The following is a 57,376-nucleotide window of genomic DNA, read 5'->3' on the forward strand; positions in this document are numbered from 1 at the left end:
GGAGCGCAGAAGAAAGATCATCCGCAAGCATAGATCGAGTCAGGCTAATCACATTACCAATGCGCATACCTGTCAACAAACTCAACATCAGCGCACTCGCATGTAGAAAGTTAGGCTCAGCACACGCATTCCGACAAAAGCTTTCCATTTCTTTCGAGGACAACACTCGGTCTTTCGCATTGTTCTCCACCCGCTTTTTAACGCCCTTTACTGGACTTTTATCGATAATCTCGTGCTCAACCGCCATCGAAAAAAGTTTCGATAAGAAGGCGTGATAGCGGTTAATAGACGCATTACTTAAGTCAGTAAGTGAATTGAGAAGCCGCTCAATGTCACGGCGAGTCACGTCCTTAACGCGCTCTTTACCAAACGCAGCCATTACGCGCTTAGAGCGGGATAAAAAGGTCTTAGAATCGCGGTGATGATTACGACTGTATGGAAGTACAACGTCATCAAAGAACTGTTGTACAGTCAAACGCGACCCCTTCTGGTATGCCCCAGACTGAACATCAGCGATAAATTGGTAAGCCAACTGATTGAATTCAGCAAACTTCATTTCGGGATAAGTGCCAAACGACTCGTAGTAACGCTTTCCTTTCCAGCCAAGGCGAACAATCCAGCGCATACTTTTCGCGGTCACAAGTACGCGCAATCGGGGGTTTTTCTTCCAAGGATACTCAACACCTTGCTCGCCCTTAGCAGGACGAGGCAACGCATTGAGTACCTTCTGGTTCATTTCTATCGGTGTAGTACTCACAATATCTCACTCCGTATAAGTAAATCGTGAGCAAAGATTAATGTGACACAGACTGAAGAGTGCCGACCACACAACTCCCTCTACAGACCATAAAATATGATGCATCGTAAGAAAAAGGAGTTCATACAAAGAGATTAACTCGTTAGTATGCACAGATTAAGGAACCATTTTGTTTGATTTAATATGCCTAGAAGAAAACCCGTACTCTATGAAAAAACGGTTTACCTTTTCACGCCAAAAGCTAAACCCTTATCAATTCATAACAAGCACTTGCTCATCATTACCCTGCAGCGGCTATTTGGCTTCAGTCCTGATAAAGCTACCGCAGCATTGGAAAGTGCCTTTAAAAAAGCAGGGTTACACCAGTCGTTCCCAAAGCGTTCCGCACATTCCACTTATAAAACTAAGCACATTAAAACGCTCAAGCCATTGAAAGAATTGTCAAACAAGAAAAGAATTGCGCTCACTTTAATCGAGAGCAGCATTGTAGAATTGGACAGCAGTAAAGACGAGGCATACCAAGATATAGAGATGCCAATCACGGTAGATATTCTAGACTTCCCACCCTGGTATAAACAAAACCGAGAATTTATCCAGCTCTTGGGAAACTTCATTTCAACCGAGCGAAAGTACGAAGAAGAAAGCCATCAGTTGCTTCTTGAAGCCGTACGCAGAGCATCACCACCAGCAGAAAAGCACCTAATAGAAACGAATCTCAAGTTCTACAAAAAACATATTGGTCAACCAAGTACCAATAAAGTAGCTAACAAACAGCTCTTAGATGCCAAACTCGTTATCTTTAACACCATTAACGACGAGGTTGATAACAAAGATCGTAAAGCTGATACCAAAGAAAGCAAAGAGATTGAGACAACCACTCATAATTACTTAGATTATTATGACGATACGCGTGGCGAAACTGAGGAGAAAGACGACGAACAGAGCACGTACCTTATCTATCTCTTGGTTAAACCAAGCAAAAGTATCAAATACATCCCGTTCAAAATTACCAACCTAAATCCGCTCTACAAATATCTTGGTAGTAGAGACAGCACTTACTCAGTGTATGCAATTAAAAACCGTAATCAATTAACGCTCGAACTCGTTATTAGTGACAAAAGTCGAATAAAATATAAAGCCACCATCGAGCAAGACTTTCAGCAAGACGTACCTAACCCGTTTACTGGTCAGATATTATTCAATAAGTTCAACTTTTGGGAGCCATCGTTACCTGACAAAAAACACACAATTGTTAGACAAAGAAAAATTCACACATGTAACGTAAAGCTCTCAACATCGGAGGGACATATCGGCAAACGCAGCATAAGGTATATCTTGCAACGAATGCACCAATCGCTCTCACTGACAGAGTTTCACGATATCGTTACACCCAAAATGTTCATTGAAAGACCTCAAGCATATAAAACAAAACCTATCTTGCTCACGTGGCCGTGTGAAATTAAGAATGGTATTAATTCCCCAACGGACTAAATGAACACAGAGGAAAAAGTCCAACGAGACAAAGGGAAACCACTTCTCATCAGTTACGACAAAGAAAAAAGTAGAGGCGGTTGCGCCTCTACTTTTTTCACTAGATAACATCTAGCTCATCCAACGCTCCTCCGATTAATGCACCTGCGACAAACCCGATCGCCCCGCCAATAACGACCCCCTGTGGTCCATAACGGGTACCGAGTGTGGCACCGTACTTCGCGAATTGAACACCTGTTGACGCGCTCGGCTTAAACCAGCGCTGTTGAGGGTTAGAATGAAAATGTGTTTTTGCCATACTGTTTTTCCTTTTCTATAGATACAGAAAAGGGCGATACCTTTCGATACCGCCCTTGTTGATAAGCCTAATTTAATGATGGGACTTAATCATCGTCATCATCAGCCATGAAGTCGCCGCCAAGCCAACCATCGTCGCCCGGTTCCATGTCGAAGTCCTGACTGAAGCCAGAATCTTCTGTGCCATCATCATAGTCACCTTGGTCTTCTGTCCAACCGCCCATAACGAATACTCCTTCTTAGCTGTAATCCATTGCGCCACACGTATCGCAGACCCACCCTTGGTGACCCAACCGGGACAACCTAAAGAGCGGCATGAATAACCTGATGCCATAAGTGGCTTAATGAATGTCACTTGCATTGCTTGTTTCCTTTAATTGACGTTGTAGTAAATCTACGTTGTGTAGTATCCCACTGCGCTCGGACAGGATGTGTCCAAGACCGCAGAATGAGTGTGAAAATAGTCATCGTCATTGCCCTGCCTTATCCAATGAAAGCTATGCCAAATCTCAGTGCGCGACGGTTTGAAACATTTAAAAATGTTTTGCCCTCAACCTGTCCAAGGGAAACCGTACGCTAGTAGCATGAGCGATAAGAGTGAAAAGCTAGCATTAAGGCTAGGTGACATATTGACGAGATTGTTTATGGGAGAAGTGCTCTCCCCTGAGCAGTTGGTAGCGGACTATCAGGTAAGCGAGAAAACCCTGAGACGCGATTTTAATGAAAGGCTCGTCAACGCTCCGATTATCCGCACCAATGAGGGTTATCGGTTAGATCCGATCATTCGAAGTCAGGGCAATTTAAACATCAATAAAGTGATGTACGATATTGGTTTGTCCGAGCTATTGCCTAAACACTACAAGCTCAATGGTCACGCACCTGTTCTGTTTAAGAACCCACGCTCTGAACGAACTGACAAATTCGATGCACTGTTTAAGCAACTGACCGAAGTCATCGCTGCTCAAGTGGTCATTGACCTTAACTACAATGAAAAACCGTTTGAATCTGTCCACTGTTATCGGCTGGTCAATGACAGGGGCATCTGGTATCTCGCCGCAACCTACTGTGACCAGTTACATTCGTACAGATTGCGAAATATTTCACAGATTCACCTACGGGAAGATAAATACAAACCCAGTCAAAAGGTCCACGAGGAGATACACAGACAAGGGATGGAGTGGTTAACTCCCGATAATGCTGAAGTGCTTGTACAGGTTGATAGGGAAGTTGCCCCGCGCTTTCTTGAAGGAACGATTCTCCCTCACCAGCAGCTATTGAAGGAACTGAGTGACGGTAGTTTATTGGTTAGCAGTCGAGTATCAAGATTGAGCGATATCTTGCCTTTGTTGAAGTCTTGGATACCTCAAGTCGAGGTTCTCTCTCCTGTCAGCCTTAAGCTTGAACTGATACGCGATCTCCACGCTACTTTGGATCGTTACAAGTAGTCGACACGTTTCAGACTACCAAATCCGATCAGCTTACGGAGTAATTAGATCATGATGATCCAAATGCTTTATTTGCTGTACATGAGTATCGTGTCATGACGTTGCCACGTTAATAAATGACGTCCTAACACTCCTTCTAGAAGCACAGCTCCAACGCATCAAAGAATCGCGACATAATGTCGTTTCACTGCGCCGCTACAGACCGCCCTACCTATGAATTTGCCACTATGTACCGATTTTGAACTTATCTATGCTTGATAAGGGAAAGAGGTGATTTAGCGAAACTTGAAACCGATACCACGTAAGGGAAAACTCAAAATGATGCCGTTTTTGGTCGGATTGAGACTAACTAATAAATAACTCCGCTAGGAGGTTGCTATTAAAGGGGTATAACCATGATGTCTGATGCACGAACTCTGCTCCAAATCACTCAGTCCAGTCCGTATTTTTACCTAGTTGATATCGCCAACTTGTTAAGCTTCACCGCCGTTGGCTATCTACTGGGTATGATGACTGGATAAACAGAGCCATGAATTGAACTTGTCACTATAGATTCCGGTGACAAGTTCCTTTTTAACTCAACGGGTTTAGAGCTAATGTGTAGGAATCGTGGATTAACGCTTACAGCGCATGGCAACGATGAAAATGTCCAAGTTTTCGCACCGACCTGTAAACATTGAATTAAGGGGCGCTCTGGCGCTGATATTAAGGGAAGCCTTCACCCCCTAGTAGCAGAGATAGCATCAGACAAATCATTCTCTCGGTATTTTCTATAGGCTTCCCTACTTTTATTACCCCCCCATTGCTTCGACAAAGCAATGGGAGCTTTTAATAACAAAACACCGGTGCAAACCAAGCAAACTCGTTAAAATTAACGCTCCTTTCCTTGGTGTTTCCACCGTTCATTGCAATCCAGCAACTTCATCCCGTCTGAATCCCGAAGGCAACGGATTGGGTAAACGTTGCTAAAACTTGCCCCAATGAAAAAGGCTTCCCATCACACCATGATTAACATGGAACAATGGGAAGCCTTAGTGTCACTAGGAAGTGAGTCGACTATTTTATGGTACATACATGGTGCTTTCTACTTGGTTTGTTGCCGATGGACTAATCCACCGTGACTTTTATCTCATCGAACACGCCCATTTCCACGTAGCTGAGAAAGTTGGATTCCCACATCAAGTAGAACTCCATTACCTCACTACTTGTTATCGGCAGTTCCGGAACATAGGAAAAACTCGCTGTTCCAGATGAGAAGTTAAAGTCCACCTCTTTAACCAGTTCGGGATAAGGACCATCGCAATACGCAAAGTCAGTGATGTAATCAAATATCCACTGGTCGTAGAGGCGGACAAGCCTGATTTCAACAGGGTGCCAGCCGCCGTTTTCCAAACTGTAGGAAGAATCTCGGAAGTTGATCACCACCGATTGGATCATGGGTGTCCATTTGCCTGATTCGCTGATCACTCGGTTTAAAGTATCTTGAAGACTAGTTGATATCGGTAACAAAAGGCGATCAGTATCAAAGACTAATTTCATAATAAAATCTCGTTTAGTTTGTTAGGGAAGCACTCTTGTTAAGTGCTCGATATGAAAGCCAGAATTGGCTTAGTGGGTAAGGAGTGATGTGCTTTTGAGGTTATTTAGCTTTGGGTTCAGCGTCCACTAGAGATAGGATTGCGTCTCGACGTTGCTCGTAGTCTGTCGCAAGAACGTGGAGAAACACTGATTTCTCCGACTGGATGATAAGACCAAGCCCCCTACAACAAGCTGCCATAAAACCCGCGTTGTTCGCTGACTGTCCAGAAAATACACACTTCAGCACAGAGCTCTTGAACGGCTTATCACCCTGCACATCCAGAACAGCGGTAATATCTTTAAGCGGGATGTTTTCTTTACTATGCAGTCCAGAGCCCTGATTTCCAGTCATGCGGATATAGAGCTCGTTTTCTGCATCATGAATGGCGATTTCATAGAACACATGATTCTCTGTTTTCGGTGATAGCTTTTTCGCTTTGCCCTCGCACACGATATTAGTGAAATGGTCTACTGGTTGATCGTCAGTGATCGTGACTTGCTCATTACCTTCTACAACTTCTGGTAGAACGGCTGCTTGTTTATTGCTTGGTTTACGTGCCATAGGACACCTCCTTTAAGATGGAATTGTTCAGGTTTAATTTGGTTTTAAGATTCAGCTTGGTCAGCGAGCTTGGCGACAGGGAACGTTGGACTGTTCATTGGAGCGCAGCAGTAAACACCACCACCTTCCATGGTCACTATGGCGACCGCTAGAAGCCAAGGACACTCATCGTCGTTTAATAACAACAGAACCCATTCAGGGTAATTAGTAACAAAGCGAAGGAAGTGCAGATCTTCCTCAGATTCTTCATTCAGTTTTTCGTTAGTATCCCCTTCCTCAATCAAGTACAAGGTCGTACCGACTTCATCCCAGAATGCATTTGTGCTTTCTTCATCACCGAATGGCTCAATCAGGTGCTCTAGCAGTTTTGCTTTCACACCATCAGGCATTGGCAATGATTGAATGTCTTCAAACTTGTTTACTGTTTTCATTTCTAATCTCCGTTTAATAATGAAAAAAGCCCCTGTTTAGCTCATCGCTAAACAGGGGCTTTTCTAATGTCATTTCTAAATTAATTGGTTAAACCTAACTTCTTCATTCCCAGCGTATCTCTGGCTTCGCGGTCACCATATCCGACAAACGAGAGCCAATCTCTCTCCGACGCCCTACAGTCAATTTTGAGTAGCGCCTTGTTGATGACAGGTCAGCGTGATTCAACTGCTTGGCTATGTCGTGTAACGAGACTCCTTGGCTAGCTAACAAACTTCCAACCGTATGGCGCGCTGAATGTAGGGTTAGATTCGCTTTATCTCCGGGTATGTCGGGCAGTCCCATCTTGGCTTTGATAGCCTTGAAAGCATGCCTAGGTTGCCCTACTGGTTTACCCTTTTTGCGTCCAGGAAAGAGATACGGATTATTCGCCACATGAGGCACCGACCTCAAAATCTCAAGCATGTAATCACTTAGGAATAAAACGTGACTACTACCGTTTTTCGTATGTGGAATAGTTAGTGTTTTTTCCTCCCAATTCACATCGGATTTCAAGCGCAAACGCAGTTCCTTATCCCTCGCGCCAGTCAAAAACAACAAAGCTAGGTATGCGCCAATACTCTTATCCTCATGGTTCAGAGCGTGACCTATGAACTCCTTTAACTGTGATTCGGACAAGTAACCAGTACGCACGTTATCTTCTTTCAACAAGCTCACCTTGTCAGCAATAAGTGGTGCGTCCATCAACTTGTATGCTTGACGATTGATCGTTTTGAGCAGAGCTAGAACACGGTTTATCGAAGCAGGAGCATACGGTTTACCCTTAATCGTAACGGCGTTTTGCATCTCCATTTGGACTTTGATGATATCGGCGGCGGTTAGGTCATGAATGGATATGTGATGGATAGACTTTGCTAAACGAAATCGCGCTACATCATCCTTCCAACTACGTTTCTGTTTAGCCAGAGGTAAATAGACTTCATCAAAGAACCGCTCTAGAGTCATTGTCTTCTCGGTAGTCTGATTGTCACGCTCAAGCTTTGGATCAATACCTTCAATAATTTGCTGGCGATACTCTTTGGCTGTCTTGCGTAATGTGGCGAGGTCAGTTTCAGGGTGCTTACCAAGACCAATAGATGCCTTCTTACCTGTTACCGGACTGGTATAACGTAGCAGGAAGCGTTTCCCTCCAGACTTACCAACTAAGCAGCGAACACCAGTAGGTAAACCAGAGTCTTTCATAGCAGACAAATTGACTTCGTAATCGGTAGATTTAGCGTTAGCCGGATTGGGTTTAAGGTTGTTGAGGAAAGTGGTGGTGAGTCGCTGTGATTTACTCATTCAAACCTCCATTAACTAGATATTCAATTAGTTAATATGTGTTTGAATGATTTTTTATTACGTTCTAATCGTTATTCATATTACAAGTGGTCTTATGATTCACCGTATTAACCGGAACAAAGCTTATAGTTACAGAATTATATTTATGCACATTCCTAAGCTTTTCATAAGCTAATTTTAATTCATACTTAGTCATCAATGGCAACTTTTCCAAGTCAGGTTTATTCTTTCTCCTACAATATAAAACCCACAACCTGACCGCATAATCCCTACCAATAACATCTGCTGGCTCATCTTTTATATACTCTAGGTACTTAAACTTAACATCGTCGCCAATATCCTCATACTTATCAATATAATCTCTTATATCACTAATAAAGTTTCTATCTGATAGAAAAAACTCACAATAAAATCGCGACTGAGTGAATAAGTAACTAAGTGAATGAGAACCTCCATCTTTTTTTACATGAATTATTTCCATTAAATTATTTTCTAACTGAAGAATATCACAAAACTCATTATCTATTCTCCCAGTTCCAATTTTAAGCTTTGCTTGATCAAATTTGATAGTATTCTTATTTACGTTACAATATTTTTCATTAAAAACTTCTTCTCTATTTTGCTTACCATTTGATATACATATATTATGATACTTTTCATCGATATCTACTGTATCAATACACTTTGATATAAAATCACAAACAGAGTCATAGAAGTCGCTCGATACCTCTTTCCACACACCTTCGTTTAAAATAAAGTAACACCCTTCATGTTCAAGCTCTGCAACTATACAATCAAAAACAGACCATCTTTTATAACCCAATATCTTATCTTCGGAATGAGAATATGCATATATATTTTTTTTAGATAAGTAATCCACATCATAGTTCTTTAACTTACACTCATTCCCTAAGTGTTCTATATCAATATGTGAAAATATATCATTGTCTTGTTTCTTCTTATTACTATAGGAAAAACTATATTCATCATTAGGTATAAATTCAGGAATAGCTAAATGCTTATTATTAAAATCTCTATCCATCAACTGTTCGGATAACTTATCATTTAGTTCTAATTCAAGATCTTCATTTACGCTTTTAAAGTTTGGGTAGTTTGGAAATAGTTTTTTATAGCTATCACTTCTATACTTAGTAATAAACTTTCTAGAGTATTTAATTAACATATCCCAAGAAAACTTATCGTCTTTGATAAGCTTAACAGTTAGATTATCCTTTCCTTGTAATGTGATATTTTTATTGTTACTTAAATTAGCGGATATGTATCTAAGAAACTCAGTATCATCCAATCCAAAATAAAATGAATCTGATGGCTTACTTAATTGACGGTCAATACTTTTGGTAGTGGCTGTATGAGTACTAGATTTTGTCTGTCTCAACTCTGTATTACCACACATGTTCATGGCGGTCTTTATACCAAAATCTGGTAAAAACTTTTTACGTTCTAATAATGATGTACCTTTGGAACCAAAAGTAGCGGCAAGTATATCTGTTCCGATCTTGAATAATAATAATCCACTAGGACGCCTACTATAACTTGGGTATTGTATCGTCTTTCCATCTAACTTCTGGTTGATAAAATCAAGCCAAGGCGGGTTACCAGAGGAACTTTCTGAAAGCATGCAATAAAAACGAACATCCACATCTTGTACCTTGAAGTCTCTGATCTGAAAGTTATCCGATACAGGCAAGATTTTTTCACAGTCCAAGACACTGTCCATTGTATTTTTAGGTTTAGCAAGATAGAACGATACCTGACCTAGTTCAACCAACATACGAAATTTCCATTTTCGTTAAAATTACATAGCTCTCCAACAATGAAACTAGACTGATGTTCATTTCTGAGAACAGAACCCCTGTGAAGAGGGAGATTAGTGCTTATATACACATGTAAACATATAATTTAGTTTCATATTTTGATGTACATCGATAAATCACTAATTCCCCAACGCCCTTACTACACACACCGCAAAACCTCCTATCTCAAACCGACTTTTCGACTATCCATCAAAACGATCAGTTGTTCTACAAAGGCAAAACTAAAACCTCATAGCACCGTAAAGTCACCATGGTACGAGCATGGTTCTTCGTGTCCGAAGCCTTTGGTAATACTGGCTTGTGCGACGGCTGCTTTTGGCATTTGTTGGATTTACTGGGATTCCCTTGCGCACAGAATCGTCATGTGATGAACCATATATGGACCATGGGAGAAATTTTAAGGCGGATAAAGGAAGTCTATTGGAGCGAAAAAAGAGAAGACAACAGAAAAGGAGTTTTGAGGTAAACACCTGAAAAATCGAATATTTTCAAGCACCTAAAACGACGAAAGGCCGCTATAAAAGCGACCTTTCTATATATGGTACCGGTGGGCGGACTTGAACCGCCACTCCCGAAGGAAACGGATTTTGAATCCGTCGTGTATACCAATTTCACCACACCGGCATCTCTGGGCTATTGCCCTTTGATGGTTGGCATTATACGTAAGCTTTTGACCTGCGCAAGCAGAAAAACCTTAAATAACTATCGTTTGCTGATAATTTCGCCACAAAGTGTGACAAAGCTAAGCTCAGAGAAGAAAATCAAATTCATCTTCACAAAAAATCGCGCAAAATTCTCTCTCGTTCAGAAAAGATTTACTGTCGATTCACTGTAATATCAGAAACGTAGCCGTTGCCAATGTTAGCTAGCGCACCATGTATCATTAATGCTGCATCTTCTGCGCTCATAAAGCTACTCGTATCCAAGCTCTTACCACTGGTTTCCCAAAACTCCGTCGCCATTCCTCCCGGATACACGGCAATAATCTTCATTGGCTTACCTTTCAGCTCCAGACGAACCGATTCAATCAATCCTTTGACTGCCCATTTCACAGCGCAGTATGTGGATTCTTGAGCTTTGGGCTGCTGAGCCGCAGTAGACATGATCATCACTACATTAACAGGCTGATCCTTGTATCGCTTAACCAACTCCCGAAGCACGTTAATCGCTGAGCTGAGATTATTCTCTATTAAGGTTTGAATCTGCTCTGGATCTTGCTCTTGTAACAACCCAAAGTACCCACTGCCTGCACTGTGAACCACCGTGCTCGGAATAGAATCTAATTGTTCAAACAATTGTTCCACTTCTTGATGGGATGCGAGATCACGAGCTCGATAGCCAACATTGTTCGATAAGCAGTTTGTGACTGTAGAGAGCTTACTCTCACTTCGTCCAGTCAGATAAGTGGCTTTCCCTTCCGCATCATAAAGCTTGGCCAACTCCGCCCCTAAGCCACTACTTGCACCTGTGATTACAATCATTTTCTACCTCGTTCGTAAAAGTGCTTTCTAATGTGTGTACCAATTAAGGTAACGGAATATAGGCTGATTCACATCTTACGAACGCCATTCTTTGAAGCAGCATGACTTTCTGATTTTCAACACCCATTCACTTCTAAATTTGCCCAATAGTTTTCAAACTATCCAATGGTTCGGATACCAGTACCTTGATCACGAAGCTCATCAAGCACAAAGAGAACCCGGAAATTTCACCTATGCTTAAACAAAGCATAACGTTTTGAATTTCCTATCGACTTTCTCACTTAAGATAAGAGGCACATGAGAATGACCGGCTCCAAATGGCAGTGGCTGCTTAAACAAATGACACGCAAACTGTGGGTTCGTACATCACTTTTCGCCTTACTTGCTGTTGTAACCGCCCTGATCTCTATTGTTTTAAATAAATTTATTACCCTGCCTCCCACCATCAATGTCAGTAATGAGCTGCTGAATAACATATTGAATATTCTCGCGACGTCGATGCTGGCGGTGACGACGTTTTCACTCAACATTATGGTTTCAGCGTACAGCGCGGCCAGTGCAGGGGTCACTCCTAGAGCTACCAAGCTATTGATGGAAGACAGCACAACACAAAATGCTCTGGCGACTTTTCTTGGCTCATTCTTGTTTAGTTTGGTAGGCATCATCGCACTTGGCATTGGCGCCTATCACGAGCAGGCACAGATCTATTTGTTCATCGTAACCATGGTGGTGATCATTATGATCATCCTGACTCTACTTCGCTGGATTCAGCATCTATCTGTACTTGGTAGAGTCTCGGAAACCACCTCAAATGTGGAACAAGCGCTATTAAGTGCGATTCGAAAACGAGGCAGTGAGCCTTGGTTGGGTGCTTTTCCTTGGAGTCATCCTGAGCACAAGCCGAGAGGAAGCAAACCGATTGTCAGCAAAGAAATTGGTTACTTACAACATATTGATATGCACCATCTAGATAGTGTTGCTAAAGCCTCTCAATCCACTATCTATATTGAGAGGCTGCCAGGGAGTTTTGTTTATCTTGGTCAACCATTGGCTTGGGTCTGTGGCGAATTAGCAGAAGAAAGTGAGGTAACGGCAGCGTTCACGATCCGAACGGAGCGATCCTATGACCAAGATCCTCGCTTTGGCTTAGTTGTACTTGCAGAAATAGCCTCTAGGGCCCTCTCTCCTGCCGTTAATGATAATGGTACTGCGATTGATGTTCTCGGACGTTCTATTCGGGCGCTTTCACTTTGGGGAGAACTTATTAGTCAACAACCAACCAAAACTCGCTTCCCAAGATTGTTTGTGCCCTCGTTAAACTGCCAAGATTTATTCGATGATATCTTTTTGCCGATAGCGCATGATGGGGCAGCTCAACTGCAAGTTCAGGTTCGCCTGCAAAAGGCATTACTAGCCCTGTCTAGTATGTATCCCAAGCTGTTTAGCGCTCCAGCAACCAAGCTTTCAGAGAAAGCATTAGAACTCGCGTTGAACCAACATTTTACTGAAGATGAAAAGCATCAACTTGCGCAACTTTCGAACCAGGTAACTGACCCAAAAACACGGCGCTGACGATCCATTCAATCAGCATCGTTTTAAGCATACGCCTCAAACATGCGTATGCTCAGCCATCATCCTTCGTGAAAAGCTCTTAGATTTGGTCGTAATTGGAGAGTCTGTGCGTCAGCTCTCTTTTCACAGACTGGCGGAATCTATATCCTGACGCACAATTTTTAAGGTAAGTGATGGAATTATGACTACTTCTACAACTCTTCCACCAGCGGGATTTTTCCGTCGATTGGCCGCTTTGTTTTATGACACTCTAATTGTCTTAGCCATTGAGATGATGGCGGCGGGTGTCGTAATAGCAGTGGTGTTTGCTTTGAATGCAGCAGGCTTGCTGAGCTACGGAGAAAATGCAGCAGGCTTGCTGAGCTACGGAGAATATGTGGATGCCGCAGATATGTTAGGGAAACACCCGGTGTTGAGTCCGATATTCACACTTTATCTGGCGGTAGTCTGGATTTACTTCTTCGTCTTTTTCTGGACGCGAGCAGGTCAAACCCTAGGCATGCGCGCTTGGAAAATGCAAATTCGAAACGCGAAAGACGGCGCTCCAATTACGGCGACTCAAGCATTAATCCGCCTTGCGACATCAGGCTTTGGTCTTGCGAACTTAACCGTGCCAATTGACCCGCAAAAACGTGGTTTCCACGATATCTGGGCAAAAACTGAAGTGGTAGTTTTACCAAAAGCAAAATAAATCGCCTAGAAACAAAAAAGGAAGGCATAGCGCCTTCCTTTTTCTTTGATTATAGCTTTCTTCTCAGCAACGCCACCGCAATCGCCAAAAACGCTAAGCTCGGAGCTAAGGCACCAAATATCGGCGGTATGCCATACACCAGAGTCAATGGCCCGAAGAACTCGCTGGAGATATAGAAAGTGAAACCAGCCACAACGCCAGATAAAACTCTCGCCCCCATTGTTACGCTTCGCAGCGGACCAAAGACGAAAGACAATGCCATCAACATCATTACGGCAATCGACAAAGGCTGCGTCAGCTTACGCCAAAATGCGAGTTCGTAACGTGAAGCATCTTGCTCTGATGCTTTCAAATACGCCACGTAATCATACAAACCGCTCAGAGAGAGCTCTTCTGGTTTTACTGTCACCACGGCTAGCTTGTCAGGAGCCAACGACGTGTGCCATTCCATTTGATCCATCTCTTGTTTGGAAATCACGTTTTCGTCTTGCATGTTGGTGATTTGCACGTCACGCATCAACCAATTGTTATCTTGTTGGTAATCCACTTCTTCAGCGAAGATAACTTTTTCTAAGTTCTTGTCATCATCAAAGCGCCACATGTTCAACGCATACAACTTGTCATCTTCCACTTTACCGATGAAGATGAAGTCGTTGGCATCACGAGCCCAAACCCCAGCACGAACCGAAACGATGCTGCCGCCAGACAATGCAAAAGATCGCAAATCACGCGCCATTTTCTGAGCTTCTGGAGCCCCCCATTGACCTAAAGTCATCACAATAAGCATCAATGGAACGGCCGTTTTTAGCACGGACAAACCGATATCCAGCTTGGAGAAACCCGCCGCTTGCATGACCACAAGCTCAGAGCTTGACGCCAGCATACCCAAACCAATCAGTGCACCCAGCAATGCTGCCATTGGGAAAAACATTTCAACGTCACGAGGCACGCTCAACAAAACGAAATACAAAGCGTGCGTCAGGTCATACACACCACGCCCCACTTTTCGTAGCTGTTCCACGTATTTGATGATACCCGATAGGCCAACAAACGTTGCCAGAACCAAGGCTGTGGTAGAAATGATGGTTCTACCGATGTAAAGGTCTAAGATTTTGAACACAGCTTACGCGAGCCTCTTCTTACGGAATTTTTCTTTCATTCGTCGAGCCGGAACACTGTCCATCATATTGGCCATGATCGCGACAATCAGCAACATAGCATTAATAGGCCATATGCCAATCGCCGCCGGAATCGCACCGTCTTCCAATGCCGATTTTGTCGCACTAATCGCAAGGAAGTATGCCAAGTAAATCAGAATCGCCGGGCCCATTTTGGCAAAGCGCCCTTGACGAGGGTTCACCGCAGACAAAGGAATCACAAGCATCGTCAACAATGGGATACATACAAACAGAGAAATACGCCATTGCAGCTCCGCTTGCGCTTCAGGATCCGGATGGCCAATCAAATCCGCCGTTGGGTAAGCTTCCCAGTCACGACCTTTCTGTTTGACTTCACGCTGCCCGATCACCCCTTCATATTCATCAAATTTGGTGATCATATACTCCACGCGAGTTGGCACACCTTCATAGCGCGTACCTTCTTGCATCGTAATAACCTGACGGCCATCTGACAGTTCTTTTACTTCACCAGAAGAAGAGAACATCACGCTAGGTAGAACCGAATCTCGTGGACGCATTTGCGCGACAAACACGTTACTAAGCGTGCTGTCCTTAATATCGTCAATGAACACTACGGATGAACCGTCTGGCGTACCTTGGAACTGACCCTTTTTAAGTAAGTCGACGCTGTTTTCAGCCGCGACTTGTTCGTAAAGGTGCTCCACTCGGTCTTGAGACCAAGGTGATAACCAAAGTGCATTAAACGCAGCCACACCAGAGGTGATCAACGCCAAGTAAAGTGCAGCTTGCACTAGGAACTTGTTGCCGATCCCCGTCGCATTCATCACGACAATTTCGCTTTCTGCATAGAGACGACCAAAAGTGATCAATATGCCGATGTACAAACTCAATGGCAGCATCAATAAACCCATTGCTGGCATGTTCAAACCAACAATAGAGAAAATCAATCCAGCAGGAATATCCCCGTCAGAAGCATCAGCGAGAACACTGATGAACTTCTGGCTCACAAACACCAAAAAAAGTACGAAAAAAATCGCAAATTGACTCTTGAGTGTTTCGCGGATCAAATATCTAACAATAATCACGCTGAAATTACCTATACAAAACTTGTTTTTTTGGTCGAATCACTATAGTTTCCCGTTGAACCATTTATTTTTTTAAAAATTATAAACTAAATGTTAGTCGCTTAAATCAGCTCTAAATGTAAGCTCGGAGCTAAAATTCAACAAGTAAGCGATCATTATCTAACATTTAGAGCAATTTGTCTTCAGGATGTAGGAGTACGCATGGAGTTCAGTGTTAAAAGTGGCAGTCCAGAGAAACAACGTAGCGCATGTATCGTTGTTGGTGTGTTTGAACCACGTCGCCTTTCTCCAGTAGCCGAGCAACTTGATAAAATCAGTGACGGTTACATCAGTTCACTACTTCGCCGTGGTGATCTAGAGGGTAAACCTGGTCAGATGCTGCTACTGCATCAAGTACCAGGTGTTTTGTCAGAGCGCGTTTTACTTGTCGGTTGCGGTAAGGAACGTGAGCTTGGCGAGCGCCAGTACAAGGAAATCATTCAAAAGACGATCAGCACACTTAACGAAACAGGTTCAATGGAAGCTGTATGTTTCCTAACAGAACTGCACGTTAAAGGTCGCGATACTTACTGGAAAGTTCGCCAGGCAGTAGAAGCGACGAAAGATGGTCTATACACATTCAACCAATTCAAGAGCGTTAAACCTGAAACTCGCCGCCCACTGCGTAAACTTGTTTTCAACGTACCAACGCGTCGTGAATTGAGCCTAGGTGAAAAAGCAATCACCCACGGTCTAGCCATCGCGTCTGGTGTAAAAGCATCGAAAGACCTTGGCAACATGCCACCAAACGTAGCCAACCCAGCTTACCTTGCCTCTCAAGCTCGTCGTCTAGCGGACGATTACGAAAGCGTAACCACCAAGATCATCGGTGAGCAAGAGATGGAAAAACTGGGCATGACATCTTACCTAGCGGTAGGTCGTGGTTCGAAGAACGAATCTATGATGTCTATCATCGAGTACAAGGGTAACCCTGACTCAGATGCAAAACCTATCGTGCTTGTAGGTAAAGGTCTAACCTTCGATTCAGGCGGTATCTCATTGAAACCGGGCGAAGGTATGGATGAGATGAAGTACGACATGTGTGGTGCGGCATCGGTATTCGGTACAATGAAAGCGCTAGCGAAGCTAAACCTACCAATCAATGTAATTGGTGTTTTAGCAGGCTGTGAAAACATGCCAGGCAGCAACGCTTACCGTCCAGGAGACATCCTGACCACAATGTCAGGTCAAACTGTTGAAGTACTAAATACTGACGCAGAGGGCCGTTTGGTTTTGTGTGATGCACTGACTTACGTAGAGCGTTTCGAACCAGACTGTGTTGTTGACGTAGCAACGCTAACAGGCGCTTGTGTTATCGCACTTGGTCACCACATCAGTGGCGTTCTATCGAACCACAACCCACTGGCGCACGAACTTGTAAACGCATCTGAGCAATCAAGTGACCGCGCATGGCGTCTACCAATGGCGGACGAATACCACGAACAGTTGAAGAGCCCATTTGCTGATATGGCAAACATTGGTGGTCGCCCTGGTGGCACTATCACTGCGGGTTGTTTCCTGTCTAAGTTTGCGAAAAAGTACAACTGGGCACACATTGATATCGCAGGAACTGCGTGGAAGTCAGGCGCAGCGAAAGGCTCAACGGGCCGCCCTGTCTCAATGCTTGTCCAATTCCTTTTGAACCGCAGCGGCCAAGAGACAGAAGAGTAATTTCTGAACTAAATCGAAAAGGGCCGCAAGGCCCTTTTTTATTACCCCGATTTTCTTCATTGAAAATGGGCTTTAAGATGGTCTTAGGATGAGACCAAGGCAAGTGAGAGAATGATGCAAACTGCGACCTTCTACATCATTAACGAAGAGAGCCCGCAAGCAACGACGGCTGGCTTTGAAGAGTACATCGTTTTTTTGGCGCAGCATTTCGCACGCCAAGGCGCTAAAGTGTACCTAAACTGCCAAGATAAACCGCATGCCGAACAGCTTGCTGAAGCTTTCTGGCAAATTGATGCAGACCAGTTCATGGCACATAATCTCGTTGGCGAAGGACCGAAATACGCCACCAATATTGAAATCGGCCACGATGGCGTGAAACCATCTTGGAATCGTCAACTGGTAATTAATTTGGCGGAAAATGAGACAACCTTTGCGAACAAGTTTGCTCAAGTGGTAGACTTCGTGCCTTGCGAAGAAAAAGCTAAACAGCTCGCAAGGGAAAGATATAAAATTTACCGACAAGCAGGCTACCAGCTGCAAACGATCGAAATTCAATATCCTTAGCGGTCAATCCTTATAGTTAAGCTCTCTCTTTAGAGAGTTCACTTATAGAGATTGACTAAGATTCAACCATCAACGTATCCATTTAAAGAGCGCTATGGAAAAGACATACAACCCAACTTCAATCGAACAAGCTCTGTATCAGACTTGGGAAGAGAAAGGCTACTTTAAGCCACACGGTGACACTACTAAAGAATCATACAGCATCATGATCCCGCCACCGAACGTCACTGGTAGCCTACATATGGGCCACGCGTTCCAAGATACGATCATGGATACGCTTATCCGTTGTGAACGTATGAAGGGTAAAAACACCCTTTGGCAAGTAGGTACTGACCACGCAGGTATCGCTACTCAGATGGTTGTTGAGCGTAAGATCGCAGCAGAAGAAGGCAAAACTAAGCACGATTACGGTCGTGATGCTTTCATCGACAAAATCTGGGAATGGAAAGGCGAATCAGGCGGCACAATCACTAAGCAGCTTCGTCGTCTTGGCGCATCGGTAGACTGGGATCGTGAACGCTTCACGATGGACGATGGTCTGTCTAACGCCGTTCAAGAAGTTTTCGTTCGTCTATACGAAGATGACCTAATCTACCGCGGTAAGCGCCTAGTTAACTGGGATCCAAAGCTACACACCGCTATCTCAGATCTAGAAGTAGAGAACAAAGACACTAAAGGCCACATGTGGCACTTCCGCTACCCGCTAGCAGATGGCGTTAAAACAGCAGATGGCAAAGACTACATCGTTGTTGCAACCACTCGTCCAGAGACCATGCTAGGCGATACTGGTGTTGCGGTTAACCCTGAAGATCCACGTTACAAAGATCTTATCGGTAAAGAAATCATCCTTCCTATCGTTGACCGTCGCATCCCAATCGTGGGCGATGAGCACGCTGATATGGAAAAAGGTACTGGCTGTGTGAAAATCACACCTGCGCACGACTTCAACGACTACGAAGTTGGTAAGCGCCACCAGCTACCAATGATCAACATTCTAACTTTCGACGCAAACATTCGCGGTGCGGCTGAAGTATTCAACACAAACGGTGAACCAAGTGACGCTTACTCAACAGAACTTCCTGCTAAGTACCACGGCATGGAACGTTTTGCTGCACGTAAAGCTATCGTTGCTGAGTTTGACGAGCTAGGCCTGCTTGAAGAAGTGAAAGATCACGATCTACAAGTTCCTTACGGCGACCGTGGTGGCGTGGTTATCGAACCAATGCTAACTGACCAATGGTACGTACGTACTGCGCCTCTAGCGAAAACAGCGGTTGAAGCAGTAGAAAACGGCGACATCCAATTCGTACCTAAGCAATACGAAAACATGTACTTCTCTTGGATGCGTGACGTTCAGGATTGGTGTATCTCTCGTCAGCTATGGTGGGGTCACCGCATCCCAGCTTGGTACGACAACCAAGGCAATGTTTACGTAGGTCGCACTGAAGAAGAAGTTCGCAAGAACAACAACCTAGAGTCAGTAATTGAACTGCACCAAGACGAAGACGTACTGGATACCTGGTTCTCTTCTGCACTATGGACGTTCGGCACTCAAGGTTGGCCAGAGCAAACTGACGATCTGAAAGTATTCCACCCTTCAGACGTACTAGTAACTGGTTTCGACATCATCTTCTTCTGGGTTGCGCGCATGATCATGATGACCATGCACTTCGTGAAAGACGAAAACGGCAAGCCACAAGTACCATTTAAAACGGTTTACGTTACCGGCCTAATTCGTGACGAAAACGGCGACAAGATGTCTAAGTCGAAAGGTAACGTGCTTGACCCAATCGACATGATCGATGGTATCGACCTAGAGTCTCTAGTAGAGAAGCGCACTGGCAACATGATGCAGCCTCAGCTAGCGAAGAAGATCGAGAAGAATACTCGTAAGACGTTTGAAAACGGTATCGAAGCATATGGTACAGACGCACTGCGTTTCACGCTTGCAGCAATGGCATCAACAGGTCGCGATATCAACTGGGATATGAAGCGCCTTGAAGGTTACCGTAACTTCTGTAACAAACTATGGAACGCAAGCCGTTACGTAATGATGAACACAGAAGAGCAAGATTGTGGCTTCAACGGTGGTGAGATTGAATACTCACTAGCGGACAAGTGGATCGAGTCTCAGTTTGAGCTCGCAGCAAAAGCGTTCAACAACCATATCGACAACTTCCGTCTAGATATGGCGTCTAACACGCTGTACGAATTCATCTGGAACCAATTCTGTGACTGGTACCTAGAGCTAACTAAACCCGTTCTATGGAAAGGTACAGAAGCGCAACAGCGTGGTACTCGCCGTACACTAATCACAGTTCTTGAGAAGACGCTACGTCTGGCTCACCCAGTGATTCCTTACATCACTGAAACTATCTGGCAAAGCATCAAGCCACTAGTTGAAGGTGTAGAAGGCGAGACAATCATGCTGCAAGCACTGCCTCAATTCGACGAAGCAAACTTCAACCAAGAAGCGCTAGACGATATCGAATGGGTGAAAGCGTTCATCACTAGCATCCGTAACCTACGTGCTGAATACGACATCAACCCAGGTAAGCCGCTTGACGTTATGTTGAAAGCAGCAAACGCAGAAGATGCAGCGCGTCTAGAAGCAAACAAACAAGTACTGATGTCTCTAGCGAAACTAGAATCTGTACGCGTACTTGCTGCTGACGAAGAAACGCCAGCGTGTGCGACAGCATTGGTTGCTAAGTCTGAGCTGATGATCCCAATGGCGGGTCTGATCGACAAAGACGCAGAACTTGCTCGTCTTGATGGCGAAATCAAGAAGACTCACGGCGAAATCAAGCGTATCGAAGGCAAACTAGGTAACGAAGGCTTCGTAGCGAAAGCTCCTGAAGCGGTTGTTGCTAAAGAGCGTGAGAAGCTTGAAGGCTACAAAGAGACACTAGCTAAGCTGGAAGAGCAAAAGAAAACCATCGCAGCTCTTTAATCGTTAGCGTTGGACTAGAAGCGAAACGCTTCTGCTCTTAAAATCAGAAAGGTTGGTCATCATGGCCAACCTTTTTTGTATCAGTCCATTCAGTAAAAACCCTCCTATCGATAGTTTTTACCTATCAAATTAATATCCACCACCCATTGGCATTAATGAGAATTATTATCGATAATATATTCATCGAAACAAACACGATTGAGTAATTATCATGAAAAAGACACTAACATTCGCAACGCTGCATTTTACTATCGCATTTAGTGTCGCTTACGTGCTTACTGGCGACATTCTAATTGGTAGTTTAATTGCCATGATTGAGCCATCAGTAAACACCGTCGCTTTTTACTTTCATGAAAAAGCTTGGGCAAGTGTTCCCGCTTTAAAAGCTCGTCAATTCATGACCAAGCTAAAAACCGCGAGTTTCGCAACGGTACACTTTAGCGTAGCGTTTACGGTGGTTTACTTGTTAACGGGTGATGCATTTATCGGTGGCGTTATGGCAATGCTAGAGCCATCATTAAATACCGTAGCCTACTACTTCCACGAAAAAGTTTGGTTACGTAAATCGTCTGATCAGAGCTCAGCGCCGCATTTTTGCTTCCACAAACACGCGTAAGAGCGGGTCGAAACCGAAGCAACAGCGAGCTCAAACCGATTCATCATTGACAACGTTGCGCACCGCAATTAAATTAATTGCGATGCGCAACTTATTATAGGTAACTTAAGATGAATCCTCGTCAGCTCAGACATTACTCCCGACAGACCATCCGCTTGTTAGGTATGCTTGATAAACAATGTGGCGAGGTTACCCTCACCCCAGTACAAGCTCATGCCTTGGGCGAGATCCAATTACAGCCACTGACTATCAATCAACTGGCGCAGCAGCTTAACGTAGATAAATCCAATGCCAGCCGCACCGTAACTGCTCTCCTCAAGCAGAGCCTGGTTGAGAGCATCGAAAATCCAAAAGACAAGCGCAGCCAGTTCATAGCTTTGACCGAGCAAGGCCAACACGCGCTATCGCAACTCGACCAACAACAAAATACTTTCTTCGAATCATTGTTATCCCATCTGGACGAAAACGAACAGCAACAGCTCAAACAAGGGCTTGAAGTGTATCTAAAAGGCTTAACCAAAGTATGCCAAGCAAACCCATTTGTTCTTCGCCCACTCAGCAAGGCCGATAACCCACAAGTCGCCGACGTGATTCGTCAGGTTTCCGCGGAATATGGTCTAACCGCAGACAAAGGATACGGCGTCGCAGACCCAACACTTGATGACATGTATTCTGTGTATAACCAACAAGGTGCCGCTTATTGGGTGATTGAGCACAATGGCGTCATCGTCGGTGGTGGTGGTTTTGCTCCACTAGCAGGCGAACCTAACGTGTGCGAACTACAGAAAATGTACTTTTTACCCCAAACTCGTGGACACGGCTTGGCAAAACGTATCGTCGCGCTGAGTCTGCAATTGGCGAAGCAACTTGGCTATCAAAAGTGTTATTTAGAAACGACAGAATGCTTAAAAGAAGCGATAGGTTTGTATGAGAAGTTAGGCTTTGAGCAGTTACATGCCCCGCTTGGACAAACAGGGCATGATGCATGTGAAGTAGTGATGCTTAAAACACTGTCATAAAGAGCATTACTAAGAGTTAAAGCACAACATGGGTAACGCAAAGCTCTTGGCTAAGCGCAACAGAAAATGCTTGGCGCTGCCCATCTAACTCCACCGCAAGTTGGTAGAGATCTTTCGGATCGGGGTCATTCAAATCAGCGTATTTAGGCGCTTCGATCTGAAATAACGCACTGGCATGATCGGCGCGCACATCAATTGGAATATGGTAAGTCATACCATCAAACTTCACTGATGCCGAGACCAAACCCGGCACAAAAGTCTGATAGTAAAGATCCACTTTAAACTCACAACCACCACCGTGGTGCCAGATTTGTTCGGTCGCGACACGATCTAAACGTACGTTGCGAATAAACTGCAGGTAAGGCACTTGCCACACGCCTAAGCGGTCATCGCTTTTTCTATATTCATGATCGGACAGTGAACACAGCTCAGGTTTATCTTCATCAAACAGAAGATCTTCGTCTTCCTCTAAGAACAAGATTTCAAAGCGGTTGCGCCCCATTTGCATGTAAGGGCGAATGTCTTTCTTGTAGACATTCTGAGAGCCATCGCAGTCAAACAATGCAACGCCATTCAAACGCACCTCAGCGTGGTAGTCCACCCCACCCAGCACCATTTCAACCGCCGGGAACGCCATCATGGATTCATCCACCTCAATGTCGTACATCAAGTGCCATTCTTGTTGGCGAATGGCCGCTTCCGTCAATTCAGCGGGCAGCACCTGACTCAGAGGAGCAGGGAAAGTGATGTCATCCTGTGGGATAGAAAGGTCCGTCAGTGGAGAGACTTGCCATAATCCGGCGAGTGAGAGTTGCATATTTACCTTGAGCTAGATCAATTTTTACGCATTATAGGGAGAAATCCCCCATAAACTCAACGTGAATTGTTTATCGTTACCCAGCGTTGTCATTTTCTAAGCATAAAAAAACCAGCGATAAACGCTGGTTTTTCGAAAACATTAAATTACTCGCCTTCATCATCTTCGTCAGAGTAAAGCGCATCTTCGCCTTCGTAGTACGTACCCCAGCCATCGTAGATGATGTCGTATTTTTCAGCTAGGTGAACCAGCTTTTCAACTTGTGCGTCAATCGCCTCTGCATTTAGAGCCGATTCCATTGTCGCGTCACAACACAGCAGTTTGTTGCCGTCTTCGTCTTCTGTTTCTTCTGCTTCTAGAACTTCGAAGCCCATTTTGAACGCTTCAACAACCGCTTTTTCTAGCGTATCGAAATCTTCAGCAAAAAGGTGGTGCTCAATTTCGTATAGCGAATCTGGATCGCTGCCATCTTCTAGCAATGCTGCAATGATATCGCGAGTCTCTTCCTTTTGAATCTCAATTAATTCTTCTACTGATAGATATTCATCTTCGTGAGACATGTTTTTGGCTCCAGATTAGTTACTTGATGGAAACACTATACCCGATACTGAGTATGCTGATCCGGTGAAATATGGCATGGATTGCGATGAAAAGCCACAAACAAACGCCAAACCGCGATGATTCTTCCTGCCCAAATATTAAAACCCATCACAAAGAAACAAAAGGTTAACAAAAAACGGTATTTTTTAATATTCAGAAGATCCTAATTGAGCTCATTGTAGGATATTTGATGGTTTGTTGAGTGATTATGACGCCTGAGTGAATATAGCCACGCTACCAATTTGGAAGGATAACGAATAAAGAAAACTGAAAAACTGCATATTTTAGAATAGAAATGCACGTTTTATGCACTAAGCATGTAATCTTTCCTGCAAAATACAAAAAGAATAAAAACGCATTCATTTAAAAACCAGCAATATGGAATTAAAAACCAAAAATTAAATACAAAAATGCCAACCAAAATAAAAACCACTAAAAATACAATCAATCATAACATTTAAACGAAGTTAACGAATTTGCATCTTTGCCGTAAGATTGTCATAACTAATGGCTGGAAAATTTGTAAGGATGCAAAATGAGTAAGCTGTACGTTGGATCAGAAGTTGGTCAACTTAGACGAGTACTTTTAAACCGCCCAGAGCGTGCCCTCACCCACCTAACGCCGTCAAACTGTCATGAGCTATTGTTTGATGACGTGCTTGCTGTAGAAGCCGCGGGTGAAGAGCATGATGCTTTTGCTCGAACCTTGAGAGAGCAAGATGTTGAAGTACTTCTGCTCCACGATTTACTGGTGGAAACCCTAGCCGTTCCAGAGGCAAAACAGTGGCTGTTGAACACGCAGATTTCTGACTTCCGCTACGGGCCAACCTTCGCTCGCGATTTACGCCAATACCTTTTGGAAATGGACGACGAACACCTCGCGACTATTTTGCTTGGCGGCTTAGCCTATTCTGAGTTACCTATTCAATCTTCTTCGATGCTACCGAAGATGAAGCGCCCACTGGATTTCGTGATCGAGCCACTACCAAACCATCTATTCACCCGCGACACCTCATGTTGGGTATATGGCGGTGTATCACTCAACCCAATGATGATGCCTGCGCGCCAGCGCGAAACAAACCATTTACGCGCTATCTATCGCTGGCACCCGATCTTTGCAGGCCAAGATTTCATTAAATATTTTGGTGATGATGATCTGCATTACGACAACGCAAACGTTGAAGGCGGAGACGTACTGGTGATCGGTAAAGGTGCGGTATTGATTGGCATGTCTGAGCGAACCACGCCACAAGGGGTAGAAAACTTAGCGGCAAGCCTGTTTAAAGCAGGGCAAGCGAGCGAAGTGATCGCCATTGACCTGCCTAAGCACCGCTCTTGTATGCACTTAGATACGGTCATGACACATATGGATGTGGATACTTTCTCAGTCTACCCAGAAATCATGCGCAAGGATCTGGATACATGGCGTCTGACCCCGAAAGGCACAGATGGTGAAATGCATGTCGAAGCGTCACACAACTACCTACACGCGATTGAATCCGCTCTTGGTCTTGATCAGCTTAAAATCATCACCACAGGCGGTGACAGCTACGAAGCAGAGCGCGAGCAATGGAATGACGCAAACAACGTGCTGACTGTAAAACCAGGCGTTGTGATTGGTTACGAGCGCAACGTCTACACCAACGAGAAGTACGACAAAGCTGGCATCCAAGTGTTGACCGTTCCTGGTAACGAATTGGGCCGTGGTCGTGGTGGTGCTCGCTGTATGAGCTGTCCAATAGAACGAGACGATATATAGCCGATTCACCTTTTACATTAAGTGAATAAAAACTAAGGTTGATGTGAATGCATCAACCTTTTTTAGTTTTACTTTAAAATAATTATTCACAAATAAAGCATTTATATGTTTTAATGCAATGACTCAATTCAATCACACGTACTAAGGGACGAGCTATGGCTTTCAATTTACGTAACCGCAACTTTTTGAAGCTATTGGATTTCTCAACCAAAGAAATCCAGTTCTTGCTCGAACTGTCTGCAGAGCTAAAAAAAGCAAAATATGCAGGAACAGAGCAGAAGACACTTCAAGGTAAAAACATTGCACTCATCTTTGAGAAATCTTCTACTCGAACCCGATGTGCGTTTGAAGTCGCCGCCTTTGATCAAGGCGCACAAGTCACCTATATCGGTCCTTCAGGATCTCAAATCGGCCATAAAGAATCGATGAAAGATACCGCACGCGTCTTAGGTCGCATGTATGACGGCATCGAATACCGTGGCTTTGGTCAATCCATTGTGGAAGAGCTTGGCGCTCATGCGGGCGTGCCGGTTTGGAACGGATTAACTGACGAGTTCCACCCAACGCAAATCCTCGCAGATTTCCTTACCATGCAAGAACATGGTCGTGGCAAACAGCTCCACGAAATGACCTTTGCATACCTTGGCGACGCTCGTAACAACATGGGTAACTCATTGATGGTTGGCGCAGCGAAAATGGGCATGGACATTCGCCTAGTGGCACCAAAAGCGTTCTGGCCAGAAGAACATCTTGTCGCGACTTGCCAAGACATTGCCAAACAAACCGGCGCGAAAATCACCTTGACGGAAAACGTCGAAGAAGGCGTGAAAGGCTGTGATTTCCTCTACACTGATGTTTGGGTTTCAATGGGTGAAGCAGCAGAAGCATGGGATGAACGTGTCGCGCTTATGACGCCTTATCAAATCAATATGGATGTCATCAAGCAGACGGGTAATCCGCACGTGAAGTTTATGCATTGTCTACCTGCATTCCATAATGACGAAACCACTGTCGGTAAAGAAATCGCAGAGAAATACGGCATGAAAGGCCTAGAAGTCACCGAAGATGTGTTTGAGTCAGAGTACTCTATCGTCTTTGATGAAGCAGAAAACCGCATGCACACAATCAAAGCCATTATGGTTGCAACGCTAGGAAGTTAGTGTTTTTTGGAAAGCAAAAAGCATGATGTAATCGCTTGCGCTCGCAAAAGTTAGGCGTATAATGCTCGGCAATTTGTCTGAGGATTAAGAAATGACCAAGCTGATTGCTGACGTAAAAACGCGATTTGCTCTAACTAAGCGACTACGCTTACGTGGTGTTATTTTCGTTAATTCTATCGATTTTTAAACCTCCCCATTTGGGGAGGTTTTTTTATGTCCAAAATTCCTCAGCGGTCAATTTTGGAGATAGTCATCACTGTTATAGGGAAGAAGATCATGGCGAACTCGCTTTACCAGAAGCACATCATCTCTATTCCAGAGCTTTCTCGTGAAGAGCTGGAACTTATCGTCGAAACAGCAGGTAATCTGAAGAAGGAACCTCGACCAGAACTGATTAAAAACAAAGTCGTTGCGAGCTGTTTCTTTGAGCCATCAACGCGTACTCGCTTGTCGTTTGAGACCGCGATTCAACGCATTGGTGGTGATGTCATTGGTTTTGATAACGATGGTAATACGTCTCTGGCGAAGAAAGGGGAAACGCTTTCTGATTCTGTACAAGTTATCTCTTCATACGTCGATGCATTTGTGATGCGCCACCCTCAAGAAGGTGCAGCGCGCCTTGCTTCCGAGTTTTCGAATGGCGTTCCAGTGATTAACGCGGGCGACGGTGCTAACCAACACCCAACTCAAACTCTGCTTGACCTCTACACCATCGCGGAAACGCAAGGTCGCTTAGACAACCTAAACGTGGCATTTGTCGGCGATTTAAAATACGGCCGCACCGTTCACTCACTGACTCAAGCACTGGCGAAGTTCAATAACATCCGCTTCTACTTTGTCGCTCCAGACGCATTGGCGATGCCAGAGTACATCTGCGAAGAACTCGATGAAGCTGGCATTGAATACAGCCTACACACAGAGATGGAAGCGGTAATTCCTGAGCTCGATATTCTTTACATGACTCGCGTTCAAAAAGAGCGTTTTGACGAGTCTGAATATGCGCACATCAAGTCAGCTTACATTCTGACGGCGGCTCTATTGGAAGCCGCGCGTGAAAATCTAAAAGTACTGCACCCGCTACCTCGTGTTGATGAAATCACGACAGACGTAGATAAAACCCCACACGCGTACTACTTCCAGCAGGCACAAAATGGCGTGTACGCTCGCCAAGCGCTGTTGGCTTTGGTTCTAAACGAAACACTGTAATCGAGGAGATAAAAACATGGCTAAAGAAACTCAATTGCAGGTAGAAGCAATCAAAAACGGCACCGTCATCGACCACATTCCAGCACAAATTGGTATCAAAGTGCTGAAATTGTTCGATATGCACAATTCTTCTCAACGTGTAACGATTGGTCTGAACTTGCCATCTTCAGCTCTGGGTCACAAAGACTTGCTGAAGATTGAGAACGTGTTCATCAATGAAGAACAAGCAAGCAAACTGGCGCTGTACGCACCGCACGCGACGGTAAACCAAATCGAAAACTACGAAGTCGTGAAAAAACTGGCTCTAGAGTTGCCAGAGAAAATCAACAACGTGTTTGAGTGTCCAAACTCAAACTGTATCTCTCACAACGAGCCAGTAGAAAGCAGTTTTAAAGTTTTCGAGAAGAAAGAAGAGATTCGTTTGAAGTGCAAATACTGTGAGAAAGTATTCTCACGTGAGATTGTGACTGAGCGATAATCTCGCCAACGTCCCGAACTCTCATACGCATTAAATACCCTGTCTCGGCAGGGTATTTTGCTCTTTACCTGCCGCAGGTTTAAAGGCAAACTGATTACCTTCAAGCATATTAATAAGGCTTGGGTATACTCTTTCTTCCCCTAAAACAGATGGAAAAAATCAAATGACGAAAGTACTTCACACTGAGTCTGCACCAGCAGCAATCGGTCCTTACGTTCAAGGCGTAGATCTAGGCAACATGGTTCTAACTTCTGGTCAAATTCCAGTAAACCCAGCGACAGGTGAAGTGTCTGCTGACATCGCAGAACAAGCTCGTCAATCTCTAGACAACGTTAAAGCGGTTGTTGAAGCATCTGGTCTTAAAGTGTCAGACATCGTAAAAATGACGGTTTTCGTTAAAGATCTAAATGACTTCGGTACAGTAAACGAAGTGTACGGCAAATTCTTTGATGAGCACGAAGTAGCAAACTACCCTGCTCGCTCTTGTGTTGAAGTTGCACGTCTACCAAAAGACGTAGGTATCGAAATTGAAGCAATCGCGGTTCGCAAATAATTGCGATATCAGATTGAATGAATAAAAAATGGGTAGCCTTAGCTACCCATTTTTGTATTCGGTGTTTAACCCGTTTAAGCGGCGTTACGCTGTTTTACTTCTTCATCCAGCGCTTCTAGCTTTTCCTTCATCTGCTCGCGGCATACATTTGCGAGTTCACGAATGCCATCTTTACCGTAACCTTCAGTGCTCACCGGTGGCAACATTTCAACAATCACATGACCATTGTTCCAGCGGTTAAGTTTAATGTGGTCAGTGGAGCTGCATACGATTGGAATAATTGGCACTTCAGCACCGATTGCCGCATGGAACGCACCCGTTTTAAACGGCAGCAAACCACGACCACGTGAGCGTGTACCTTCTGGGAACATCCAAACCGACACATCGCTTTCTTTCATGCTGTTAACCACTTGGTCGATGGTACCTTTCGCTTTTGAACGGTTTGCACGGTCAATCAGAATATTGCCTGTCAACCAGTAAAGCTGACCAAACAATGGCATCCACGCTAGGCTTTTCTTACCGACGGTCACCACTTTCGGTGTCACTGCCGCAGACACAGTAAACATGTCCCAGTTGTTTTGGTGGTTAGCGATGTAAACGTGCTGACCACGAGAGTACGCATCTTCAGGAATACGTAATTCTAGCTTTACCCCAAATACGCGAGACATCTTGGCAAACAAGCGGCCAAATGTGAAAACGTGTTTAGGATTTCGAGGGCTTAATAGGCAGTAACCACAACCACCAATAAACATCACAATTGCGAAAATTGCGACAGCAAATACACGTAACAGTGCAATCATTCTTGTTCTCCAGGAACCGGCTTTTGCCAGATACAGCTATTAATATCGCTTTTTACATAGTCAGAAACTATGACAGAAAGCGCGATATAAAAAAGCCGAAACCTGAGTTTCGGCTCTCTTCATATCCAAGTCACCTGCTGTGCAGTTTAACTTGACTAGCTCACTCGCTCAATATTTGCGCCGAGTGCAGCCAGTTTATTTTCAATTTTGTCATAACCGCGATCGATGTGATAAATACGATCTACGATGGTTTCGCCTTTCGCGATACAACCAGCAATCACCAAACTTGCCGAAGCACGTAGATCCGTTGCCATCACTTGTGCACCACTTAGAGATTCAACGTCACCACAAATAACCGTGTTACCTTCAATCTCCGCTTTCGCCCCCATACGCATCAGCTCAGGCACGTGCATAAAGCGGTTTTCAAAGATAGTTTCAGTGATCACGCCGCCGCCTTTCGCCATCATGTTCAATAGCGTAAATTGCGCTTGCATGTCTGTCGGGAAGCCAGGGTGAGGCGCAGTGCGAATACTTACTGCTTTTAACTCGCGGTCTGTCATATCAACAGAGATCCAGTCTTCGCCTGTCTCCACCAATGCGCCCGCTTCTTCTAGCTTCGCTAGAACCGCTTCAAGCAAGTGACCGTTGGTATTACGACAAACCACTTTACCGCCAGATACCGCTGCAGCTACTAGGAATGTCCCCGTTTCAATACGGTCTGCTACGACACTGTGCTTGCCGCCACCTAAGCGCTCAACACCTTCGATAGTGATGGTGTCTGTACCCGCGCCAGAGATTTTCGCGCCAAGTTTATTTAGGAAATCCGCCGTATCGACGATTTCAGGTTCGCGCGCTGCGTTGTCTAACGTTGTGGTACCTTCAGCCAGAGCTGCTGCACACATGATGGTAATGGTCGCGCCAACGCTCACTTTGTCCATCACGATGTGCGCGCCTTTCAGACGACCATCAACTTCAGCTTTCACGTAACCATCTTCAAGTGTGATGGTTGCGCCTAGTTGTTCCAGGCCAGTAATGTGCAAGTCAACTGGACGTGCGCCGATAGCACAACCACCAGGTAGAGAAACTTGACCTTGACCAAAACGAGCCACAAGTGGGCCTAACGCCCAAATAGAAGCACGCATGGTTTTAACTAAATCATAAGGAGCGCAATATTCATTGATGCTGCTTGGATCGACGTGAACAGAACCGTTACGGCTTACTTTAGCGCCAAGGCGTTTTAGTAGCTCCATGGTTGTGTCGATATCGCGAAGATGTGGTACGTTTGCCACTTCTACAGGCTCTTCAGCCAAGATAGACGCAAATAAAATAGGCAGTGCTGCGTTTTTTGCACCAGAAATGGTCACTTCACCAACTAGTGGTTTATCTGACCCAATAACTCGAAACTTTTCCATCAATAAACCTTAAAGCGACATCAGTTTCTTATCACGAGCCCACTCTTCCGGTGTGAACGCTTTGATCGATAATGCGTGAATGTCGTTACGCTGGATGTATTCCATCAGAGGACCATAAATCAATTGCTGCTTCTTAACGCGGCTCATTCCCTCGAAACAAGCATCAACAGCAACCACTTCATAGTGGCTACCTTCACCTTTTACATGCACTTCTTGAAGGTTTAGTGCTTCTTCTAATAACTGTTGTACTTTTGCGCTGTCCACAATTTACCCCTGATAATTCTTTATGTGTTTGGCCACTAAAGATTCAACGTTGCTAAGTTGAAACAAAGTGCGCAGTTGCGCCGGCACGAAACTGAGCATTATATGACAGTTTTGCTTTTTTGCATGCTCTAATAAGTGGATTAACATCACCATTCCTGCAGAGTCGACTCGTTCGATCTCTTCTAGTGAGCATTCCAGTTCTTTTTGCGACGGTTTCCACTGCTGGGCAAAAGCCCACAATGACGGCACTGAGTCTCTATCCAGCGCCCCCGTTAGTGTTAACGTATCTTGTTGCAACTGCCACTGTGCGTGAGACTGAGCCATTACTTTTTCGCCTCAAAGCGAATTGGCTCCGCTGCAAGTTTTTCAAGGTCTTGCGCTACCGCAAGAATACCGTCTTGGCGAATTTTGGTGTTCCACTCAGATTGCTTGCTTGAAAGCAAACTAATGCCTTCTGCAACCATGTCGAACGCTTCCCATTCGTCAGTTTTGTTGTCTTTACGCAGTTTAAATTCTAGTTTGATGTTTGGACGAGGTGCATCAATGATCTCAACTTTGATGCTGGTAATACGCTTAGAGTCGTCTAATTTCGGCTCTGGACCAAACTCAATTTGTTGATCGCTGTATTGCGTCAAGACTTGTGCGTAAGACGCAATCAAGTAAGCACGGAACGCATCTACAAACTCTAGCACGTCTTCACGTTTTGCCCCTTTCAAGTTAGGGCCAAGCAGTTTCAGTGCTGCGTAACGGTCGTTGACGTAAGGCATCAGCTCTTGCTCAACAATCACCTTTAATAGATTAGGATCTTGTTTGATTTTTGGCTGTTCTGCTTTTAGTCGAGCAAATGTCACTTCAGCCACTTGCTTCATCATTTGATATGGCTGAGTTTTATCCACTTCTGCCGCGCCAACACCAAAAGCGGTAAGTACCACAGAAAATGAAAGTAATAGTCTAGCTAACATAGTTATTCCTTACTTGAACCGTCTGAACCACCAACGCTGTAAAGTACCTGACCAATTAAGTCTTCAAGCACTAACGCAGATTTAGTGTCTTCGATGGTATCTCCGTCTACCAGCATAGCTTCGTCATCAAAAACAAACCCTGGTACTAAACCAATGTACTGCTCACCGATCAACCCTGACGTTAGAATTTGTACGCTGGATGTTTCTGGAAATTGATTGTACTGGCTGTTAATTGACAAGCTGACCACTGGCAATAAGTTATCTGGATTCAGAGTAATGTTACTTACACGACCGATAACCACGCCTCCAACTTTCACCGGAGAGCGTACTTTCAAGCTGCCAATATTATCGAACTCGGCTTTGAGGGTGTAAGTATCACCAGAGCCAATGCTTTTTACGTCAGCAACTTGAAAAATCATCACAAGAATCGCGCAAATTCCCGCTAATACAAAGCTGCCAACCCATAATTCTGTTTTACGTGTTTGTTGCATGATTAATTCCCAAACATCAATGCGGTCAGTACAAAGTCTAGTCCCAGTACTGCTAAAGAAGAATGCACAACAGTGCGCGTAGTTGCTCGGCTGATCCCTTCCGAGGTAGGAATCGCATCGTAGCCATTAAATAGAGCAATCCAAGTTACCGTAATGGCAAACACAAAGCATTTGATCATGCTGTTGCCGATATCTTGTCCCAACTCAACAGAAGATTGCATGGCTGCCCAAAAGCTGCCGTGATCCACACCTTTCCAATCCACACCGACGAGCTGTGCCCCCCAGATGCCAACAGCCATGAAGATCATCGCAAGTAGTGGCATTGAGATAGCCCCAGCCCAAAAACGTGGTGCAATCACTCGTTTCAGTGGGTCAACTGCCATCATTTCTAAGCTTGAAAGCTGCTCAGTAGCTTTCATCAAACCAATTTCTGCCGTCAGCGCAGAGCCTGCACGTCCAGCGAAAAGAAGCGCAGTAACCACCGGCCCAAGTTCACGCAGTAGTGACAACGCGACCATCTGACCAAGACTGCCTTCCGCGCCGTAATCCACCAGCACTACATAGCCTTGCAAGCTAAGAACCATGCCGATGAACAAACCGGAGACTACGATGATAGCCAGTGATTGCACGCCAACGGAATACAACTGTTTGATGAGTAGAGGAAAACTTTTAGAGGGTTGAGGCTTAGAGAAGATAGCGCCAACAAGCATCAAGGTTGCACGGCCAAAAGCTTCACAGATGGCGAGCGTGCGTCTTCCTAATGAAGCGACAAATTGAATAAAGCTAGCGACCATCAAATAGATCCTTTTCGATACTTTGCGCAGGAAAACGAAACGGCACAGGACCATCTGCATCACCTTGTAAGAACTGCTGCACTCGCGGGTCTGGGTTTTGACTCAACTCCTCTGGCGTGCCAAACGCGATGATCTTGCCATCTGCTAGTAGGTAAACCCAATCAGCAATACTCATGACCTCCGGTACATCGTGTGATACCACAATAGACGTAAGGCCTAGAGCTTGGTTTAAGTCTTTAATCAACTCAACCAAAACACCCATGGTAATTGGGTCTTGTCCCACAAATGGTTCATCGAACATGATTAAATCAGGGTCAAGTGCGATGGCACGAGCCAATGCGGCGCGCCTCGCCATACCGCCCGAAAGCTCACTTGGCATTAATTGCGCAGCTCCGCGCAGGCCAACCGCTTCGAGCTTAAGCAGCACCATAGTACGAATCAAATCTTCTGAAAGATTGGTGTGTTCACGCAGTGGAAAGGCCACATTGTCAAACACATTCAAATCCGTGAACAGAGCCCCGGATTGAAACAGCATGCTCATTTTCTTACGAGCGTTGTAGAGTTTTTTGCGAGAGAGAGTCGGAATGTTGTCACCATCAAACCAAATCTCTCCTTGTTCGGGATACAACTGACCGCCAATTAAACGGAGCAGTGTCGTTTTACCGATTCCCGATGGTCCCATAATCGCCGTCACTTTACCTTCAGGAACATGCAGATCAATACCATCAAAGATCGTGCGATTTCCTCGTGAAAAAGTGAGGTTGTTCACGGTGACTAAATCGTTGTTCGACATATCATCTCTTCTACTGTCAGAGCATTAACGCTCGCAGAGTTGTCAAGTCAATCCACTTCCGAATAGCGCTAAGGGTTCCCTTAGCGCCGCTTCGGTACATTTATTAGGCTGCAATCATAAGCACATTGGCTTGGAATTTAAAGCACTGTTCGATTAAATAAAGCCGACCAAATTCAAGCTATTCTCCATAAATTATGGCCTGATCGTCACCAAGTGTTTAAATCCTAGACCAGAATCGTCACTTTATTTGCAATGATTGAATGAGTGACAATTACATACATTTTCGTTACTAACCTTTAATTTATTCGTTGTTTATCTTCCATTTTAAGCTGCAAAAGGTCAAAATTAGCGGTTACTCATTTCACTCATTTAATACTTAGGAATTCTCATGCTCGAAGCCGTAGCGTTGCTTATCGTCGGTCTTGTTTTACTTGTTTGGAGCGCAGATAAACTTGTTTTTGGTTCTGCAGCTATAGCCCGCAACGTCGGTATTTCACCTTTAGTGATCGGTATGACCATTCTTGCAATGGGCTCATCAGCACCAGAAATGATGGTGTCAGCAACAGCCGCTTGGGACGGTAAAACCGATACCGCTGTCGGTAACGTTTTGGGTTCAAACATTGCTAACATTGCCCTAATCCTAGGTATTACTGCGCTGATCAAACCTCTTTCTATTAGCTCTGCAGTTATCCGTCGCGAATTACCATTAATGATCGCGGTAACTGTGTTAGCCGGGATTTTACTGTGGAACAGCCACCTTGGTTTTTATGAAGGTGTCTTACTATTTGTTCTGTTTGGTGCTTTTTTATTTGCTATGTTGCAAATCAGCCGCAAAGAACAAAAATCTGGCGATGCGTTTCTTGAAGATCAAGAATCAGAAATCCCACAAGGCGTTAGCAACCCTAAGGCCATCATGTGGGTGGTTATCGGTTTAATATTGCTTCCTTTGGCAGCAAGCCTGCTGGTCGACAATGCGGTTATTATTGCTAAGCATTTCGGCATGAGCGACCTAGTGATCGGTCTGACAATTATTGCCATCGGTACGAGTCTTCCTGAGCTTGCAGCATCACTTGCTGGTGTATTGAAAGGCGAAGACGACATGGCAGTTGGTAACATCATCGGCTCGAACGTTTTCAATATTTTGGCGGTAATGGGCCTTCCTGGCATCATTAACCCATCCACACTAAGTGAATACGCAATGGGACGTGACTTCTGGGTCATGCTTGGCGTGTCACTGTTGTTAGTAGCAATGTGTTTAGGTAAATCACGTAGCATCAACCGCCTCGAAGGGGCGATTCTGTTTACGTGTTTCTTGGGTTACCAAGTGTACCTATTTGCCAACATGGCCGCTTAATCCCATTAATAAGTAGAGACAAATTGGAGCCCTGATATGTCCAATCCATTTGATTTTCGCGCTGCAGCTAAACAAGTTCTTGATATCGAAGTCGCGGCTCTGCAAGAGCTAGACAAATACTTTGATGAGCAGTTTGAACAAGCTTGCGAATTGATCCTTTCCAATAGCGGCAAAGTTGTCGTGATGGGTATGGGCAAATCAGGCCACATTGGCAACAAGATTGCAGCAACGCTTGCCAGCACAGGTACATCAGCGTTTTTCGTTCACCCGGGTGAAGCAGCGCATGGTGACTTGGGTATGATCAGCGCGGGTGACATTGTTATCGCCATTTCTAACTCTGGCGAGTCCCATGAAATCTTGTCTCTCTTCCCTGTTCTAAAGCGTTTAAACATTAAAATCATTAGCATGACGGGCAAGCCAGAATCCAACATGGCCAAACTGGCTGACTTGCACTTGCAAATCACTGTCCCTCAAGAAGCTTGTCCACTTGGCCTTGCACCAACCAGCAGTACCACAGCAACTTTAGTAATGGGCGATGCGCTAGCAGTTGCCCTACTTCAAGCGCGTGGATTCTCAGCAGAAGACTTCGCTCTCTCACATCCTGGTGGTGCTTTAGGAAGAAAATTGCTACTTAAGCTGTCTGATATTATGCACTTCGGAAATGCATTACCGAAAGTGTCTCCAGATGCGTTGATTCGCGATGCGCTTTTGGAGATTTCAGAGAAAGGTTTGGGAATGACAGCAATCGTGGACGAGCACGATGCTATGCTTGGTATATTCACCGATGGTGACTTACGCCGCACTTTGGATAAGCGCATTGATATTCATACCACGGCTATTGGTGAAGTCATGACGAAAAATCCAACCACGGCACATCCAGAAATGTTAGCAGTGGAAGGATTGAACTTAATGCAGAACAAAAACATCAACGCACTTATCCTATGCAAAGAAGATAAAATCGTTGGCGCATTAAATATGCATGATTTACTAAAAGCTGGTGTGATGTAATATCGGCAACACGAAACATTCAAACGATTGATTACACAGATTAAGGCAATAGTCAGGGAAGTACTGAGCTAAACAAAAGGCCTTTAATATATGAGTTTTACTCGCCTTATTTATTTGCTCTTGGTTTTCGTCGTCGCATGGTGTGGTTATTACCTGCTCACACCAAAAGGTAACGATGCAATTCAAGTAGCCCCAGACACCGAACTGCCATTGTTCAGTGGGACTGGTTTAGAAAACATCACCTATGGTGAAGATGGTGTACGTAGTTACATCATCCGCTCCAACAACTTAGATTACTATGCTAAGAGTGGAGAAACGATTTTTAACAGCCCTACCTTGATGGTTTACCGAGAAGGTAGCGTCGTCGAGTGGAAGGTAACAGCCACAAGAGCTGTTTTAGATGAAGACCAAGTGCTGACTTTGTACGACAAAGTCTTAATGCAAAACCTATTACCGGGCGCCAGTTTCGATACGATGGCGACCGATAAGTTGGTCATCAATCTAACCAATCGTGATTTTAAAGCCGATCAACAAGTAATGTTGGTTGGACCGCAATTTGAAACTACTGGAGGCGCGATGCAAGGAAACTTAAAACAGCACACCGCGACTCTAACAAATGAAGTTCAAGGTCGATATGAAACCGTTACACCTTAGTCTACTGGCACTAGTATTAGCAGCGCCTCAAGCGTTTGCACTTAAGTCGGATACTCAACAGCCGGTTTACATTAACTCTGACACCCAACAGGTGGACATGAAGAGTAACCAGGTCATTTTTAAAGGTGATGTCTCGCTTAAGCAAGGCAGCATCAATATCGATGCAGATAGAATTGTTGTCACTCGCGATCCAAAAACGGAAGCAATCAAACAAATTCAAGCATTTGGTAAGCCTGCGACATTTTCGCAGCTGATGGACGATGGTAAAACGTTAAGTGGTCAAGCAACCGAGCTCGATTACCGCATCTCGACTGACGAACTGACCATGAAAGGTCAAGCGCAGCTCGCTCAAGATGGTAACACCATCAAAGGCTCGTCGATTCGTTACCAAATCGGTCAACAGAAGTTGGTGGCTGACAGCTCTAAAAACGAGCGTGTAACCACGATTTTGCAACCAAATCAGATAGAGAACTAATATGGCGGTACTGAGTGCAAAAAATCTCGCAAAGAGCTACAAAAAGCGCAAAGTCGTCACCGATGTTAGCTTAGAAGTAGAGTCTGGTCAGATTGTGGGCTTACTTGGTCCTAACGGTGCCGGTAAAACCACCTCGTTTTACATGATTGTTGGTCTGGTGCCTCGTGATGAAGGCACCATCACCATTGACGACAAAGACATCAGTATTTTGCCAATGCACAGCCGCTCTCGCATGGGTATTGGCTATCTACCGCAGGAAGCGTCGATTTTCCGCAAACTGTCCGTGGAAGATAACATCATGGCCGTATTGGAAACTCGCCAAGAAATGACCCGCGAAGAGCGTCAGGACAAGCTGGAAGATTTGTTAGAAGAATTCCACATACAGCACATAAGAACCAGTGCGGGTATGGCACTATCGGGTGGTGAACGTCGCCGAGTCGAAATCGCTCGAGCTCTTGCGGCAAACCCACAATTCATTTTGTTGGATGAACCTTTCGCAGGTGTCGACCCTATTTCGGTTAATGACATCAAGAAAATCATCGAGCACCTACGCGATCGTGGCCTTGGTGTATTAATCACAGACCATAACGTACGTGAAACACTGGACGTATGTGAAAAAGCCTATATCGTAAGCCAAGGGCACCTCATTGCATCGGGAACTCCGGAAGAAGTTCTGAACAATGAACAGGTGAAACAAGTTTATCTCGGCGAACAATTCCGTCTATGATTACATTAGGAACGGTAAGATTCTGAGCATTACAAGGTAAGTAACACTGAATGAAACCTTCATTACAACTCAAGCTAGGTCAACAGTTAGCCATGACGCCACAGTTGCAACAAGCGATTCGCTTGCTGCAGTTGTCGACTCTCGATCTTCAACAAGAAATCCAAGAAGCGTTGGACTCAAACCCGCTATTGGAAGTTGAAGAAGGCCACGAAGAACCTCAAGCAAATGGTGAAGACAAATCAGCACTCGAAACTGCTGACAACAGTGCCAACGAGCCAACAGAAATCGAAGTTCCTGATAGTTCTGACGTCATCGAAAAATCCGAAATCAGCTCAGAGCTTGAAATCGACACAACTTGGGATGATGTCTACAGCGCAAATACGGGCAGTACCGGTTTAGCGTTAGACGATGATATGCCGGTCTACCAAGGCGAAACCACAGAATCGCTGCACGATTACTTAATGTGGCAACTCGACTTAACGCCTTTCAGTGAAACCGACCGTACGATTGCCATTGCCATCATTGATGCGATTGACGATTACGGCTATCTGACCCTATCTCCTGAAGAGATTCACGAAAGCTTCGACAACGAAGATATTGAGTTGGATGAAGTCGAAGCCGTGCGCAAACGCATCCAACAGTTTGACCCGCTTGGTGTGGCATCGCGGAACCTGCAAGAATGCTTACTACTGCAACTTGCAACCTTCCCAGAAGACACGCCTTGGCTTGCGGAAGCCAAAATGATTCTTGCCGATCACATCGATCACCTTGGTAATCGCGATTACAAACTGGTCATCAAAGAAACTAAGCTAAAAGAAGCGGATCTACGCGAAGTATTAAAACTGATCCAACAGTTAGATCCTCGTCCGGGCAGCCGCATTACCCCAGACGACACAGAATACGTCATTCCGGACGTATCGGTATTTAAAGATCATGGGAAATGGACCGTTTCCATCAACCCTGACAGCATTCCAAAGTTAAAAGTTAACCAACAATACGCTCAATTAGGCAAAGGCAACAGTGCGGATAGCCAGTACATTCGCAGCAATTTGCAAGAGGCAAAATGGTTAATTAAGAGCTTAGAGAGCAGAAACGAGACGCTACTCAAAGTTGCAAGATGTATTGTTGAACATCAACAAGATTTCTTCGAGTATGGTGAAGAAGCCATGAAGCCAATGGTACTCAATGATGTAGCCTTGGCGGTGGACATGCATGAATCCACAATATCTCGTGTTACGACACAAAAGTTCATGCATACGCCACGTGGCATTTTTGAATTGAAGTACTTCTTCTCCAGCCACGTCAGTACAGACAATGGCGGAGAATGTTCGTCAACAGCAATCCGTGCACTCATTAAGAAACTGGTCGCGGCAGAGAATACTGCTAAACCACTTAGTGACAGTAAGATTGCTGCTCTTCTGGCTGACCAAGGGATTCAGGTCGCAAGACGTACGATAGCTAAATATCGAGAATCCTTGGGTATTGCCCCTTCAAGTCAGCGTAAACGCCTACTTTAAGGCACTAACTGAAAAGGAAAGTCTATGCAAATCAATATTCAAGGCCATCACGTTGATCTTACCGATTCAATGCAAGACTATGTTCAATCTAAGTTTCAGAAGCTCGAAAGGTTCTTCGACCATATCAATCAAGTACAAGTTGTACTAAAAGTTGAAAAAATTAACCAAATCGCGGAAGCTACACTCCACGTAAATCATGGCGAAATCCACGCATCAGCCGATGACGAGAATATGTATGCCGCGATCGATTCGCTGGTAGATAAATTGGTTCGCCAACTTAATAAGCACAAAGAAAAACTAAACAGTCATTAATCATGCAACTGAGCGAAATACTGTCATTGGACTGCACGAAAAGTGCAGTCCACTGTACGAGTAAAAAACGCGCCCTCGAAATGATCAGCCAAATCGTCGCTGAACACACGGGCCAAGATTCTACCGAGCTGTTTGAGTGCATGCTCAACAGAGAGAAAATGGGCAGTACTGGTATCGGAAACGGTATTGCAATCCCACATGCACGAATGCAATCTAGCGACAAAGCCATTGCGGTACTTCTGCAATGCGATGAAGCAATTGAATTTGATGCGATTGACAATCGACCTGTCGACCTTTTATTTGCACTCCTTGTACCAGAAGAACAGTGCAAAGAGCACCTCAAGACTCTATCCTCTATGGCAGAACGTCTGAGCGACAAGCAAGTACTGAAATTGCTACGCAATGCTCAGAGTGATGAAGAACTCTACGACATCATGATTCACCAATAAGCAGGACGATCACCATGCGATTAATTGTTGTTAGCGGGCACTCTGGTGCAGGCAAAAGTATTGCGTTGCGCGTGCTAGAGGACTTAGGGTACTACTGTATCGACAACCTACCAGTAAACCTATTGGATGCGTTTGTGCACTCCATCGCTGACAGCAAGCAAAATGTTGCGGTGAGCATTGATATCCGCAACATCCCCAAAAAGCTCAAAGAATTGACTGGCACGTTAGAGCAGCTAAAAACTGAACTCGATGTAACCGTACTTTTCTTAGACGCCAATAAGGAAACCTTGCTCAAACGCTACAGCGAAACTCGTCGTATCCACCCGCTATCATTAGGCGGTCAGTCTCTATCGCTCGAGCAAGCTATCGAGCGAGAAAAAGAGATCCTGACACCACTAAAAGCGCATGCGGATTTAATCCTCAACAGTAGCGGTCAGTCTTTGCATGAACTGAGTGAAACAGTTCGCATGCGAGTAGAAGGACGTGATCGCAAAGGCTTGGTGATGGTCTTTGAATCATTCGGCTTTAAATACGGCCTTCCGTCTGATGCAGATTACGTATTTGATGTGCGATTCCTACCGAACCCACACTGGGAACCTGCACTGCGCCCACTAACGGGTTTAGATGCTCCTATCGCTGCGTTTTTGGAACAGCACCAGTCGGTATTGAGTCTCAAGTACCAGATAGAAAGTTTTATTGAAACTTGGCTACCTTTGCTCGAAAAAAATAATCGCAGCTATCTCACCGTAGCCATTGGCTGTACTGGCGGCAAGCACCGCTCAGTGTATTTAACCCAACAGATTGGCGAGTACTTTGCGGATAAAGGGCATCAAGTTCAGATTCGTCACACCTCGCTCGAGAAAAATGCTAAGGAGTAGCAGTGGAGTTAAGTCGTAAAGTATTGATTCAAAATCGTCTTGGGTTACACGCGCGCGCCGCAGTTAAGTTGGTAGAACTTGCGCAAAGCTTTGATGCTGTAGTAACCATCGACAATGAAGAAGACAAAACCGCCACCGCAGACAGCGTGATGGGGCTGCTGATGTTGGAATCGGCTCAAGGACAATACGTAACGATTCATGCCACAGGCGATCAAGCAGAGTTGGCACTCGACGCTGTATGTCATCTGATTGAAGACAAGTTTGACGAAGGCGAGTAATTTACTCGCTTTCTTAGTTCCAATCTCTAGCCTCCAAACTGAATAGAGCGCAATCCCCTTTCCTAGCTAAAAAGTACAGCGATATCTCTCCCAAATCTTTGCGACTGCTCTGGTCACTCAACAAATAATTTTGTCCTGTTTCACAAGTTGTTATTAAAAGGTGCCTAGAATTAAGTTATTATTCAAAGCATTGTAAATATCAGGAATTGGGAGGAACGAATGGCAGAGCAAATAGAATTCGACCAAGCTCACCAAGCCCTCCAAGAAGTCACAGAAGCGCTGGAAAACGGCCGCTTCGTCCATGTTCGTCGTCAGCTTCAGGACATGGAACCTGAGGATATTGCTCACCTTTTAGAAGCATCCCCACGTAAAAGCCGTGAAGTTCTTTGGCAACTTACCGACCCCGAAGATTATGGTGAAATTCTTGACGAACTAAACGAAGACGTTAAAGACAGCCTTGTATCAAAAATGGCTCCCGAAGACCTTGCAGAGGCGACGGAAGGCATGGATACCGATGACGTTGCGTACGTCCTACGTAGCTTGCCAGATGATCTTTCTCGTGAAGTTCTCTCCCAAATGGATTCAGCAGATCGTGCTCGCGTCGAGACGGCACTGTCTTATCCTGAAGACACCGCTGGTGGGTTGATGAACACGGACGTTATCACGATTCGTGGTGACGTTGATGTCGACGTAGTCCTGCGTTATCTGCGTATGAAGGGCGAGTTGCCTGAAGCCACCGATGCGCTCTACGTGATTGATGACGAAAGCAAACTGATTGGCGAACTCCCAATCACGACACTTATCACGACCCAACCCGACGTAAAAATTATCGACGTCATGGAAGATGCTGACGATGCGATTACCGTTGACACCAGTGACTCAGACGTTGCTAGCCTGTTTGAACGTCGTAATTGGGTGTCAGCACCCGTAGTGGATGAAAACCAGCACCTTGTCGGTCGTATCACCATCGATGACGTGGTTGACGTTATTCGTGAAGACGCCGAACACTCAATGATGAGTATGGCGGGTATGGATGATGACGAAGATACCTTCGCTCCCGTCTTCAAATCCGCGCGTAAACGAAGTGTTTGGCTCGGAGCCAATGTCCTAGCTGCATTAGCTGCTGCTTCGGTTTCCAACATGTTTGAAGCCACGCTGGACCAAATGGCGGCAATTGCGGTCTTGATGACCATCGTGCCATCCATGGGTGGTGTTGCAGGTAACCAAACCGTTGCACTAGTTATTCGTGGCCTTGCTTTAGGTCATATCGGTGACTCGAACAAACGTGAACTGTTGATGAAAGAAGCCGCGATCGGTTTGCTTAACGGCATCATGTGGGCGTTGATCATCGGTGGTATCGTTGTGGTTTGGAAAGGTAACTGGATGCTCGGAGGTATCATCTCTGCCGCCATGTTGACCAACCTGTTCGTGGCCGGGGTTGCAGGGGTAACCATCCCTGTCCTTCTGAAGAAGATGAATATCGATCCTGCCCTTGCTGGCGGTATGGCACTGACGACTGTCACTGATGTGATTGGCTTGTCTGTTTTCCTCGGTCTCGCAACCTTGCTGATCTAAGCCAGTAACCAACAATGAGCATTAAAAAAGCCTGATGAACACATCAGGCTTTTTGGTATTTCCGCGCTAGTAACTATTATTCACCTGCGACTTTCATTGTGTCGAGCAAGATAGAACCGGTTTGGATTTGTGAGCGTGTTTCAATATCACTACCAACTGCCACAATCTTGGTGAACATGTCTTTTAGATTACCGGCGATGGTAATTTCAGAGACTGGGTATTGGATTTCACCGTTCTCAACCCAGAAGCCTGCCGCACCGCGAGAGTAATCACCCGTTACCACGTTCACACCTTGGCCCATCACTTCTGTTACCAAAAGGCCTGTGCCTAATTCCTTCAGCATTTGCTCAAAGTTTTGGCCTGTCGACTTCACGTACCAGTTGTGAATACCACCAGCGTGACCGGTTGGATCCATCTTCATCTTGCGAGCGGCATAACTGGTCAGTAGATAGGTCGCCAACACACCATCGGTAATGATTTCACGATCTTGCGTATAAACGCCTTCACTATCGAATGGGCTGGAAGCCAAACCGCGCAATACATGCGGACGCTCTGAAATATTGAACCATTCAGGCAAGACTTGTTTACCCAAATGATCCAGTAAGAAAGAAGATTTGCGGTACAGATTGCCACCGCTGATCGCCATCACTAGGTGACCAATCAAGCCAGTTGCCACATCTGCCGCAAACATAATTGGGTATTGGCCCGTTTTCAATCGTTGAGCATCCAGTCGGCTTACAGTATTTTCCGCCGCTTTGCGGCCGACGGTTTCTGGCGTCCACAAATCATCACGATGGCGGGCAACGGTATAGCTGTAGTCACGTTCCATTTCGCCATTTTTGCCTACGCCAATAACGCAGCAGCTTGTGCTGTGGCGGCTAGACGCGTAGCTTGCTAACAAACCATGGCTGTTTCCGTAGACTTTGACGCCGTAGTGGCTATCGTAGCTTGCACCGTCACTTTGCTTGATTGCATCGCTGTAGCTTAGCGCTTCTTTCTCAGCGGCAATCGCCACTTGCGCTGCGTAGTCTGGGTCTGGAGAGTCTGGGTGGAAAAGGTCAAGATCTGGCACCTCTTTCACCATAAATTCTTTCGGCGCTGGGCCTGCGAATGGGTCTTCAGATGTGTAATGAGCGATATCAAGCGCGGCATTCACTGTCTGTTCAATCGCCGCTTCACTCAAATCAGATGTGGAAGCGCTGCCCTTACGTTGGCCTCGGTAAACGGTAATGCCAAGCGCACCATCACTGTTGAACTCGACATTTTCTACATCACCCATTCGAGTGGAAACACTCAAACCTGTGCTTTTAGTAATTGCGACTTCTGCTGCATCCGACTTCGCCGACGCGAGCTCCAATGCTCGTGCCACGGCTTGCTCTAGCTCGGTACGTTGCTCAGCAACCTGCTGTTTAATATCCATTGTCTTTCACATCTTGTATTCAATACGCAATAGAATAACAAGAATTTCGCTTTCTCCCCACGATTCTTGTTAAAATAGTCATAATATTAATCAAAACACAGGCAACTGAAATGGCACGTAAGAATCAAAAAGCGCCATGGGAACCAGAAGAAGAGATCATCTGGGTAAGTAAATCCGAGATGAAGCGAGACATGGAAGAGCTGCAAAAGCTTGGCGAAGAGCTTGTCGGCCTAAAGCCAGCAGTTCTCGAAAAGTTTCCATTGAGCGAAGACCTGCGAGAAGCAATTGCCGATGCACAGCGCTTTAAGAACGAAGCGCGTCGTCGTCAGCTACAACGTATCGGTAAATTGATGCGTTATGAAGACCCAGAACCAATCCAAGCGGCATTGGACAAAGTACGCAACAAACACTCACAAGCAACAGCAGCGCTGCATAAACTTGAAATGCTGCGTGATCGCGTTGTGGAAGAAGGCGACAAAGCCATTGATGACGTAATGGAGTTGTACCCAGAAGCGGATCGTCAGCGTCTACGCCAACTTGCACGCCAAGCAGCGAAAGAGAAAAAAGCCGGTAAACCAGCAAAATCTTACCGTGAAATTTTCCAAATCCTGAAAGCGTTAAACGAAGAAGAAATCTAATCTTCCTTCGTAAACCATAAAGACAAAGCAGACCACTAGGTCTGCTTTTTTAATGCGGATAATCAACGCCCACTAAGCGAGGCGATTGAGGAGCTCTCCGCGCTGAAACGCGTTAATGTTCTCAATCAGAATGTCAGCCAAGCGTTGAATCGACGAATCACTTCCCCACGCAACATGAGGCGTTAACAGCAAATTCGGTAAGTGAATATTAGCGATCAGAGGGTTGCTCTCATCGGCAGGCTCCTGAGTAAATACATCAAAACCCGCAGCTGCGATCTCACCCTGTTTTAGCGCATCCACCAACGCTTGCTCATCAACCAAACCGCCACGACCGGTGTTGAGTAGAATCGCGTTTGGTTTCATTTGCTGTAACTCGGCTTTGCCAATCAAATTCTGCGTATGCTCGTTAAGCGGACAGTGCAAAGTCAACGCGTCAGAGTGTTTCAACACTTCCTCAAATGGCACATAACCTGGTCGACATCCTGCCGCCCCTTTACGCTCCGCAAATAAAACGGTCATACCTAGCGCTTGAGCCAGATTCGCCGTGGCTTGCCCCAATGCACCACTACCGACGACACCTAGCGTACTGCCGCCAACATCCCCGATGGAATGAGTAAAAAAGCAGAACTGCTTATTACGCTGCCATTCGCCAGCCGTAATGTCTTGATGGTACCCAAACAAGTTTCGACGCAAAGCAAACAACATCGCGATCACATGCTCAGGCACAGATCGAGTGGCATAACCACGTACGTTCGCGACTGCAATGCCATGTTCAGCACAATAGTTCACGTCGACATTGTTAAACCCTGTCGCCGCAACGGCAATCATCTTGAGCTGAGGCAGCTGCGAAAGTACCGATTGATCCAACACCACTTTATTGCTGATGACGATATCGGCATCAGCCAAGCGCTCAACCACGAACTCAGGCGGTGTCAGTTCATACTCCATCCAATGATGAGGAAACTCAGGGCGCGGGACTTGAATGTGATTGGGAATGGTGGCACGGTCGAGAAAGACCACTTTAGGCAGTGACATAACGGCTCCTTGTTCACTGCCTAATGAAATCTATTTATGGGCGTGGCAGTGTTTTGTAATCAGGTAATTTACGCTCTGGATCGAAATAGTCAAAGATCATCTCTTCGGCTTCCGGGTAAAAGTCACACGGAACAAAAATACTGCGGAGCCAGTGACTTTTCGGGTGGTAGAAGCTCAGTTCAGAAGCGTGCAGTTCCAAACGCTCAGAGAAGGCTTTGGCTTCTTCGGTCGCGTAGAACTCGTCACCAACAATAGGGTGACCCAACGCTTGCATGTGCACACGCAATTGATGTGATCGGCCAGTAATAGGCAGTAAGCGCACGATGGTCGTCTTTGTTCCGTCTTCGTGTTCTTCTCGCTTCGCGACTTGGAAGAGAGTTTTTGATGGCTTACCATCTTCAAAACACACTTTTTGCAGCGGACGGTTTGGCCAGTCACAGATCAATGGCAGATCGATTTCGCCCTCTTCCTGCTCGACATGACCCCAAACGCGTGCGTAGTAAATTTTATGCGTTAAGCGGAACTGGAACTGCTTTTTCAACGCACTTTCTGCTCGCTTGTTTTTAGCCAGTACCATCAATCCCGACGTCGACATATCTAAGCGATGCACGACTTGGATATCTGGGTACTCCTCCTGTAAACGACTCCACATGCTGTCATGGTGTTCTGCAAGACGTCCCGGAACTGACAACAAACCAGACGGCTTATTCACAGCCAAGATATGGTCGTCCTCAAAAACGATGTCGATCCAAGGATCTGTCGGTGGGTTGTACTCAAGCATTGCCATGGGTGGGATCTCTAGAAAATAAAAACGCCGCGATTATAACGAGGGCTCAGCCAAAACGCATTTTAATTTCGCGACCAATGAAAACACCAAAACCAACAGGGTTAATCAAGTCAATAAATTCGAAAAATAAAATAAAAACTGATTTGTAAATATAGTTTGACAAGTACTGCGGGAGTGATATTTATAGAGTGGTTACCCAAATAACTTTATTCCGTTCGGAAAAGCACCCCATAACATTAAATAAGGTTTCACGCCGTTTGGATTCCCGCGAACCGTTCTCGCGGGGAAGGTTATGCCGCTATACACAACATCAAAGGACAATAAGAAATGGAATCCGCCGTACCAGATCAACCCCAATCCAGAATATCGCTATTTTTCCGCTCACTTGGCCCAGGCATCCTAATGGCTTCTGCGGCGGTGGGTGGCTCTCACCTTGTAGCCTCAACCAAAGCGGGCGCCATCTATGGCTGGCAACTTGCCGCACTCATCCTGCTCGTAAACCTGTTTAAATACCCATTTTTCCGAGCTGGCGTGCAATACACGATGGGCACTGGGCTTACGTTAGTCGAAGGCTACGCGAGACTGGGTCGCCCTTACCTTTGGCTGTTTCTGTTCTTAAGTGTGGTGTCGGCGGTGATCAACACCGCAGCATTGTTGATGTTTAGTGCGAGCTTGCTGGGTTACTTCATTCCGTTTTCACTGTCGATGGCATCGTTGAGCATCATCGTTTTGGTCACGTGTTTGATCATTTTATTCGCCGGCCATTACAAAGCACTCGACACACTTTCGAAAGTGATCATGTCCGTGCTCACCATTGCAACGCTGCTTGCAGTTGCAATTGCGTTTGGTAACCCAGTGGAACCCGTCGCGAACTTTGAATCGCCTTCCCCTTGGTCAATTGCGGCAATTGGTTTCATCGTGGTTACGATGGGGTGGATGCCAGCACCAATTGAGATTTCGTGTTTAACCTCAGCGTGGCTAAAGCGCCAGTCGAGTCAGCAAGAAGTGACACCGCGCTCTGCTCTGTTTGACTTCAACGTTGGCTACATCGGTACAGCCGTTTTGGCGCTAGTGTTTGTTTCGCTCGGTGCGTTAATGCTGCACGGTTCTGGAATTGAACTGAAGAGCTCCGGGGTAGGCTTCTCGCATCAGTTGGTTGGCTTGTACGCTTCGACCATCGGTGAATGGTCACGTTACTTAATCGCAGTGATCGCTTTCTTCTGTATTTTCGGCAGCACAATTACTGTTATTGACGGTTACTCGCGCGTAATTGCCGACTCACAACGCCTGTTGCGTTCTCAAGTGGAAACTGATCCAAAAGCAACGTCGGCGATTATGTTGGCGGTATCATTGCTGGCGCTGGGTATCGTCGTATTCTGGGCATCGGCACTGCTGCCTATGCTCGACTTCGCGATGGTTCTGGCGTTTATGACGACACCATTCTTCGCGCTACTGAACTACATCTTAGTGAGCAAAACGGACTTGCCGGAACCGCTGGCGGTGGGACGCAAATTGAAATGGCTATCGATTGCTGGGCTCATTTACTTGTTTGGCTTCTTAGCTTTGTTTATTTGGTGGAAGTGGTTGATGTAATCCGCAGGCAAACCGCAGATAAAGAAAAAGGTCTTCGATTGAAGACCTTTTTTAATGCGTTTTACGCGATTAGTTGTGGCTCACCACGATCAGACGGAGCGAGTCGAGCTGCACTTGAGCTTGATTGATGTAACCAGTCAGCTCTTTGATTTGCGCTTCAATCGCTTCAATCTCTTCATCACGAATGTTTGGGTTCACCGCTTTCAAAGCTTGTAAACGCTCTAGCTCCGCATTCAAGCTTTGCTGCATATCTTGCTGCGCTTGCTTACGAACGGCTTCCACTTTCTCTTCAACCAGCACATCACCCGCTTCAATCAAACGGTGCACATCTTTTTGCACAGACGTCACCAGCTTGCTGCCAAGATGACGGTTTACTGGGCTAAGTTGACGGTTGAAACCTTCAAACTCCACTTGAGCCGACAGATCGTTACCACGCGAGTCCATCATCAGACGGATTGGCGTTTTCGGTAAGAAACGAGTGATACCGCTGCGTTTTGGTGCTTGCGCATCTACCGCGTAAATCAGTTCAAGCAGAATCGTACCAACTGGCAACGCCTTGTTTTTCAACAAAGATACCGCAGAAGTACCCACACCTTCACTCATCAGAAGATCGATACCACCTTGGATCATTGGGTGTTCCCAACTGATGAAGTGCATGTCTTCACGAGAAAGCGCGGTATCGCGATCAAAAGTGATCGTTGCCCCTTCGTATGGCAAACCAGGGTAGCTTGGCACCATCATGTGCTCTGATGGCGTCACCACCAGTGCATTTTCGCCTTTGTCGTCTTGGTTCAAACCAATCGTATCAAACAGAGAAAGCGCAAACGTGACTAAGTTTGTATCACCATCGGTTGATTCAATTTTCTCCACGATTTGCTGAGCTTTTTCGCCGCCGTTAGAGTGCATTTCTAGCAAGCGGTCACGACCTTGCTCTAGTTGCGATTTCAATTCTTTGTTCAGCTTCGCTGATTCTTCGATGATCTCATCCAGAGTGCTGGTATCTCCTGACGCCAGAATCTCAATCAGGGCGTCTGAGTACTTGTCGTAAACCGCACGACCTGTCGGGCAGGTTTCCGCAAAGGCGTTCAAACCTTCATCGAACCAACGCGCTAGGATCGCTTGCGATGTGCCTTTCAGGTAAGGAACATGAATGTCGATATCTCGGTTTTGACCGATACGGTCCAAACGACCAATACGTTGTTCAAGCAAGTCTGGGTTGAATGGCAAGTCGAACATCACCAATTGGTTGGCAAATTGGAAGTTACGACCTTCAGAACCGATTTCGCTACAGATCAGAACCTGTGCACCGCCTTCTTCTTGCGCAAAGTAAGCCGCAGCTTTGTCGCGCTCAAGAATCGACATGCCTTCGTGGAAGACCGTCGCACGGATGCCTTCGCGTTCACGCAGCGCTTGCTCCAATTGCAATGCCGTGCTCGCACGAGAAGCAATCACGAGAATCTTCTCGCCGCGTTTCTCTTTTACTTTTTCAAGTAGCCAATTCACACGTGAGTCAAACTGCCACCAGCTTGCGTCATCGCCTTCAAATTCTTGGAAAATTTCTTCCGGGTACAGGTTCTTCATCGCACGCGCTTCAGAACTCATCTTACCGCCAATCATCCCTGCCACACGCATTGACGTGGTGTACTGCTGTGGGATATCCATCGGCATAAGATGCACATTACGCGTTGGGAAACCTTTGATTGCCGCACGCGTGTTACGGAACAAAACACGCCCCGTACCGTGACGGTCCATTAGGTTATCGATAAGCTCTTGGCGCGCTGATGCTTTCGCCTCTTCATCGCTGTTGCTTTCGATAATGCGGAAAAGAGGTTCTACGTCTTGTTCAGACAACAGCTCAGTGATCTGGTTTTTCGCTTCATCAGGCAGCTTTTCGCCTGAGAATAGTGAAGTAATCGCATCCGCTACAGGCGCGTATTGCTCTTCTTCCTCGACGAACGCTTCGTAATCATAGAAACGATCGGGATCCAGCAGGCGTAGACGAGCAAAGTGGCTTTCACGACCAAGCTGTTCTGGCGTTGCTGTCAGTAGCAACACGCCCGGAGTACGTTCAGCCAAGCCTTCTACCACTTGGTATTCACGGCTTGGTTTGTCTTGGCTCCACTCAAGGTGATGCGCTTCATCGACAACAAGCAGATCCCATTCGCCTTCTAGCGCTTGTTCAAAACGCTTGCGGCTCTTACGTAGGAAATCGAGAGAACACAGCACGTATTGCTGAGTATCAAATGGGTTTTCAGCGTCCGCGAATGCTTCAATACAACGCTCTTCGTCGAAGATAGAGAAATGCAGATTGAAACGACGCATCATCTCAACTAGCCATTGGTGTTGCAGTGTTTCAGGCACCACAATCAAAATGCGTTCAGCACGACCAGACAGCACTTGCTGGTGAATGATCATGCCCGCTTCAATGGTCTTACCCAAACCTACTTCATCCGCCAACAAAACGCGTGGCGCGTGACGGCGACCGACTTCGTGCGCGATGTAAAGCTGATGAGGGATCAAACCTGCTCGCATACCACACAAACCACGCATTGGGCTCTTGTGCTGTTCAAACTGGTTGGTTAGCGCACGGTAACGAAGAACGAAGTTGTCCATGCGGTCGATTTGACCCGCATACAACTTATCTTGAGGTTTGTTGAAACGAATTTGGTTGCTAAGGAAAATCTCACGCAGAACAACTGCGGTTTCTTGCGTGTCTTCACGAGTACCGAAATAGGTGTACAGACCTTCATCTTCCAGTACTTCTTCAACTTTCAGAGACCAACCTTCTTGGCAATCGATGACATCACCGACGTTAAACGTTACTCGGGTAACAGGAGCATCGTTACGTGCGTAAACTCGGTTTTCCTCTGACGCTGCAAACATCAATGTCACAGTACGAGCATCCATTGCTACTACGGTACCTAAACCTAAATCGCTTTCCGTATCGCTAATCCAGCGCTGCCCCAAAGCAAATGTCATGAATTGACTACCTCGTTATTAGTTCTTGATTCGTATTTCTTGTTGGTCTACTCACACCCGAGGGCATGGATAATAGTTTAGATCTGATTCTGGCTTCTGCTATGCACATTGAGCTCGTCATGCGAGTGTGGACTGAACATTTTTAAGTCAGCTCAACATGATAAATCGGACGTAGCCTATGCGCAGAAAAAGGTCGCTAATCTTACTTGAAGCTGTGATTTAGGTCACGCCGAAACCGCACCAAGCGGAAACTTTTTTTCCCAAATTACAAATGCAATCAAATTGTAAAAAACTCATGCCAATTATTAACTTGTTGGAAGTAAATATTACGTATACTTCTAATGAGGGGCGCTTAAAGACATTGCATATAATTTGAGCGCATTAGTACACGATTAGGATCAACACGGGTTTGCAGTAAGTTGTCTTGCTACTCGGTTGCTAACTAACCGACGATAGCCCGATAACCTCTATTGCAAGCAATCAGAGTTAGGTCATTTCTTATGTTGAATTTGGCTTAGCCACTCGCAAGCAAAGCCGCGCTGCGGCAAGGAGACGCTATGGGCGATACCGATCGGAAACTGTTTGTACTTGATACCAACATCCTTCTTCATGAACCCTTCGCCATCTTCTCTTTCCAAGAACACGATGTCGTCATCCCTATGACCGTGTTGGAAGAACTCGACCGAATTAAAGACAGCAAACGCGATGTCGCAAGAGACGCACGCGTAGCTATTCGCGCTTTGGAAGATCTCTTTAAAGACGCAACGCCAGATGAAATTTCAGAAGGCATTCCCGTATCGAAAGAAAAACCAGACCAAGGCTCTATTTCCATTTTGGCGGATTTTGAATTGCAGGAAACCGTCAAAGCTTTCGCCGACAAAGCCGGTGACAACCGTATTCTCAACGCGGTGCTTTATCTGCAAAACAAACGAGCACCACGAGAAGTCGTGCTTATCACAAAAGACATCAACATGCGTCTGCGCGCGAAAGGAGCTGGAGTTCGCTTTGTTGAAGACTACCGAACCGACCAACTCATCGACGACATTCAATACCTCACTAAAGGCTTCCAGCAACGAGAAGGCGATTTCTGGAGCGGAATTGATGAAGTTGAAAGCTACGCGTTGGGGGGAAAAACCTACCACAAACTCAGTCGTGAGCCCTTTGACCCAACGTTCATCAACCAATACGTCATTGATGAAGACAGCGATTTTGCAGGCCGCGTTGAAACCATCAATGAAGACAAGCTAACCCTACTCGACCTAAGCCGAGAACGCATGATGCACCGCCGAGCTTGGGACATCACACCAAAAAACATTTATCAGGCCATGGCACTCGATGCCCTGCTCGACCCTGACATTGATTTGGTGATCCTCACTGGTGCGGCGGGTAGTGGTAAAACGCTATTGGCCATGGCAGCTGCGCTCGAGCAAACTATTGAAAAAGGCATGTTTGATAAAATCATCGTCACGCGTAACACGCCAGACATTGGTGAGTCGATTGGCTTCTTACCAGGCTCAGAAGAGGAAAAAATGATGCCTTGGCTGGCGGCGGTAACCGATACTTTGGAGGCGCTGCATAAGCACGATCACTGCACCGAAGGCTCGTTGAAATACATCTGCGATAAAGCCAACATTCAGTTTAAGTCGATCAACTTTATGCGTGGCCGTTCGATTCAAAATGCGTTTGTGTTGCTTGATGAGTGTCAAAACCTCACAGCATCACAAATCAAAACCATCATCACCCGCTGCGGTGAAGGAACCAAAATCGTCTGCTCCGGTAACTTGGCGCAGATTGACTCACATTACCTCACCCCAGTGACGTCAGGTTTGACCTACATGGTCGAACGCTTCAAGAACTTTGAAGGCAGTGCGAACATTCACCTCAACGGCGTGGTTCGTAGCCGCTTGGCAGAGTTTGCAGAAGAAAACCTCTAACCCACATCGATTCACGCACAAAGTAAAAGAGCGCTCCAATGAGCGCTCTTTTTATCAAGGTTCGAGTGATTTACTCGGTGCCACCAACAGTCAGTGAATCAAGCTTCAACGTTGGCTGACCAACGCCTACTGGCACGCTTTGCCCTGCTTTACCACAAACGCCAACACCTTTATCGATGCTTAAGTCGTTACCGACCATCGAAACTTGCTGCATCGCTTCAATGCCTGAACCGATTAGAGTTGCCCCTTTGACGGGACGAGTCACTTTACCATCCTCAATCAAATACGCTTCTGATGCAGAGAACACGAACTTACCTGAGGTGATATCCACCTGACCACCACCGAAGTTAGGCGCGTAGATGCCTTTCTTCACGGTCGAGATGATTTCTTCTGGTGTGTGTTCACCTGGCAGCATGTAGGTATTAGTCATGCGTGGCATCGGTAAGTGCGCGTAAGATTCGCGGCGACCGTTACCCGTTGGGTTTACCCCCATTAGGCGCGCGTTCAACTTGTCTTGCATGTAGCCTTTCAATACGCCATTTTCGATCAGCGTGTTGTACTGACCATTCACACCTTCGTCGTCCACATTGAGTGAACCACGTAGATCTTTCAGCGTACCATCATCCACAATCGTACATAGCGATGACGTCACCTGCTGACCCATTTTGCCAGAGAATACCGACGACTCTTTGCGGTTGAAGTCCCCTTCTAAACCGTGACCTACCGCTTCATGCAGCAATACGCCCGGCCAACCAGAACCCAGAACTACAGGCATCATACCTGCAGGTGCAGCTTCTGCTTCTAGGTTAACTAACGCCATACGGATGGCTTCGTCCGCGAAGTGGAAGGCTTGCTTCACACCATCTGTTTCAGACAAGAAGAAATCGTAGCCAAAACGACCACCACCACCAGCACTGCCACGCTCGCGACGGTCACCTTTCTGTGCAAGTACACTGATGGATAGCCGAACAAGAGGACGAGTATCACCAGCGAAAGTGCCATCTGTAGCGGCAACTAGCATTTGCTCGTGCACGCCACTGATGCTGATAGAAACTTCTTTGATCAGAGGCTCTTTAGTGCGAATGTACGCATCCAAAGACATCAGTAACTCGGTTTTTTGTTGTTTTTCCCAGCTTGCTAGCGGGTTAACCGCATCATAGTAAGCTTGATTTTCCGAACGTTTGAATGCTTGAACTTTGCCATTTTGGCCCTGCTGCGCAATGCCTCGCGCTGCAATAGCACTTTGCTTCAAACCTTCCGGATTGATCTGATCTGAGTAGGCGAAACCGGTTTTTTCGCCCGTCACCGCACGCACACCAACACCACAATCAATGTTAAAAGAGCCATCTTTGATGATGCTGTCTTCTAGAACCAGAGACTCGTGCCAGCTGGACTGAAAGTAGATGTCCGCATAATCGATCTGGCGCGTAGCAATGCTGGCAAGCGTGTCAGCAATGTCCTGCTCTGTCAGACCATTTGGGGCAAGGAGTGCCTGTTCTATTTGGTTTGTGCTCATAGTTAGCTCTTTTATTTCCGTCTCAATTCATTTTGAAAGCGACTGTGTTGAGTCAGCGGCATATTCTGCCTTACTTGCTGGGTTTGTGACAAATCTATCTCTGCCACCAGCAAACCCACTTGGTCTTGAAGTTGTTTGTGAATGCGTCCCCAGGGGTCAATCACCATGGAATGCCCCCACGTTTTACGGCCGCAAGGGTGTGTTCCCGTTTGTCCACTGGCTAAAATCCAACATTGCGTTTCAATTGCTCGAGCTCGCAACAACACTTCCCAGTGAGCTTGCCCAGTAACCGCAGTAAACGCGGCGGGAACAACAATGACATCCGCCCCCGCTAAACGCAGTGCTTTGTACAATTCGGGGAAACGAACGTCGTAACAAATGCTCAAGCCGACGCTGCCGATATCCGTTTCTGCCACCACAATTTGGTTGCCCGCGGTAAAAGTATCTGACTCTCGGTAGCTGCCATGGCCATCTTCTACATCGACATCAAACATATGCAGCTTGTCATAATGGGCAATGCATTTTCCGTGAGGAGGTAAAAGGAGCGTCGTCGTTGTCACACCACGCGCGGTTTGAATCGGCATACTACCAACGACAAGCGTCAGTTGATGACTCTTCGCGATATTGGCTAAACGCTCTTGAATAGCACCGCTACCTAACGGCTCTGCATGTTGATGGTACTCTTCTCGACTGGCAAACAACACCGCATTTTCCGGCGTGAGCACCAGCTTCACTCCTTGATTGGCCGCCAAAGTACATTGCTGGTCAATAAAGTCCAAATTCGCCTGAATATCAGGCCCCGAAGTCATTTGAATGATGCCAACACGTTCCATGTGTTCTCTTCCTTCTACCACTTAGTCGGGCGATCTATTTAGCCTGCTCACGCAGTTTTTCTGGCAGCTTGTATTCGCCTTTACTACGTGAAATCTCTTTTACGGTTGGTGAATCTAACGGGCCTTTGACCTCGTAATTCACTTGGGTGAACACCTCTACAACTGGAGAAATTACCGTGGAAATCGCCAGCACGTACAGAGCGGTTTGAGGGGCTACCGCAAACGCCGTCAGCATTGGTAACCCTGACGTAATATCCGGCGTAAACTTCACTTCCGCATCCACCATTCTGCTGGTCATGTTTGCAATACCACGAATTTGCATTTCACCAGCTAGCGCATCCATCACAATATCATTGGTGATGAACACACCATCTTGGATTTTGCCTGTACCCGTGATGGAGTTGAACGCCATGCCTTTGTCGAATACGTCGGTAAAATCGAGCTGCATCTTACGAATGATGGAGTCCAAGCTAAATAGGCCAAGCAAACGCGCCGCGCCGCTGACTTCACTCACGACCCCTTTGCCAAACTCCGTCGAGACATTCCCCTGCAAGGTTGGTGTCTTCATCGACCAAGGCGCACCGTCCCAATTCATATTGGCGTTGATCTCAAATGGCGCTTGCTGGATCCCAGACGTGATACCAAAACGCTCCATCAGATCCGTGTTGTTATCGCCTTTCATTTTTAACGTCAGATTGGAATGGCTACGATCTTTGGTCAGCTCCCACCAACCATTCATATCGATGCGGTTTTTGCCGCT

The 57,376-nt window shown here is 45.7% G+C and carries 58 protein-coding genes and 1 tRNA gene (2 of these 59 cut by a window edge); 30 read left to right on the forward strand and 29 right to left on the reverse strand.

All coding sequences use genetic code 11. The features are described from left to right. Positions 1-757, reverse strand: partial view of a tyrosine-type recombinase/integrase gene (locus DYB02_RS16250; RefSeq protein WP_225868817.1) — the 5' portion only. The gene continues 401 nt to the left of window position 1, outside the view; only the first 757 of its 1,158 coding nucleotides appear in the window; the start codon lies at positions 755-757; the stop codon falls past the left edge of the window. Positions 758-940: 183 nt separating this feature from the next. Between DYB02_RS16250 and DYB02_RS16255 the strand changes: the two genes are divergently transcribed. Continuing rightward, positions 941-2,248, forward strand: a complete 1,308-nt coding sequence (locus tag DYB02_RS16255) for a hypothetical protein (protein WP_029845945.1) — start codon at positions 941-943, stop codon at positions 2,246-2,248. Positions 2,249-2,348: 100 nt separating this feature from the next. On the opposite strand, the gene DYB02_RS16260 is transcribed toward DYB02_RS16255, so the two are convergent. Then, positions 2,349-2,546 carry a glycine zipper domain-containing protein gene (locus DYB02_RS16260; protein ID WP_025589478.1) on the reverse strand — a complete coding sequence of 66 codons (198 nt, stop codon included), beginning with the start codon at positions 2,544-2,546 and terminating at the stop codon, positions 2,349-2,351. A gap of 85 nt (positions 2,547-2,631) precedes the next feature. Continuing rightward, positions 2,632-2,769 (reverse strand): hypothetical protein, encoded by a 138-nt coding sequence (locus tag DYB02_RS25760; protein WP_023585706.1) that lies wholly within the window; start codon positions 2,767-2,769, stop codon positions 2,632-2,634. 360 nt (positions 2,770-3,129) lie between these two features. On the opposite strand from DYB02_RS25760, the gene DYB02_RS16265 reads away from it, so the two are divergent. Then, complete coding sequence (locus tag DYB02_RS16265) at positions 3,130-3,990, forward strand: helix-turn-helix transcriptional regulator (protein ID WP_029806876.1); 861 nt, start codon at positions 3,130-3,132, stop codon at positions 3,988-3,990. A 395-nt stretch (positions 3,991-4,385) separates the two neighbouring features. After that, positions 4,386-4,511, forward strand: a complete 126-nt coding sequence (locus DYB02_RS25955; RefSeq protein WP_255212448.1) for a hypothetical protein — start codon at positions 4,386-4,388, stop codon at positions 4,509-4,511. 586 nt (positions 4,512-5,097) lie between these two features. Here DYB02_RS25955 and DYB02_RS16270 read toward each other — a convergent pair. From DYB02_RS16270 to DYB02_RS16300, 7 genes are all read right to left on the reverse strand, one after another. Continuing rightward, on the reverse strand, positions 5,098-5,529 hold the full coding sequence (locus DYB02_RS16270) for a DUF2787 family protein (RefSeq protein ID WP_029807042.1): 432 nt from the start codon (positions 5,527-5,529) through the stop codon (positions 5,098-5,100). A gap of 100 nt (positions 5,530-5,629) precedes the next feature. Beyond that, positions 5,630-6,130 (reverse strand): hypothetical protein, encoded by a 501-nt coding sequence (locus tag DYB02_RS16275; RefSeq protein WP_029807041.1) that lies wholly within the window; start codon positions 6,128-6,130, stop codon positions 5,630-5,632. Positions 6,131-6,174: 44 nt separating this feature from the next. Beyond that, positions 6,175-6,561: a hypothetical protein gene (locus DYB02_RS16280; protein ID WP_029807040.1), complete on the reverse strand. Its 387-nt coding sequence runs from the start codon at positions 6,559-6,561 to the stop codon at positions 6,175-6,177. A gap of 103 nt (positions 6,562-6,664) precedes the next feature. Next, positions 6,665-7,900: a tyrosine-type recombinase/integrase gene (locus tag DYB02_RS16285; protein WP_029805014.1), complete on the reverse strand. Its 1,236-nt coding sequence runs from the start codon at positions 7,898-7,900 to the stop codon at positions 6,665-6,667. A 64-nt stretch (positions 7,901-7,964) separates the two neighbouring features. Beyond that, on the reverse strand, positions 7,965-9,692 hold the full coding sequence (locus DYB02_RS16290; RefSeq protein WP_029805016.1) for a DUF6119 family protein: 1,728 nt from the start codon (positions 9,690-9,692) through the stop codon (positions 7,965-7,967). A gap of 582 nt (positions 9,693-10,274) precedes the next feature. Then, positions 10,275-10,359: transfer RNA gene (locus DYB02_RS16295), tRNA-Leu, on the reverse strand. Positions 10,360-10,550: 191 nt separating this feature from the next. Next, a complete protein-coding gene (locus DYB02_RS16300; RefSeq protein WP_029805019.1) occupies positions 10,551-11,216 on the reverse strand; it encodes an SDR family oxidoreductase in 666 nt (221 codons plus the stop codon). Between the two features lie 303 nt (positions 11,217-11,519). Between DYB02_RS16300 and DYB02_RS16305 the strand changes: the two genes are divergently transcribed. After that, positions 11,520-12,788, forward strand: a complete 1,269-nt coding sequence (locus DYB02_RS16305) for a DUF2254 domain-containing protein (RefSeq protein WP_029805021.1) — start codon at positions 11,520-11,522, stop codon at positions 12,786-12,788. 181 nt (positions 12,789-12,969) lie between these two features. Further along, positions 12,970-13,479, forward strand: a complete 510-nt coding sequence (locus DYB02_RS16310; protein ID WP_029805022.1) for an RDD family protein — start codon at positions 12,970-12,972, stop codon at positions 13,477-13,479. A gap of 49 nt (positions 13,480-13,528) precedes the next feature. On the opposite strand, the gene lptG is transcribed toward DYB02_RS16310, so the two are convergent. Further along, on the reverse strand, positions 13,529-14,599 hold the full coding sequence (gene lptG / locus DYB02_RS16315) for an LPS export ABC transporter permease LptG (protein WP_029805023.1): 1,071 nt from the start codon (positions 14,597-14,599) through the stop codon (positions 13,529-13,531). Between the two features lie 3 nt (positions 14,600-14,602). Continuing rightward, complete coding sequence (lptF, locus tag DYB02_RS16320) at positions 14,603-15,703, reverse strand: LPS export ABC transporter permease LptF (RefSeq protein ID WP_021822928.1); 1,101 nt, start codon at positions 15,701-15,703, stop codon at positions 14,603-14,605. 201 nt (positions 15,704-15,904) lie between these two features. Between lptF and pepA the strand changes: the two genes are divergently transcribed. The 5 genes from pepA (at position 15,905) to DYB02_RS16345 (ending at position 22,565) form a co-directional block, all read left to right on the forward strand. Beyond that, positions 15,905-17,413 (forward strand): leucyl aminopeptidase, encoded by a 1,509-nt coding sequence (pepA, locus tag DYB02_RS16325; protein ID WP_005461107.1) that lies wholly within the window; start codon positions 15,905-15,907, stop codon positions 17,411-17,413. A 114-nt stretch (positions 17,414-17,527) separates the two neighbouring features. Then, positions 17,528-17,977 carry a DNA polymerase III subunit chi gene (locus DYB02_RS16330; protein ID WP_005497325.1) on the forward strand — a complete coding sequence of 150 codons (450 nt, stop codon included), beginning with the start codon at positions 17,528-17,530 and terminating at the stop codon, positions 17,975-17,977. Between the two features lie 94 nt (positions 17,978-18,071). Then, positions 18,072-20,930: a valine--tRNA ligase gene (locus DYB02_RS16335; RefSeq protein ID WP_005478852.1), complete on the forward strand. Its 2,859-nt coding sequence runs from the start codon at positions 18,072-18,074 to the stop codon at positions 20,928-20,930. A gap of 211 nt (positions 20,931-21,141) precedes the next feature. Next, a complete protein-coding gene (locus DYB02_RS16340; protein ID WP_015297309.1) occupies positions 21,142-21,546 on the forward strand; it encodes a DUF2061 domain-containing protein in 405 nt (134 codons plus the stop codon). Between the two features lie 110 nt (positions 21,547-21,656). After that, the gene (locus tag DYB02_RS16345; protein WP_029806144.1) at positions 21,657-22,565 is read left to right on the forward strand and encodes a bifunctional helix-turn-helix transcriptional regulator/GNAT family N-acetyltransferase; all 909 of its coding nucleotides are present in this window, start codon (positions 21,657-21,659) and stop codon (positions 22,563-22,565) included. A 16-nt stretch (positions 22,566-22,581) separates the two neighbouring features. Here the strand turns inward: DYB02_RS16345 and DYB02_RS16350 are convergent, their stop codons facing one another. Continuing rightward, positions 22,582-23,382 carry a glycosyl hydrolase 2 galactose-binding domain-containing protein gene (locus DYB02_RS16350; protein WP_017449512.1) on the reverse strand — a complete coding sequence of 267 codons (801 nt, stop codon included), beginning with the start codon at positions 23,380-23,382 and terminating at the stop codon, positions 22,582-22,584. Positions 23,383-23,528: 146 nt separating this feature from the next. Continuing rightward, the gene (rraB, locus tag DYB02_RS16355; RefSeq protein ID WP_029806146.1) at positions 23,529-23,942 is read right to left on the reverse strand and encodes a ribonuclease E inhibitor RraB; all 414 of its coding nucleotides are present in this window, start codon (positions 23,940-23,942) and stop codon (positions 23,529-23,531) included. A 575-nt stretch (positions 23,943-24,517) separates the two neighbouring features. Between rraB and arcA the strand changes: the two genes are divergently transcribed. From arcA to DYB02_RS16390, 6 genes are all read left to right on the forward strand, one after another. Then, positions 24,518-25,741 (forward strand): arginine deiminase, encoded by a 1,224-nt coding sequence (arcA, locus tag DYB02_RS16365; RefSeq protein ID WP_005455102.1) that lies wholly within the window; start codon positions 24,518-24,520, stop codon positions 25,739-25,741. Between the two features lie 155 nt (positions 25,742-25,896). Beyond that, positions 25,897-26,901, forward strand: a complete 1,005-nt coding sequence (locus tag DYB02_RS16370; protein ID WP_005497313.1) for an ornithine carbamoyltransferase — start codon at positions 25,897-25,899, stop codon at positions 26,899-26,901. Between the two features lie 91 nt (positions 26,902-26,992). Continuing rightward, a complete protein-coding gene (locus DYB02_RS16375) occupies positions 26,993-27,088 on the forward strand; it encodes a hypothetical protein (RefSeq protein ID WP_005497312.1) in 96 nt (31 codons plus the stop codon). 89 nt (positions 27,089-27,177) lie between these two features. Then, positions 27,178-28,107: an aspartate carbamoyltransferase gene (gene pyrB, locus DYB02_RS16380; protein ID WP_029806147.1), complete on the forward strand. Its 930-nt coding sequence runs from the start codon at positions 27,178-27,180 to the stop codon at positions 28,105-28,107. 16 nt (positions 28,108-28,123) lie between these two features. After that, the gene (pyrI, locus tag DYB02_RS16385) at positions 28,124-28,585 is read left to right on the forward strand and encodes an aspartate carbamoyltransferase regulatory subunit (protein WP_005455107.1); all 462 of its coding nucleotides are present in this window, start codon (positions 28,124-28,126) and stop codon (positions 28,583-28,585) included. A gap of 163 nt (positions 28,586-28,748) precedes the next feature. Beyond that, positions 28,749-29,138 carry a RidA family protein gene (locus tag DYB02_RS16390; RefSeq protein ID WP_005455108.1) on the forward strand — a complete coding sequence of 130 codons (390 nt, stop codon included), beginning with the start codon at positions 28,749-28,751 and terminating at the stop codon, positions 29,136-29,138. Between the two features lie 74 nt (positions 29,139-29,212). On the opposite strand, the gene DYB02_RS16395 is transcribed toward DYB02_RS16390, so the two are convergent. The 8 genes from DYB02_RS16395 to mlaF form a co-directional block, all read right to left on the reverse strand. After that, positions 29,213-29,938 carry a 1-acylglycerol-3-phosphate O-acyltransferase gene (locus DYB02_RS16395; RefSeq protein ID WP_005455109.1) on the reverse strand — a complete coding sequence of 242 codons (726 nt, stop codon included), beginning with the start codon at positions 29,936-29,938 and terminating at the stop codon, positions 29,213-29,215. Between the two features lie 155 nt (positions 29,939-30,093). After that, positions 30,094-31,350 carry a UDP-N-acetylglucosamine 1-carboxyvinyltransferase gene (gene murA / locus DYB02_RS16400; RefSeq protein WP_005455110.1) on the reverse strand — a complete coding sequence of 419 codons (1,257 nt, stop codon included), beginning with the start codon at positions 31,348-31,350 and terminating at the stop codon, positions 30,094-30,096. 9 nt (positions 31,351-31,359) lie between these two features. Then, a complete protein-coding gene (gene ibaG / locus DYB02_RS16405; RefSeq protein ID WP_005484869.1) occupies positions 31,360-31,614 on the reverse strand; it encodes a BolA family iron metabolism protein IbaG in 255 nt (84 codons plus the stop codon). A gap of 3 nt (positions 31,615-31,617) precedes the next feature. Then, positions 31,618-31,938 (reverse strand): STAS domain-containing protein, encoded by a 321-nt coding sequence (locus DYB02_RS16410; protein WP_005455113.1) that lies wholly within the window; start codon positions 31,936-31,938, stop codon positions 31,618-31,620. After that, positions 31,938-32,576, reverse strand: a complete 639-nt coding sequence (locus DYB02_RS16415; RefSeq protein WP_005478835.1) for an MlaC/ttg2D family ABC transporter substrate-binding protein — start codon at positions 32,574-32,576, stop codon at positions 31,938-31,940. The genes DYB02_RS16410 and DYB02_RS16415 overlap by 1 nt, the downstream gene beginning before the upstream one ends. 2 nt (positions 32,577-32,578) lie before the next feature. Further along, the gene (gene mlaD / locus DYB02_RS16420; protein ID WP_005455116.1) at positions 32,579-33,067 is read right to left on the reverse strand and encodes an outer membrane lipid asymmetry maintenance protein MlaD; all 489 of its coding nucleotides are present in this window, start codon (positions 33,065-33,067) and stop codon (positions 32,579-32,581) included. Between the two features lie 2 nt (positions 33,068-33,069). Further along, positions 33,070-33,861: a lipid asymmetry maintenance ABC transporter permease subunit MlaE gene (mlaE, locus tag DYB02_RS16425; RefSeq protein ID WP_005455118.1), complete on the reverse strand. Its 792-nt coding sequence runs from the start codon at positions 33,859-33,861 to the stop codon at positions 33,070-33,072. Then, positions 33,851-34,654, reverse strand: coding sequence for a phospholipid ABC transporter ATP-binding protein MlaF (gene mlaF, locus DYB02_RS16430; RefSeq protein ID WP_005455119.1), 804 nt, complete (start codon positions 34,652-34,654; stop codon positions 33,851-33,853). Before mlaF ends, mlaE begins: the two co-directional genes overlap by 11 nt. A gap of 388 nt (positions 34,655-35,042) precedes the next feature. On the opposite strand from mlaF, the gene DYB02_RS16435 reads away from it, so the two are divergent. From DYB02_RS16435 to mgtE, 11 genes are all read left to right on the forward strand, one after another. Next, complete coding sequence (locus DYB02_RS16435) at positions 35,043-36,008, forward strand: calcium/sodium antiporter (RefSeq protein ID WP_005455122.1); 966 nt, start codon at positions 35,043-35,045, stop codon at positions 36,006-36,008. Positions 36,009-36,044: 36 nt separating this feature from the next. After that, on the forward strand, positions 36,045-37,016 hold the full coding sequence (gene kdsD, locus DYB02_RS16440; RefSeq protein ID WP_005484881.1) for an arabinose-5-phosphate isomerase KdsD: 972 nt from the start codon (positions 36,045-36,047) through the stop codon (positions 37,014-37,016). A 90-nt stretch (positions 37,017-37,106) separates the two neighbouring features. Next, complete coding sequence (lptC, locus tag DYB02_RS16445) at positions 37,107-37,670, forward strand: LPS export ABC transporter periplasmic protein LptC (protein ID WP_005467805.1); 564 nt, start codon at positions 37,107-37,109, stop codon at positions 37,668-37,670. Next, complete coding sequence (gene lptA / locus DYB02_RS16450; RefSeq protein ID WP_005467803.1) at positions 37,651-38,145, forward strand: lipopolysaccharide transport periplasmic protein LptA; 495 nt, start codon at positions 37,651-37,653, stop codon at positions 38,143-38,145. Before lptC ends, lptA begins: the two co-directional genes overlap by 20 nt. 1 nt (position 38,146) lies before the next feature. Beyond that, on the forward strand, positions 38,147-38,872 hold the full coding sequence (gene lptB / locus DYB02_RS16455; RefSeq protein ID WP_005467801.1) for an LPS export ABC transporter ATP-binding protein: 726 nt from the start codon (positions 38,147-38,149) through the stop codon (positions 38,870-38,872). A 50-nt stretch (positions 38,873-38,922) separates the two neighbouring features. After that, entirely contained in the window at positions 38,923-40,389 is a 1,467-nt protein-coding gene (locus DYB02_RS16460) for an RNA polymerase factor sigma-54 (RefSeq protein WP_005484866.1), read from the forward strand. A gap of 24 nt (positions 40,390-40,413) precedes the next feature. Further along, a complete protein-coding gene (hpf, locus tag DYB02_RS16465) occupies positions 40,414-40,701 on the forward strand; it encodes a ribosome hibernation promoting factor (RefSeq protein ID WP_005467451.1) in 288 nt (95 codons plus the stop codon). A 2-nt stretch (positions 40,702-40,703) separates the two neighbouring features. After that, a complete protein-coding gene (ptsN, locus tag DYB02_RS16470) occupies positions 40,704-41,150 on the forward strand; it encodes a PTS IIA-like nitrogen regulatory protein PtsN (RefSeq protein ID WP_005467453.1) in 447 nt (148 codons plus the stop codon). 14 nt (positions 41,151-41,164) lie between these two features. Beyond that, the gene (gene rapZ, locus DYB02_RS16475) at positions 41,165-42,028 is read left to right on the forward strand and encodes an RNase adapter RapZ (protein ID WP_029804544.1); all 864 of its coding nucleotides are present in this window, start codon (positions 41,165-41,167) and stop codon (positions 42,026-42,028) included. Between the two features lie 2 nt (positions 42,029-42,030). Continuing rightward, positions 42,031-42,306 carry an HPr family phosphocarrier protein gene (locus DYB02_RS16480; protein ID WP_005468661.1) on the forward strand — a complete coding sequence of 92 codons (276 nt, stop codon included), beginning with the start codon at positions 42,031-42,033 and terminating at the stop codon, positions 42,304-42,306. 219 nt (positions 42,307-42,525) lie between these two features. After that, on the forward strand, positions 42,526-43,881 hold the full coding sequence (gene mgtE, locus DYB02_RS16485) for a magnesium transporter (protein WP_005468659.1): 1,356 nt from the start codon (positions 42,526-42,528) through the stop codon (positions 43,879-43,881). A gap of 76 nt (positions 43,882-43,957) precedes the next feature. Here the strand turns inward: mgtE and pmbA are convergent, their stop codons facing one another. Then, positions 43,958-45,301 (reverse strand): metalloprotease PmbA, encoded by a 1,344-nt coding sequence (gene pmbA, locus DYB02_RS16490; protein ID WP_005459755.1) that lies wholly within the window; start codon positions 45,299-45,301, stop codon positions 43,958-43,960. Positions 45,302-45,411: 110 nt separating this feature from the next. Here pmbA and yjgA point away from each other — a divergent pair, with 110 nt between their 5' ends. Beyond that, the gene (yjgA, locus tag DYB02_RS16495; protein WP_005457057.1) at positions 45,412-45,939 is read left to right on the forward strand and encodes a ribosome biogenesis factor YjgA; all 528 of its coding nucleotides are present in this window, start codon (positions 45,412-45,414) and stop codon (positions 45,937-45,939) included. Positions 45,940-46,011: 72 nt separating this feature from the next. On the opposite strand, the gene DYB02_RS16500 is transcribed toward yjgA, so the two are convergent. Then, positions 46,012-46,974: a D-2-hydroxyacid dehydrogenase gene (locus DYB02_RS16500; protein WP_029804543.1), complete on the reverse strand. Its 963-nt coding sequence runs from the start codon at positions 46,972-46,974 to the stop codon at positions 46,012-46,014. Between the two features lie 34 nt (positions 46,975-47,008). Continuing rightward, positions 47,009-47,761, reverse strand: a complete 753-nt coding sequence (rluA, locus tag DYB02_RS16505; protein WP_005461846.1) for a bifunctional tRNA pseudouridine(32) synthase/23S rRNA pseudouridine(746) synthase RluA — start codon at positions 47,759-47,761, stop codon at positions 47,009-47,011. 327 nt (positions 47,762-48,088) lie between these two features. Here rluA and DYB02_RS16515 point away from each other — a divergent pair, with 327 nt between their 5' ends. Continuing rightward, a complete protein-coding gene (locus DYB02_RS16515) occupies positions 48,089-49,354 on the forward strand; it encodes an NRAMP family divalent metal transporter (RefSeq protein WP_025552342.1) in 1,266 nt (421 codons plus the stop codon). Between the two features lie 69 nt (positions 49,355-49,423). Here DYB02_RS16515 and rapA read toward each other — a convergent pair whose 3' ends face one another. Further along, on the reverse strand, positions 49,424-52,333 hold the full coding sequence (gene rapA, locus DYB02_RS16520; protein WP_005484912.1) for an RNA polymerase-associated protein RapA: 2,910 nt from the start codon (positions 52,331-52,333) through the stop codon (positions 49,424-49,426). A gap of 557 nt (positions 52,334-52,890) precedes the next feature. Between rapA and DYB02_RS16525 the strand changes: the two genes are divergently transcribed. Further along, entirely contained in the window at positions 52,891-54,267 is a 1,377-nt protein-coding gene (locus DYB02_RS16525) for a PhoH family protein (protein ID WP_005461836.1), read from the forward strand. A gap of 70 nt (positions 54,268-54,337) precedes the next feature. Here DYB02_RS16525 and tldD read toward each other — a convergent pair whose 3' ends face one another. The 3 genes in view from tldD to DYB02_RS16540 are tightly spaced (at most 34 nt apart) and all read right to left on the reverse strand, a layout consistent with a single transcriptional unit that may run on beyond the window. Further along, positions 54,338-55,783, reverse strand: coding sequence for a metalloprotease TldD (tldD, locus tag DYB02_RS16530; protein WP_020835343.1), 1,446 nt, complete (start codon positions 55,781-55,783; stop codon positions 54,338-54,340). Between the two features lie 11 nt (positions 55,784-55,794). After that, complete coding sequence (locus DYB02_RS16535; RefSeq protein ID WP_029804036.1) at positions 55,795-56,616, reverse strand: carbon-nitrogen hydrolase family protein; 822 nt, start codon at positions 56,614-56,616, stop codon at positions 55,795-55,797. A 34-nt stretch (positions 56,617-56,650) separates the two neighbouring features. Beyond that, positions 56,651-57,376: the end of a YhdP family protein gene (locus tag DYB02_RS16540; protein ID WP_029804038.1), read on the reverse strand. 3,153 nt of this gene lie beyond the right edge of the window; the window shows 726 of its 3,879 coding nt (coding positions 3,154-3,879); its start codon lies beyond the right edge, outside the window — the gene reads right to left on this strand; its stop codon occupies positions 56,651-56,653.

The sequence above is a fragment of the Vibrio parahaemolyticus genome (assembly GCF_900460535.1).
In the GTDB taxonomy this organism is placed as follows: Bacteria; Pseudomonadota; Gammaproteobacteria; order Enterobacterales; family Vibrionaceae; genus Vibrio; species Vibrio parahaemolyticus.

What these genes read in the sequence shown, in the direction of transcription:
- DYB02_RS16255 (WP_029845945.1), top strand. Translation starts at nt 941, where the DNA reads ATGCCTAGAAGAAAACCCGTACTCTATGAAAAAACGGTTTACCTTTTC.
- DYB02_RS16260 (WP_025589478.1), bottom strand. Translation starts at nt 2,546, where the DNA reads ATGGCAAAAACACATTTTCATTCTAACCCTCAACAGCGCTGGTTTAAG.
- DYB02_RS25760 (WP_023585706.1), bottom strand. Translation starts at nt 2,769, where the DNA reads ATGGGCGGTTGGACAGAAGACCAAGGTGACTATGATGATGGCACAGAA.
- DYB02_RS16265 (WP_029806876.1), top strand. Translation starts at nt 3,130, where the DNA reads ATGAGCGATAAGAGTGAAAAGCTAGCATTAAGGCTAGGTGACATATTG.
- DYB02_RS25955 (WP_255212448.1), top strand. Translation starts at nt 4,386, where the DNA reads ATGATGTCTGATGCACGAACTCTGCTCCAAATCACTCAGTCCAGTCCG.
- DYB02_RS16270 (WP_029807042.1), bottom strand. Translation starts at nt 5,529, where the DNA reads ATGAAATTAGTCTTTGATACTGATCGCCTTTTGTTACCGATATCAACT.
- DYB02_RS16275 (WP_029807041.1), bottom strand. Translation starts at nt 6,130, where the DNA reads ATGGCACGTAAACCAAGCAATAAACAAGCAGCCGTTCTACCAGAAGTT.
- DYB02_RS16280 (WP_029807040.1), bottom strand. Translation starts at nt 6,561, where the DNA reads ATGAAAACAGTAAACAAGTTTGAAGACATTCAATCATTGCCAATGCCT.
- DYB02_RS16285 (WP_029805014.1), bottom strand. Translation starts at nt 7,900, where the DNA reads ATGAGTAAATCACAGCGACTCACCACCACTTTCCTCAACAACCTTAAA.
- DYB02_RS16290 (WP_029805016.1), bottom strand. Translation starts at nt 9,692, where the DNA reads ATGTTGGTTGAACTAGGTCAGGTATCGTTCTATCTTGCTAAACCTAAA.
- DYB02_RS16300 (WP_029805019.1), bottom strand. Translation starts at nt 11,216, where the DNA reads ATGATTGTAATCACAGGTGCAAGTAGTGGCTTAGGGGCGGAGTTGGCC.
- DYB02_RS16305 (WP_029805021.1), top strand. Translation starts at nt 11,520, where the DNA reads ATGACCGGCTCCAAATGGCAGTGGCTGCTTAAACAAATGACACGCAAA.
- DYB02_RS16310 (WP_029805022.1), top strand. Translation starts at nt 12,970, where the DNA reads ATGACTACTTCTACAACTCTTCCACCAGCGGGATTTTTCCGTCGATTG.
- pepA (WP_005461107.1), top strand. Translation starts at nt 15,905, where the DNA reads ATGGAGTTCAGTGTTAAAAGTGGCAGTCCAGAGAAACAACGTAGCGCA.
- DYB02_RS16330 (WP_005497325.1), top strand. Translation starts at nt 17,528, where the DNA reads ATGCAAACTGCGACCTTCTACATCATTAACGAAGAGAGCCCGCAAGCA.
- DYB02_RS16335 (WP_005478852.1), top strand. Translation starts at nt 18,072, where the DNA reads ATGGAAAAGACATACAACCCAACTTCAATCGAACAAGCTCTGTATCAG.
- DYB02_RS16340 (WP_015297309.1), top strand. Translation starts at nt 21,142, where the DNA reads ATGAAAAAGACACTAACATTCGCAACGCTGCATTTTACTATCGCATTT.
- DYB02_RS16345 (WP_029806144.1), top strand. Translation starts at nt 21,657, where the DNA reads ATGAATCCTCGTCAGCTCAGACATTACTCCCGACAGACCATCCGCTTG.
- DYB02_RS16350 (WP_017449512.1), bottom strand. Translation starts at nt 23,382, where the DNA reads ATGCAACTCTCACTCGCCGGATTATGGCAAGTCTCTCCACTGACGGAC.
- rraB (WP_029806146.1), bottom strand. Translation starts at nt 23,942, where the DNA reads ATGTCTCACGAAGATGAATATCTATCAGTAGAAGAATTAATTGAGATT.
- arcA (WP_005455102.1), top strand. Translation starts at nt 24,518, where the DNA reads ATGAGTAAGCTGTACGTTGGATCAGAAGTTGGTCAACTTAGACGAGTA.
- DYB02_RS16370 (WP_005497313.1), top strand. Translation starts at nt 25,897, where the DNA reads ATGGCTTTCAATTTACGTAACCGCAACTTTTTGAAGCTATTGGATTTC.
- DYB02_RS16375 (WP_005497312.1), top strand. Translation starts at nt 26,993, where the DNA reads ATGACCAAGCTGATTGCTGACGTAAAAACGCGATTTGCTCTAACTAAG.
- pyrB (WP_029806147.1), top strand. Translation starts at nt 27,178, where the DNA reads ATGGCGAACTCGCTTTACCAGAAGCACATCATCTCTATTCCAGAGCTT.
- pyrI (WP_005455107.1), top strand. Translation starts at nt 28,124, where the DNA reads ATGGCTAAAGAAACTCAATTGCAGGTAGAAGCAATCAAAAACGGCACC.
- DYB02_RS16390 (WP_005455108.1), top strand. Translation starts at nt 28,749, where the DNA reads ATGACGAAAGTACTTCACACTGAGTCTGCACCAGCAGCAATCGGTCCT.
- DYB02_RS16395 (WP_005455109.1), bottom strand. Translation starts at nt 29,938, where the DNA reads ATGATTGCACTGTTACGTGTATTTGCTGTCGCAATTTTCGCAATTGTG.
- murA (WP_005455110.1), bottom strand. Translation starts at nt 31,350, where the DNA reads ATGGAAAAGTTTCGAGTTATTGGGTCAGATAAACCACTAGTTGGTGAA.
- DYB02_RS16410 (WP_005455113.1), bottom strand. Translation starts at nt 31,938, where the DNA reads ATGGCTCAGTCTCACGCACAGTGGCAGTTGCAACAAGATACGTTAACA.
- DYB02_RS16415 (WP_005478835.1), bottom strand. Translation starts at nt 32,576, where the DNA reads ATGTTAGCTAGACTATTACTTTCATTTTCTGTGGTACTTACCGCTTTT.
- mlaD (WP_005455116.1), bottom strand. Translation starts at nt 33,067, where the DNA reads ATGCAACAAACACGTAAAACAGAATTATGGGTTGGCAGCTTTGTATTA.
- mlaE (WP_005455118.1), bottom strand. Translation starts at nt 33,861, where the DNA reads ATGGTCGCTAGCTTTATTCAATTTGTCGCTTCATTAGGAAGACGCACG.
- mlaF (WP_005455119.1), bottom strand. Translation starts at nt 34,654, where the DNA reads ATGTCGAACAACGATTTAGTCACCGTGAACAACCTCACTTTTTCACGA.
- DYB02_RS16435 (WP_005455122.1), top strand. Translation starts at nt 35,043, where the DNA reads ATGCTCGAAGCCGTAGCGTTGCTTATCGTCGGTCTTGTTTTACTTGTT.
- kdsD (WP_005484881.1), top strand. Translation starts at nt 36,045, where the DNA reads ATGTCCAATCCATTTGATTTTCGCGCTGCAGCTAAACAAGTTCTTGAT.
- lptC (WP_005467805.1), top strand. Translation starts at nt 37,107, where the DNA reads ATGAGTTTTACTCGCCTTATTTATTTGCTCTTGGTTTTCGTCGTCGCA.
- lptA (WP_005467803.1), top strand. Translation starts at nt 37,651, where the DNA reads ATGAAACCGTTACACCTTAGTCTACTGGCACTAGTATTAGCAGCGCCT.
- lptB (WP_005467801.1), top strand. Translation starts at nt 38,147, where the DNA reads ATGGCGGTACTGAGTGCAAAAAATCTCGCAAAGAGCTACAAAAAGCGC.
- DYB02_RS16460 (WP_005484866.1), top strand. Translation starts at nt 38,923, where the DNA reads ATGAAACCTTCATTACAACTCAAGCTAGGTCAACAGTTAGCCATGACG.
- hpf (WP_005467451.1), top strand. Translation starts at nt 40,414, where the DNA reads ATGCAAATCAATATTCAAGGCCATCACGTTGATCTTACCGATTCAATG.
- ptsN (WP_005467453.1), top strand. Translation starts at nt 40,704, where the DNA reads ATGCAACTGAGCGAAATACTGTCATTGGACTGCACGAAAAGTGCAGTC.
- rapZ (WP_029804544.1), top strand. Translation starts at nt 41,165, where the DNA reads ATGCGATTAATTGTTGTTAGCGGGCACTCTGGTGCAGGCAAAAGTATT.
- mgtE (WP_005468659.1), top strand. Translation starts at nt 42,526, where the DNA reads ATGGCAGAGCAAATAGAATTCGACCAAGCTCACCAAGCCCTCCAAGAA.
- pmbA (WP_005459755.1), bottom strand. Translation starts at nt 45,301, where the DNA reads ATGGATATTAAACAGCAGGTTGCTGAGCAACGTACCGAGCTAGAGCAA.
- yjgA (WP_005457057.1), top strand. Translation starts at nt 45,412, where the DNA reads ATGGCACGTAAGAATCAAAAAGCGCCATGGGAACCAGAAGAAGAGATC.
- DYB02_RS16500 (WP_029804543.1), bottom strand. Translation starts at nt 46,974, where the DNA reads ATGTCACTGCCTAAAGTGGTCTTTCTCGACCGTGCCACCATTCCCAAT.
- rluA (WP_005461846.1), bottom strand. Translation starts at nt 47,761, where the DNA reads ATGGCAATGCTTGAGTACAACCCACCGACAGATCCTTGGATCGACATC.
- DYB02_RS16515 (WP_025552342.1), top strand. Translation starts at nt 48,089, where the DNA reads ATGGAATCCGCCGTACCAGATCAACCCCAATCCAGAATATCGCTATTT.
- rapA (WP_005484912.1), bottom strand. Translation starts at nt 52,333, where the DNA reads ATGACATTTGCTTTGGGGCAGCGCTGGATTAGCGATACGGAAAGCGAT.
- DYB02_RS16525 (WP_005461836.1), top strand. Translation starts at nt 52,891, where the DNA reads ATGGGCGATACCGATCGGAAACTGTTTGTACTTGATACCAACATCCTT.
- tldD (WP_020835343.1), bottom strand. Translation starts at nt 55,783, where the DNA reads ATGAGCACAAACCAAATAGAACAGGCACTCCTTGCCCCAAATGGTCTG.
- DYB02_RS16535 (WP_029804036.1), bottom strand. Translation starts at nt 56,616, where the DNA reads ATGGAACGTGTTGGCATCATTCAAATGACTTCGGGGCCTGATATTCAG.